We start from the raw sequence: 57,671 nt of genomic DNA, 5'->3' as shown, positions 1-57,671 counted from the left end.
TGATCGACAACCGCATCGTCATCAACAACCACCTGCAGCGCGCCCGCGGTGGCAAGGTCTCCTTCACGCACCTGATCGGTTACGCCCTGGTCCAGGCCATCAAGGCCTCGCCGGGCATGAACCACAGCTACCAGGTGAAGGACGGCAAGTCGTACCTGGTCAAGCCCGAGCACGTGAACCTGGGCCTGGCCATCGACCTGGTGAAGCCGAACGGCGACCGCCAGCTCGTGGTCGCGGCGATCAAGAAGGCCGAGACCCTCGACTTCTTCGGCTTCTGGCAGGCCTACGAGGACATCGTCCGCCGGGCCCGCGCCAACAAGCTGACCATGGACGACTTCACCGGCGTCACGGTCTCGCTGACCAACCCCGGCGGCATCGGCACCGTGCACTCCGTGCCGCGCCTGATGCAGAACCAGGGCACCATCGTCGGCGTCGGCGCCATGGAGTACCCGGCCGAGTTCCAGGGCTCCGCCCCGGAGACGCTGTCCCGGCTGGGCGTCTCCAAGATCATGACGCTGACCTCGACCTACGACCACCGCGTCATCCAGGGCGCGGCGTCCGGCGAGTTCCTGCGCGAGATCCACCGGCTGCTGCTGGGCGAGAACGGCTTCTACGACGAGATCTTCGAGTCGCTGCGGATCCCGTACGAGCCGGTCCGCTGGGCCACCGACGTGGCCACCACGCACGACGACGAGGTCAACAAGACCGCCCGCGTCATCGAGCTGATCCACTCCTACCGGGTCCGCGGCCACCTCATGGCCGACACCGACCCGCTGGAGTACAAGCAGCGCAAGCACCCCGACCTGGACGTCACCACGCACGGCCTCACCCTGTGGGACCTGGAGCGCGAGTTCGCGGTCGGCGGCTTCGGCGGCCAGCGGATGATGAAGCTGCGCGACATCCTCGGCCTGCTGCGCAACACGTACTGCCGCACGGTCGGCATCGAGTACATGCACATCCAGGACCCGACGCAGCGCAAGTGGCTGCAGGAGCGCCTGGAGAAGCCGTACACCAAGCCGGAGCGCGAGGAGCAGCTGCGCATCCTGCGCCGGCTGAACTCGGCCGAGGCCTTCGAGACCTTCCTGCAGACCAAGTACGTCGGGCAGAAGCGCTTCTCGCTGGAGGGCGGCGAGTCGCTCATCCCGCTGCTGGACGCGACCATCGACTCGGCGGCCGAGCACCGCCTGGACGAGGCCGTCATCGGCATGGCCCACCGCGGCCGCCTCAACGTGCTGGCCAACATCGTCGGCAAGCCGTACGGCAAGATCTTCGGCGAGTTCGAGGGCAACCTCGACCCGAAGTCGATGCACGGCTCCGGCGACGTGAAGTACCACCTCGGCTCCGAGGGCACCTTCACCGGCCTGGACGGCGAGACCATCAAGGTCTCGCTCGCCGCGAACCCCTCCCACCTGGAGGCCGTGGACCCGGTCGTCGAGGGCATCGCCCGCGCCAAGCAGGACATCCTGGACCAGGGCGGCACCACCTTCCCGGTGCTGCCGATCCAGATCCACGGCGACGCGGCCTTCGCCGGCCAGGGCGTCGTCGCGGAGACCCTGAACATGTCGCAGCTGCGCGGCTACCGCACCGGCGGCACCGTGCACGTCGTGGTCAACAACCAGGTCGGCTTCACCGCCGCGCCCGCGAGCAGCCGCTCGTCGATGTACTGCACCGACGTGGCCCGCATGATCGAGGCGCCGATCTTCCACGTGAACGGCGACGACCCGGAGGCCGTGGTCCGCGTCGCGCGGCTCGCCTTCGAGTTCCGTCAGGCGTTCCACAAGGACGTCGTGATCGACCTCATCTGCTACCGCCGCCGCGGTCACAACGAGGCCGACAACCCGTCGTTCACCCAGCCGCTGATGTACGACCTGATCGACAAGAAGCGCTCGGTGCGCAAGCTGTACACCGAGGGCCTGATCGGTCGCGGCGACATCACCATGGAAGAGGCGGAGCAGGCGCTCCAGGACTTCCAGGGTCAGCTGGAGAAGGTCTTCGCCGAGGTCCGCGACGCCGCCCAGACGCCGGCCCCGGCCTCCAACGGCAAGCCGCAGGCGGACTTCCCGGTCAACATCCAGACCGGCATCTCCCAGGAGATGGTGAAGCGGATCGCCGCCTCGCAGGTCAACCTGCCGGACTGGCTGACCGTCCACCCGCGCCTGCTGCCGCAGCTGCAGCGCCGGGCCGCCTCGGTCGAGGACAACACCATCGACTGGGCGATGGGCGAGACCCTCGCCATCGGCTCGCTGCTGATGGAGGGCCACCCCGTCCGCCTCGCCGGCCAGGACAGCCGCCGCGGCACCTTCGGCCAGCGCCACGCGGTGCTCATCGACCGGGTCTCCGGCGAGGACTACACCCCGCTGCTGTACCTGACCGAGGACCAGGCCCGCTACACCGTGTACGACAGCCTGCTGTCCGAGTACGCGGCGATGGGCTTCGAGTACGGCTACTCGCTGACGCGGCCGAACTCGCTGGTCATGTGGGAGGCGCAGTTCGGCGACTTCGTCAACGGCGCGCAGACCGTGGTGGACGAGTACATCGCCTCCGCCGAGCAGAAGTGGGGCCAGCACTCCGGCGTCACCCTGCTGCTGCCGCACGGCTACGAGGGCCAGGGCCCGGACCACTCGTCCGCCCGCCCGGAGCGCTTCCTGCAGCTGTGCGCGCAGAACAACATGACGGTCGCCATGCCGACCCTGCCGTCGAACTACTTCCACCTGCTGCGCTGGCAGGCGCACAACCCGCACCACAAGCCGCTGGTCGTCTTCACCCCGAAGTCGATGCTGCGTCTGAAGGCCGCGGCGAGTGCCACCGAGGAGTTCCTGTCCGGCTCGTTCCGCCCGGTCATCGGTGACACCACCGTCGACCCGGCGAACGTCCGCAAGGTCGTCATCACGGCGGGCAAGTTCTACTACGACGTCGAGGCGGCCCGTACCGAGCGCGGGGTCACCGACACCGCGATCGTCCGGGTCGAGCGGCTCTACCCGCTGCCGGTGGCCGAGCTGCAGGAGGAGCTGGCCCGCTACGGCGACGACGTCCAGTTCGTCTGGGCGCAGGAGGAGCCGGCCAACCAGGGTGCCTGGCCGTTCATCGCGATGAACCTGGTCGACCACCTGCAGGTCGTCATCGGCCGCAGTGCCAACGGTTCGCCGCGGCTGCGCCGCGTCGCCCGCACGGCCTCCTCGGCCCCCGCGGTCGGCTCGGCCAAGCGTCACGCCGCCGAGCAGCAGGCGCTGCTGGAGGAGATCTTCACCATCTGAGCCCGCCCCGGCTCCGGTCGGGCTCGAACGGCTCCGGCCCCCGCGCACACCGCGCGGGGGCCGGAGCCGTTCCGGTGTCCCGCGGCCCGTGTGACGGCGCCGTGCCAAGGTTCCAGCTCTGCAACCAAACGGCCACCGACCTGCGAGCACAGCTGACGGGTCGGTAGGTTATGCCTCGCCGGACCGATGCCCGGGCGCCCTCACCGCGCCCGTGACCGACCGGATGACCTCACCGCTCTCCCAGGGGGATCACCACATGACCGCCGACACACCACGGGACGCCACGGCCTCGCCGCTCCCGCCGGTCTTCCAGCCGCTGCACCCGGACGACCCGCGCGAGGTCGGCGGCTACCGGCTCTTCGCCCGCCTCGGCGCCGGCGGCATGGGCCGGGTCTATCTGTCGTACACCCCGGGCGGCCGTCCGGTGGCGCTCAAGGTGGTCCGCCCGGAGTTCGCCGAGGACGGCGAGTTCCGCCGCCGCTTCGCGCAGGAGGTCAGCAACGCCCAGCGGATCCACGGCCTCTACACGGCCCAGGTGATCGACTCCGGCGGCCTGGACTCGGACGCCCCCTGGCTGGTCACCGCGTACGTGCCGGGCCCGTCGCTGCAGCAGGTGGTCCGCGAGAACGGCGCCCTGCCGGTGCGCACCGTGCTGCTGCTGATGGGCGGCATCGCCGAGGCGCTGCAGGCCATCCACAGCGTCGAGGTGGTGCACCGCGACCTCAAGCCGGCCAACGTGCTGGTGGCCGGCGACGGGCCGCGCGTGATCGACTTCGGTATCGCCCGGGCCGCCGACGCCACCGCGCTGACCGGCACCGGCTACCGGATCGGTTCGCCCGCCTTCATGTCGCCGGAGCAGGCCCAGGGCCGCCCGGTCACCCCGGCCACCGACGTCTTCGCGCTCGGCGCGCTGGCCGCGTACGTGGCCGGCGGCACCGCGCCGTTCGGCGACGGCCCGGACACCGCCGTGCTCTACCGGGTGGTGCACGAGCAGGCCGACCTGGAGGCCGTGCCGGCCGACCTGCGCGAGCTGATCATGCGCTGCCTGGCGAAGTCCCCCGAGGACCGCCCGAAGCCCGCCGAGATCATCGAGATCGCCCGCAACCACCCGTCGGTCGGCGGGCAGCTGCGGTTCGCCGACGACTGGCTGCCCCGACAGGTCAACACCGAGATCACCCGCCGCTCGGACCTGCCGAAGACCCCGCCGACCCCGCTGCCGGCCGCGCCCACCGCGCCTCCGAGCGGCCCGCCGACCACCCCGCCGCAGCCCTTCGCGCCGCCGACCCACCCGGCCACCGCGGCCTCCTTCGGCGTGCCGGACTTCGGCACCCCCCGGCCGCAGCCGGTCACCCCGCCGCCGGGCTTCACCCCGCCGCCACTCGGCGCGTACGGCCCTCCGCAGCCCGGCTACGAGGCCCCCACCGCGCCGGTGCTGCCCTCGCCGCCGACCGTTCAGCTGCGCCAGGAGCCGCCGTCCTACGACACCCCGCCGCCCGGCCCGGTGGTGACGGACACCCCGGCGCCCGAGCCCCGGCGCAAGGGCGTCTCCTGGAAGGTCCTGCTGGTGGTCGCCCTGGTGATGGCCCTCGGCGGCACCGCGGGCGGCGTGGTGCTGGTGAAGAAGCTCGGCGACGACGACAAGAAGAACGACAGCGCGAGCACCGCCCAGCAGAGCCCCGGCAACCAGCCCCAGCCGCTGCCGTCGCAGACCGCGGACGCCGGGGCGGCCGGCTCGCACAGCCCCTCGCCGACCCCGTCGTCCGCCGGGAAGGTGACGGCCGCGCCGTCGGCCACGACCAGCAACGGCGTGACCGCGCCCGCCCGGCCGGTCGGCTACACGCCGCTGCTCGACAAGAAGCCGCTGGCCATCCCCGGCACCGAGGCGTACTACGACTCCTACCGGATCGACCTGGACGGCGGGACGGTCGTGCCGCGCGGCAACGACCTCAAGTGGGGCCTGGGGCTGAACGCCACCGGCAGCAGCAGCAAGGCCAACTCCTTCACCACGGCGGGGGACGACAAGTCCGACTTCGCGGTGATCACCGAGGCCAGCGTGACCCCGGAGCAGTGCGCGATCGCGATCGACTCGCGGCCCGACACCGACCTGTCCTTCAACCGGGTCTCGCCCGGACGCCTGCTCTGCGTCCGCGACCGGCTCACCCGCAACATCGCCATCGCGGTGGTCGAGATCGCCGACGGCACCACCGGCGCCGTCAAGCTCACCGTGAGCACCTGGCGGGCCAGCTGACCGGGCGCCCGCCCGGACTATCCTGACCAGGTCGAATCCCCATCGGACCGGAGCGAACCCGTGTACTTCACCGACCGCGGCATCGAGGAGCTGCAGAACCGGCGCGGCGACGAGGAGGTCACCTTCGAGTGGCTGGCCGAGCGCCTGCGCGAGTTCGTCGACCTCAACCCGGACTTCGAGATCCCGGTCGAGCGGCTGGCCACCTGGCTGGCCCGGCTCGACGACGAGGACGACGAGTGACGCGGTAGACCGTGACCGAAGGGCCCGGGAGGCACCCGCCTCCCGGGCCCTTCGCGTGCCGCGCCCCGTAGGGGGCGTCTCGGGGTTCGTTCCGGGTCGCTCTCCGGGGCGCCCTCGGGGCCGGATCCCTTGACTTCGCCGTCACGCGATATATCGTCTTTGGAAGAGGACGCGATACATCGCGAGTCGTAACGGGAGGCGGCAGACATGAGCCAGTGGACGGTCGAGGGCCCCGACAGGATCACCATCGACGGGGAGGTCGACGCCCTCCACGTACGGATCGTCGGAGGCGCCGTGAACGTGGTGGCCACCGAGGGCCCGGCCCGGCTGGAGGTCACCGAGCTGGAGGGCGAGCCCCTTCAGGTCACCCTCGCCGAGGGGGTGCTGACGGTCACCTACAAGGACCTCAGCTGGAGCGAGTTCGGCGAGTCGGTCAAGTCGGTGCAGTCCATCAAGTCGTTCTTCGGCGGGCTGCGGCGCACCCGCCGGGCCGTGGTCTCGCTGGCCGTACCGGCCGGCGCCAAGGTCAAGGCCGGCACCGTCTCGGCCGGCGCCACCGTCTCCGGCATCACCGCGCCGGTCTCGGTGCACAGCGCCAGCGGCGACGCCACCCTGGTCGGCCTGACCGGCCGGACGGAGGCCCACACCGTCTCCGGGGACGTCGACGCCCAGTCGCTCTCCGGCGACCTCAAGGTCAACACCGCCTCCGGGCAGGTCACCCTGGTCGCCGGCACCTCGGACAACGTGCAGGTCCACTCGGTCAACGGGGACGTCACCCTCGACCTCGACGTGGCCACCCCGTCGGAGATCCGGGTCACCACGGTGAGCGGCTCGGTCGGCGTCCGGCTGCCCTCGCTGGTCGACACCAAGGTCGAGGCGGGTACCAACAGCGGGGACGTCACCAGCACCTTCGAGCAGCTCAAGGTCGGCGGCTCCTGGGGCGCCAAGCGGCTCTCCGGCAAGCTCGGCGACGGCCGGGGCAACCTGGTGGTGACCACCGTCTCCGGCGCCGTCACCGTGCTCCGCCGGCCGGAGGCCGAGGACGACGGCCCCGTGATCGTCAAGGAACTCCCGGCCGGCCCCGACCTCGGCACCGGCCCCGACCTCACCAAGGAGGTCTGAGATGACCCCCGTCTTCGGCCACGGCCGCCTTCGCCTCTACCTGCTGAAGCTGCTCGACGAGGCACCGCGGCACGGCTACGAGGTCATCCGCCTCCTGGAGGAGCGCTTCCAGGGCCTGTACGCGCCCTCGGCCGGCACCGTCTACCCCCGGCTCGCCAAGCTGGAGCAGGAGGGCCTGGTGACGCAGAGCACCGAGGGCGGCCGCAAGGTCTACCGGCTCACCGAGGCCGGCCGGAGCGAGCTGGCGGCCCGCCAGGGCGAGCTGGACGAGCTGGAGCTGGAGATCCGCGACTCGGTGGCCCAGCTCGCCGGGGCGATCCGCGAGGACGTCCGGGACGGCGCCCGGAGCCTGCGTGAGGAGCTGTGGGGGGCGGCGAAGCAGGCACCCCGCCCGGAGGGCGCCGAGAGCGGGGACCCGTGGGCCGGCCCCTGGGGGGACAAGGACGCCTGGCAGCGCGCCAAGGACGAGTTCGCCCAGTTCAAAAAGCAGGCCAAGGAGCAGGCCAAGCGCGCCAAGGAGCAGGAGAAGGCGGCCAAGGCCAAGGCGAAGGCCGCCGAGGAGGAGGCCCGCAGGCTCCGCGAGCAGTCCCGGGCGGCGCGGACGGCCGCCCAGCAGGAGGCGCTGCGGATCAAGCGCCGGGTCGAGCAGCAGGTCCGCGACCACGCGGCCCGCGGCGACTGGCCGACCGGACTGGCCGAGGGGCTCTCCGAACTCACCAAGGGTCTGGCCGGGCTGGCCGACGCCGCCCGCTGGGGCCACCCGGCGCAGGACGCCGAGGCACCCACCGAGAAGGTCAGGGTCACCCGGATCGACCTCGACAAGGACGAGCCGGCCGGCACCGCCCCGGCCGACCTTCCGGCCTGGACCGCGACCGACCCGGCCGGTGACCCGGCCCGCGAGCTGGAGCGGCTGCTCGACCGCTTCCGGGACCAGGTCCGCGACGCGGCCCGGGACGGCGGGGTGACGCCCGAGCGGCTGGCCGAGGCCCGCTCGGTGCTGGGCACGGCCGGCGAGCGGCTGCGCCGCCTGCTGGGCTGACCGGGCCGACGGGTCCGTGCGGGCCGGCGCTCCCCCGGGAGCGCCGGCCCGCCGGCGTTCAGGGGGTGAGCACGATCTTCCCGAAGACGTCGCCCCCGGCGAGCCGGGCGAAGCCCTCCCGGGCCTCGGCGAGCGGCAGCACCGAGTCGATCTGCGGCCGGACGCCGGTGGTGGCGCAGAGCGAGAGCAGCCCGGCCAGCTCCTCCTTGGTGCCCATGGTCGAGCCGACCACCCTGAGCTCCAGGAAGAAGATCCGGTTCAGCTCGGCGGTCTTCGGGTTGGGGCCGGAGGTGGCCCCGGAGATGACCACGGTGCCGCCCGGGCGCAGCGACTTCACCGAGTGCGCCCAGGTCGCGGCGCCGACCGTCTCCATCACCGCGTCCACCCGCTCGGGCAGCCGGGCGCCGCTCTCGAAGGCGGCGTCGGCGCCGAGCTCCACGGCCCGGGCCCGCTTGGCCTCGTCCCGGCCGGTGACCCAGACCCGCAGTCCGGCGGCCTTGCCGAGGACGATCAGGGCGGTCGCCACACCGCCGCCGGCGCCCTGCACCAGCACGGTGTCGCCGGGCTTCACCCCGGCGTTGGTGAACAGCATCCGGTAGGCCGTCAGCCAGGCGGTGGGCAGGCAGGCGGCCTGCTCGAAGCTGAGCCCGGCCGGCTTGGGCAGCAGGTTCCAGGTCGGCACCGCCACCCGCTGGGCGAAGGTGCCCTGGTAGTGCTCGGTGAGGATGGAGCGCCGCTCGTCCGGGCCCACGCCGTGGCCGCTCTGGCCGATCACCGAGTGGACGACCACTTCGTTGCCGTGCTCGTCGACACCGGCGGCGTCGCAGCCGAGGATCATCGGCAGCTTCCCGGCGGGCAGGCCGACCCCGCGCAGCGACCAGAGGTCGTGGTGGTTGAGGCTGGCGGCTCTGACCGTGACCACGCTCCACCCGGGACGCGCCTGCGGTTCGGGGAGTTCGCCCAGCTCCAGCCCGCTCAGCGGGTCGTCGGCGTCGATTCGTGCGGCATAGGCAGCAAACATGGTCCGGACGATAGCGGCGTCGGCCGGGGCCCGGAACAGGCTGTGGCTGTGACGCGCGTCCCGGGTTCGGCCGGGAGCGCGGAGCCGGCCGGGAGCGCCCCCGCCGCAGGGGGCGCTCCCGGCCCGGGCGTCAGCGCCGGGCGACGCCCTCGGCCCGGGCGGCCTCGGCGACGGCCTTGGTGACGGCCGGGGCGACCCGCTCGTCGAACGGCGAGGGGATCACCTTCTGCGGCGTCAGCTCGTCGGCGACCACACCGGCCAGCGCCTTGGCGGCGGCCAGCTTCATGCCCTCGGTGATCCGGGTCGCCCGGACCTGGAGGGCGCCGGCGAAGATGCCGGGGAAGGCCAGCACGTTGTTGATCTGGTTCGGGAAGTCGCTGCGACCGGTGGCGACGACCGCCGCGTACTTGTGCGCGACCTCCGGGTGGATCTCCGGGTTCGGGTTGGCCATCGCGAAGATGAAGGCGCCCTCGGCCATGGTGGCCACGACCTCCTCCGGCACGGTCCCGCCGGAGACGCCGATGAAGACGTCGGCGCCGGCCAGCGCGTCGGCCAGCGAGCCCTTGACGCCGGTCCGGTTGGTCTGCGCGGCGATCTCGGCCTTGACGTCGGTCAGGTCGCCGCGGCCCTCGTACACGACGCCCCGGCGGTCGCAGACCGCCACGTCGCCGATGCCGGCGGCGACCAGCATCTTGGCGATCGCGATCCCGGCCGCGCCGGCGCCGGAGATGACGGCCCGCAGGGTGCCGATCTCCCGGCCGGTCACCCGGGCCGCGTTCCAGAGCGCCGCGGTGGTGACGATCGCGGTGCCGTGCTGGTCGTCGTGGAAGATCGGGATGTCCAGCGCCTCCTGGAGGCGGCGCTCGATCTCGAAGCAACGGGGCGCGGAGATGTCCTCCAGGTTGACGCCGCCGAAGGAGGGCGCCAGCCGGACGACGGTCTCGACGATCTCGTCCACCCCGGTGCAGGCGAGCGCGATCGGCACCGCGTCCACACCGCCGAACTGCTTGAACAGGATGGCCTTGCCCTCCATGACGGGCAGCGAGGCCTCCGGGCCGATGTCGCCGAGGCCCAGCACCGCGGTGCCGTCGGTGACGACGGCGACCGTGTTGGCCTTCCAGGTGTAGTCGTTCACCAGCTCCGGCTGCTCGGCGATGGCCGTGCAGACCCGTGCGACACCGGGGGTGTAGGCGAGGGACAGGTCGTCCGCGTCGCGCACCGGAACGGTCGCCCGGACCTCCATCTTGCCGCCGCGGTGGAGCGCGAAAACGGCATCGACCGGATCGACGGTGTCCTGGGTGCTGCTGTGGATGATCTCCGCTGCCACGATGACCTCTTCGTCATTGATCAGCGAGGACGCGTGGCCGACGGGCGGACGACCCGGCCGGAAACTTGAAACCGGGTACGCCGAGGCGGACCCGGGGAGGGCTGGATCGGGGCGCCGCCGTCGGGGCCGCGCCCTCGGAATGAGGGTTGTGTAACTGTTGAGCCTGCGCTGTGCTGCTGCTTCTTCTTCCCGGGCCGAGCGTAGGTCGGACGACGGCATCGCACCTATGCCTTTTCGTCCTCGTCGCGCGTGCTTCCTCCGCATCGCGGCCAAAAGACGGGGTGCCTGGTGTCTGGAACACCGGGCACCGGTGGCGGCAACAGCGGACGAGCACGCGCACTCGCAGGAGTGAACCAGGACACGACGGGGAGGCGGTGCCTCGGATACGGAGTCGGCGTCGTCGTGGACTTCCGTTCCTGCGCACCCCGAGCCTGTCGCGACTCGGTGGTCCGGTTCGAGCATCGGGGGTCACCCGGTACTGGATTCTGACACACCCGCCGCCGGGACCGGCAGGTCGGGATGGGAGGATCCCTTCTTCCGCCGTCTCGCGTACATCTCCGCGACGGCGTGGCGACACCACCTCCCTCCCACAGGAGCACCCTCATGCACCACCGCGCCCACCCCCGCCGACCGGCCGCCGCGGCCCTCTGCCTGGCCACCGCCGGCGCCCTGCTGCTGACCGGTTGCGGCGGCGACGAGCAGGCCGCCGCGAAGGACCCGGTCCAGGAGCTCCGGGGCCGCATCCCCCAGGCGCAGCGCACCGCGGGCGTGCTCCGGATCGCCTCGGACCTCAACTACGCGCCGGTGGACTTCCGGGGTGCGGACGGCAAGCCGGACGGCATCGACCCCGACATCGCCAACGCCGTCGGCAAGATCCTCGGCCTGCGGATCGAGGTCGTCGACACCCCGTTCGAGAAGCTGATACCGAACCTGCACGCCAAGCAGGTCGACGTGGCGATGTCCGGTCTGAGCGACATCCGCCAGCGCCGTGACGGCGTCGACGAGGCGGGCAAGCAGGTCGACCCGGGCGTGGACTTCGTGGACTACTTCATCGCCGGTACCTCGATCATCGTCCAGAAGGGCAACCCCAAGGGCGTCCGCACCCTGGACGACCTGTGCGGCCGGGTCGTCGCGGTGCAGCAGAACACCACCCAGGACGAGATCGTCGCCCGCCAGGTGCTGGCCTGCGGCCGGAGCGGCAAGCCGCTGACCGTCCACAAGTTCGACAGCGACGCCAAGGCGCTGGCCGAGGTCGCCGCGGGCACGGCGGCCGCCGGCCTGGACGACTTCCCGGTGGCCGCGTACGCGGCGAAGACCACCGACGGCGGCAACCGCTTCGAGGTGACCGGCGCGCAGTCCCGGTCGAACCCGTACGGGATCGCGGTGCGCAAGGGGGACACCGACCTGCGCGACGTGCTGACCAAGGCGGTGGACCAGCTGATCCGCAGCGGCGAGTACGACAAGATCCTCGCCAAGTGGAACGTCGCCGCGGGGGCGGCCCAGAACGCGGTGGTCAACGGCGGCATCTGAGCGGCCGCGCGGGGGCAGGCACCGGGCGCCGTCTCGGGCGCCGTCACCGGGCGTCATCACCGGGCGTGGCGGCCGGGGGACCCGTCCGGCGGGCACACGGGCGGGCCTCCGGGCAGAGCGCGGGGAGATCTGCATACTTATACGCAGGGTGACAGGGACACGGTATTGGTCCGAATAGCGGACAGTGTGACCCCCCGTTATCCGATTTTGATCTGAATGAGGGCCATCCGACCGTCATCAGATGGCAGGATTCCCCCCATCTCCGATCGAGCCGGCCACTGGTCGAGGCGGTTCGATCAACGTCCACCTCGGCGGAGGGTGGCGGAAGCAGTACCACGCACCACCCTGCGCGAAGCCTGCTCAGGCCCAGCACGACCGGCTCTGCCCGTTCGACGACGTACAGCGACATACACCCCGTACAGCGCCGTACGGCCTGCTGCCCCGGTGTGCCGCTCCCCGCGGCGCGCTCCGCCCGACCTCTCCCTCAGGAGGAGATCCCCCATGACCGCCCGTACCCCGCGCACCCGTCTCCTCGCCGCCGGCGCGGTACTCGCGTCCGTCTCCCTGGCCCTCACCGCCTGTAGCAGCAGCAAGGACGAGAGCACCGGCGCCCCCAACGCCGGCGCGACCGTCAACGAGGTGAAGGCCGACGACAAGCTGGTCGCCCTCGTCCCCGCCGACATCAAGTCCGCCGGGAAGCTCACGGTCGGCTCGGACGCCTCGTACGCGCCCAACGAGTTCAAGGCCGACAACGGCAAGATCGAGGGCATGGACGTCGACCTGATCACCGCGGTCGCCGCCAGGCTCGGTCTCAAGGTCGACGTCCAGGACTCCGGTTTCACCGCGATCATCCCCGGTATCCAGTCGAACAAGTTCCAGATCGGCATGTCGTCCCTGACGGACAACAAGGAGCGCGAGCAGACCGTCGACATGGTCACCTACTTCAACGCGGGCAGCGCCGTCGCGGTGAAGAAGGGCAACCCGGACAAGATCGACCCCGCCGACCTGTGCGGCAAGAAGGTCGCCGTCCAGACCGGCACCACGCAGGCGCAGGAGATCACCGACACCCGCAACCCCGCCTGCGCCCAGGCCGGCAAGCCGGGCATCGTCAACGACGGTGACAAGTTCGACCTCCAGACCGACGTCACCAACGCCGTGGTCTCCGGCCGCGACCAGCTCATGATGGCCGACTCCCCGGTCGTCGACTACGCGGTCAAGCAGTCCGGCGGGCAGCTGGAGAAGGTCGGCGCCACCTACGACGCCGCCCCCTACGGCATCGCGCTGGCCAAGGGCTCGGCCCTCACCCCCGCCGTCCAGAGCGCCGTGCAGTCGCTGATCGACGACGGCACCTACAAGCAGATCCTCTCCAAGTGGGGCGTCGAGGCCGGTGCGATCGACAAGTCGACCGTCAACGGCGCCGTCAGCTGACCCTCCGCCTGACTCTCTCTCCCCCGAGGCCACACCGTGAACTCTCTGGACAAGGGGAAGGCGACGAAGGGACGGCCTGAGACCATCAAGGCCGTCCCCGTGCGCCACCCCGGACGCTGGGCGGGCGCCGTCGTCATCGCCCTGCTCGCGGCGATGCTGCTGAGCGCCCTCTTCACCAATCCCGCCTTCAAGTGGGACATCGTCGGGAAGTACCTCTTCCACGACAGCATCGTGCACGGCATGCTCGTCACGCTGGAGCTGACCGCGCTCGCCATGATCATGGGTGTGGTCGGCGGCATCATCCTCGCGGTGATGCGGCTCTCCCCCAACCCGCTGCTCTCCGGCACCGCGTGGATGTACATCTGGATCTTCCGCGGCACGCCCGTCCTGGTGCAGCTGGTCTTCTGGAACTTCCTCGGCCTGATCTGGGCCAAGCTCTCGATCGGCGTACCGTGGGGACCGGAGTTCTGGTCCGAGTCCACCAACGTGCTGATCCCGACCTTCGTCGCCGCCCTGCTGGGCCTGGGCCTCAACGAGGCCGCCTACATGGCGGAGATCGTCCGCGGCGGCATCCAGTCGGTCGACGAGGGCCAGAGCGAGGCCTCGCACGCGCTCGGCATGAGCCGCTTCCAGACCATGCGGCGGATCGTGCTCCCGCAGGCCATGCGGGTGATCATCCCGCCCACCGGCAACGAGACCATCTCGATGCTGAAGACCACCTCGCTGGTCAGCGTGATCTCCCTGGAGGAGATCTTCCGGGCCGGCCAGGTGATCTACTCGCGCAACTACCAGAACATCCCGCTGCTGATCGTGGTCAGCCTCTGGTACCTGTTCTTCACGTCGCTGCTGACCATCGGCCAGTACTACATCGAGCGGCACTACGCCCGCGGCTCCAACCGGACGCTCCCGCCCACGCCGATCCAGCGGCTGCGGAGGCTGTTCGCCGGGAAGCCCACCCCGAAGACCACCGCCGACGTGGTCCCGGGGCTTGAGGGAGGTGGTCACGTATGACCGATCTGACCAAGACCCCCGCCGACGCCGGCAACGGCGGCCCGATGGTCCGCGCCGAGGACGTCCACAAGTCCTACGGCACGGTCCAGGTGCTCAAGGGCATCGACCTGGAGGTCAAGCAGGGTGAGGTGTTCTGCCTGATCGGCCCCTCCGGCTCCGGCAAGTCGACCTTCCTGCGGTGCATCAACCACCTGGAGAAGATCAACGCCGGCCGGCTCTGGGTCGACGGCGAGCTGGTCGGCTACCGGCAGAAGGGCGACCGGCTCTACGAGCTCCGGGAGAACGAGGTCGCGCTCAAGCGGCGCGACATCGGCATGGTGTTCCAGCGCTTCAACCTGTTCCCGCACATGACCGCCCTGGAGAACGTCATCGAGGCGCCGGTGCAGGTCAAGGGCGAGTCCAAGGCGGACGCCCGGACCCGCGGGATGGCCCTGCTGGAGCGGGTCGGCCTGGCCGACAAGGCGAAGAACTACCCCTCGCAGCTCTCCGGCGGCCAGCAGCAGCGGGTCGCGATCGCCCGGGCGCTGGCCATGAAGCCCAAGCTGATGCTCTTCGACGAGCCCACCTCGGCGCTCGACCCGGAGCTGGTCGGCGACGTCCTGGACGTCATGCGCGGCCTCGCCGAGGAGGGCATGACCATGGTCGTGGTGACCCACGAGATGGGCTTCGCCCGCGAGGTCGGCGACGCCCTGGTCTTCATGGACGGCGGGGTGGTGGTGGAGTCCGGCAACCCCCGCGACGTCCTCACCGACCCCCAGCACGAGCGCACCCGCGCGTTCCTCTCCAAGGTGCTCTGAGCGCACCGGCACGGCGCCCGGCAGGCCGGTCCTGCCGGGCGCCGACGTTTTCCCCGCCCGGGTAATAGGCTGGAGCTAGTCAGCCCGTTACCGACTCTGGAAGGACCACCGTGGAGCTCGCCTCGTACGCCGAACGGGCCGTTCGGCTGGTGAACACCGAGGAGCCCGAGCGCGGCACCGACACCCTGACCTCCGTGGACGCCGTGCGGTCGCTGTTCTCCGAATCCTCCCGGGCCGCCGCGCTCGCCGACGAGTCGGACCTGCCGCGGCTGCGCGCCGTCCGGACCAGGCTGCGCGGAGTGTTCGAGGCCGCCGCCGAGGGGGACGAGATCCGCGGCGTCGACCTGCTGAACAGCCTGCTGATGGAGTACCCCGTCAGCCCGCTGGTCTCCGGGCACGACTACCTGGACGACGCCGGGCGGCCGCGCTGGCACCTGCACCTCGCCGACAACTCGCCCACCGCCACCGCGCACTTCAGCGCCGTCGCCTGCATGGGACTGGCCGTCCACCTGACCGAGCTGGGCGCCGACCGGCTCGGCATCTGCCAGGCCTCGCCCTGCCGCAACGCCTACCTGGACACCTCCACCAACCGCTCCCGGCGGTACTGCTCCGACCGGTGCGCCACCCGCGCCAACGTCGCCGCGTACCGGGCCCGCAAGCGGCAGGAGGCCCAGGACGCCTCGGCCCTGGCCGGGGGCTGACCGGTACCCCGGCTACCAGGCGCCGGGTTCGACCCAGACGCCCAGCCGGCGGGCGAGGCCCGGGATCCGGGCCGGCGGGCCGGCCAGCAGCAGCCGCTCCAGCCGGTGCCCCGGGGCCAGCCAGGCCGGGCGCGGGCGCAGCCGCAGCAGCACCCGACCGAGCACCAGCTCGTCCGGGACGGCGCCGTAACTGCGGCTGTCACTGTCGACCGGCCGGTTGTCGGAGAGCAGCCACCAGCCCTTGGCCCGCCGCTCGACGGCCCGCTTCACCACCAGCAGGTCCTGCTGGAAGGGGTGACGGAACACCACCACCGCCCCCGGTCTGATCCGCGCGCCGTACCTGACCAGGAGCCGGTCGCCCTCGCGCAGGGTCGGCACCATCGAGGGCCCCGCCACGTCGATCAGCCCGAACGGCGCGCCACCCCCCGGGGTGCCGCCCTCCGGTTCCGTCATCCGCGCCACGCCTGCTCCTCCCGGCTCGCCGCGTCCAGTCTGCCGTACGGGCCGTCCGCGGCCGATGCCCGAATTGGCCCGGTTCCGGCTCCGCCTTTTGCCCTAGGCCCGCCGCCCGGCCGCGAAACCCGGTGCCCGGAAGGGTAATCTCGCTCGCGGGAAGACGATCTAAGGAAGGACTCCCATGTTCTCTCGTCTGTTTGCACCGCGCGCCACCGCCCACGCCCACTGCGACCTCCCCTGCGGCGTGTACGACCCCGCGCAGGCCCGGATCGAGGCCGAGTCGGTCAAGGGCACCCAGGAGAAGTACCAGGCCAACGAGGACCCGGCGTTCCGCACCCGCGCCCTGATCATCAAGGAGCAGCGCGCCGAGGCCGTCAAGCACCACATCTCGGTGCTGTGGAGCGACTACTTCAAGGCCCCGCACTTCGAGAAGTACCCGCAGCTGCACCAGCTGATCAACGACACCCTGAAGGCCGCCTCGGCCGCCAAGGCGTCGACGGACCCGGCCACCGGCCAGGCCCTGCTCGACCTGATCGCCGAGGTCGACAAGATCTTCTGGGAGACCAAGCAGGCCTGATCACCGATCAGGCACCGCCGACCGCCCCCGTCCGCAGCGCCGGACGGGGGCGGTCGCGCGTTTTCGCGCGCGCGAACCCGGTAAGGGTCGCTCTGGCCCGGCGCTTGTTATGCTGCCAGGGCGTCCGAGGGAGAAGTCCGGTGTGAATCCGGCGCTGACCCGCAACGGTGGGCGGAGCCCTGTGCCCGCGAGCCCGATCGCCCTGGGACGCCGATCTCCCGACAACTCGCCGTGGACTGCGAGGGGATGGCGCCCCGGCAGCTCCGTGCCCGGGCGCGCCGCCTCGCTGCCGTCCGCGGCCCGAGGCGAAGGCGCGCCGCCCGTGAGCACCGCAGTGACCGCACCGGCCCCCGTACCGGCGGCCCGTCGAATACCCGTCGCGGCGCTCGCCGCCGGCCTGCTCGCGGCGCTGCTGCTCTCGCTGGTCTGCGGGGTGGCTCTCGGCGCCTCCGGACTCGGCTGGGCCCGCGTCCTGCGGCTGCTGGGCGCCGGACTGACGGGCGGTCGGCTCGACGCCGGGGAGGCCGCCGCGTACGCGATCGTCTGGGAGATCCGGCTGCCGCGCACGGTGCTGGCCGCCGTGGTCGGCGCCGGGCTCGCGGCCACCGGGGTCGCGGTGCAGGCGATGGTCCGCAACGCGCTGGCCGACCCGTTCGTGCTGGGCATCTCCTCCGGCGCCTCGGTCGGCGCCAACGCCGTGCTGCTGCTGGGCGCGTTCGCCTCGCTCGGGGTCTGGGCGATCTCGGTCTCCGCGTTCGCCGCCGCCCTGCTGGCGATGGTCCTGGTGTACGCCGCCGCCCGGACGGCGTACGGACTCACCCCGCTGCGGCTGGTGCTGACCGGTACCGCGATGTCCTACGGGTTCTCGGCGGTGACGGCGCTGATGGTGTTCGGCGCCGCGCGCGGTGAGGCCGCCCGCAGCGCCATGATGTGGCTGCTCGGCAGCCTCGGCGGGGCGACCTGGGGGTCCGTCCCGATCGCCGCCGCCACCGTGCTGGCCGGTCTCGCCTACCTGGCCGGCGCGGCCGGGCGGCTGGACGCCCTCGCCATGGGCGACGAGACGGCGGCCTCGCTCGGGGTGGACGGCGACCGGCTGCGCCGCGAGCTGTTCGTGGTGACGGCCGCCGTCACCGGCACCGTGGTCGCGGTCAGCGGCGCGATCGGCTTCGTCGGCCTGATGGTGCCGCACCTGACCCGGATGCTGGTCGGCGCCGGGCACCGCCGGGTGCTGCTGGTCGCGCCGCTCGCCGGGGCGCTGCTGCTGGTCTGGGTGGACATCGTCTCGCGCACCCTGCTGGCGCCGGCCGAACTGCCGGTCGGGGTGGTCACCGCCGTCCTCGGGGTGCCCTGCTTCCTGCTGCTGATGCGCCGTCGCGGCTACACCTTCGGAGGCCGCTGATGGATCTCGCCCTCGACGGCGTCTCGGTGGACCTGGCCGGCACCCGGCTGGTCCACGACGTCACCCTCGGCGCCGCCGCCGGGCAGGTGGTCGGCCTGGTCGGGCCCAACGGCAGCGGCAAGTCGACCCTGCTGCGCTGCGTCTACCGGGCGCTGCGCCCGGCTGCCGGCGCCGTCCGGCTGGACGGCGAGGACCTGCACGCGCTCGCCGCCCGCGAGGCCGCCCGGCGGGTGGCCGCGCTGCCGCAGGAGCACTCCGCCGAGTTCGACTTCACGGTGGCCGAGGTGGTCGGCATGGGCCGGCTGCCGCACCGCGGCGGCTTCGCCCGGCCGACCGCCGAGGACACCGGGCGGTGCGCCCGCGCCCTGCGGCGGGTGGGCGCGGACCACCTGGCCGGGCGCGGCTTCCTGAGCCTGTCCGGGGGCGAGAAGCAGCGGGTGCTGATCGCCCGCGCGCTGGTCCAGGAGCCCCGGGTGCTGGTGCTCGACGAGCCCACCAACCACCTGGACATCGCCCACCAGTTGGAGGTGCTGGCGCTGGTCCGGGAGGCCGGTACGACCGTGCTCACGGCCCTGCACGACCTCAATCTGGCGGCCGGCCACTGCGACCTGCTGTACGTCATCGCGGCCGGCCGGATCGTCGCCTCCGGACCGCCGGCCGAGGTCCTGGAGCCGGCCCTGCTGGCCGAGGTGTTCGGCGTCCGCGCGACGCCCGTGAAGCACCCGGGGACCGGCGCCGTCCAGTTGCTCTTCGACCGGCTCGGCCGGACCTCCCCCGGCCCCGCCGACTCCGCCGACCCCCCCTGCTGAGGAAACCCCATGCGTATTAAGGCCGTTGCCACCGCCGCCCTGCTCACCCTCGCGCTGACCGCCTGCGGCGCCGAGATCGCCCCCGCCGGGGACGCCGCCGCCGGCTCCGCCCACTACCCGGTGACCGTCGACAACTGCGGTACGAAGGTCACCTTCGAGCGGAAGCCGGCCCGGACGGTGACCAACGACGTGGGCATCACCGAGCTGATGTTCGCGCTCGGCCTGGCCGACCGGATGGCCGGCTACGTGATGCCCGACGACAAGGGCCAGGTCGACAAGGTGGCCTGGAAGGACGGCTACCAGCAGGCCAGGTGGCTCTCCAAGCAGCAGATCACCAAGGAGATCGCGCTGGAGGCGAAGGCCGACCTGGTCTTCGCCGGGTGGCACTACGGCTTCGACGAGGCCGGCGGCTTCACCCCGCAGGCGCTGGCCGGTCTCGGCATCGGCTCGTACGTGCTCAGCGAGTCCTGCCGCAGCGGCAAGGGCCCCGAGCGCGGGGTGATGTCCCCGCTGGACGCGCTCTACACCGACCTGGCCAACCTGGGCGAGATCTTCGACGTCCGGGACCGGGCCGACGCGCTGATCGCCGACTTCCGGGCGCAGGTCGCCGCCGTCCCGCAGCCCGAGCGCCGGCCGCGCGTCTTCCTGTACGACAGCGGCGAGGACAAGCCGTACACCTCGGGGAAGTTCGCCGCGCCCCAGGAGATCATCGCCAGGGCCGGCGGGGAGAACGTGATGGGCGACCTCGCCGACTCCTGGACCACCGTGGGCTGGGAGAGCGTGGTCCAGCGCGACCCCGAGGTGATCGTGATCAACAACTACGGCTCCCCGGACGCCGAGGCCAAGCGGAAGTTCCTCACGTCCTTCCCGCCGCTGGCCGGCGTCTCCGCCGTCCGCAACGGGCGGATCTTCGTCCTGGACTACGTCGACCTGGTGGAGAGCCCGCGCAACCCGGCCGCGATCACCGCGCTCGCGGCCCACCTGCGCGGTGTGACGGCCGGCTGAGCCGCGGCGGGGCGGGCGTACGCTCGGAGGTACGAGCCGACGGAACCGACCGGAGGAGCGAGAACATGAGCACCATGGCCGCGCCGTCCGCCTTCGACACCGGCGTGCTGCGCGAGGGCATCGAGCGCGGCGACGCCGACGCGCTGCTGGCGCTGTACGCGGACGACGCCGAACTGCGCGTGGTCGACCGCGAGACCCAGCCCAGCCACCCGCTGGTGGTGCACGGCCGGGACGAGATCGGCGCCCTGCTGAACGACGTCTACGGCCGGGAGACGCGCCACACGCTGGAGCGGGTGGTCCTGGACGGCGACCGCCTCGCCTTCATGGAGTCCTGCCGCTATCCCGACGGGGTCCGGGTGCTGGTCACCTCGGTCGCCGACCTGCGGGAGGGCCGGATCGTCGACCAGACCTCGATCCAGGCCTGGGACGAGGACGGGCGGGCCAAGTAGGCTCGTGGCATGATCCGCACCGCCGTAGTCACCGATGTCCCGGTCATTCACGCCATGATCCGCGAACTCGCGGAGTACGAGAAGGCACCGCACGAGGCGGTCGCCACCGAGGAACAGCTGCGCGAGGCGCTGTTCGGCGCCGCCCCGGCGGTGTTCGGGCTGGTCGCCGAGGACGACACCACCGGCGAGCCGGTCGGGTTCGCGGTCTGGTTCCTCAACTTCTCGACCTGGCGCGGGACGCACGGGATCTACCTGGAGGACCTCTACGTCCGCCCGCAGGCCCGCGGCGGCGGCCACGGCAAGGCGCTGCTGCTGGAGCTGGCCCGGATCGCCGTCGAGCGCGGCTACTCGCGGGTGGAGTGGTCGGTGCTGGACTGGAACGAGCCCTCGATCAACTTCTACAAGTCGCTGGGCGCGGTGCAGATGGACGAGTGGACCGTGCACCGGCTCACCGGCCCGGCGCTCACCGCGGCCGGCACCCGCTGACCGACCGGGTGCCACGAGTCCCTCCCGGGGGCTGCCACCCTGCGTCGCGAGGGCCTACCATGAGTGACCCTCGCACCCGGTGTCGCTCGTTCCCGTGAAGGCGGGACCGGATCGCGACATCCGCCCACCGATAGCGGTAACGTCTCGGGCGGATGCGCGGCGTCCGACCACCCCTCCCGGGGTATGACCGGTACGTACCGCACCACCCCTCTGGACAGTTGGGGCGAAGCAGTTGAGCCAAGCAACAGACAGTGCCGCGGCCACCGGCCCGGAAGCACAGCGCGTCACCCAGGAGGTGAGGGTGTCCCAGATCGACGGCGAGCCCGGAGTACAGGACTTCGTGGAGGTCCGGCTGCCCGCGGCGGGGGCCTACCTCTCGGTGCTGCGAACAGCGACGGCGGGGCTGGCGGCCCGGCTGGACTTCACGCTGGACGAGATCGAGGACCTCCGGATCGCGGTGGACGAGGCCTGCGCCATCCTGCTCCAGCAGGCGGTGCCCGGCTCCGTCCTCTCCTGCGAGTTCCGGCTGGTGGGCGACTCGCTGAAGGTCATCGTCTCCGCCCCGACCACGGACGGCCGTGCCCCGGAACGGGACACCTTCGCCTGGACGGTGCTCTCCGCGCTGGCCGGCGAGGTGTTGTCCTCGGTCGCCGAGGACAACACCGTCTCGATCAGCCTGCACAAGAAGCGCGGCGGGTCCGCCGCCCATTAGGGCCGCCACAGCAGCACCGAACAAGAGCCGTCCGTCCGGCGCCACCCGGGCCGGCGGACGGCTCCCGGTACCGCCCACCACGCGGTACGACCAACGAGACGAATCCGGGACCGCCCCAGGTCCCGGTGCTCCCGGAACGGAACGGGGGAATGGCCGTGAGTGATCTGGACCGTACCGGCCTCGCGACGGCGGGCCCTGCCGTACCGACCCAGGCGAGCGTTCCCGGCCTCGCCGCCAACGACGAAGCGCACCCGAAGGACGCCCACCGGATGAGCCAGCCGACCGAGCCGACGTCTGATCCGTCGCCCACGCCCTCGCCGCCGTCCGCGGCCCCGGAGTCCCCGGTGCCCGACGCGGCCGAGGCGCTGCGCGGTGCGGTGCCCTCGCAGGCGCCGCACCGTTCGGGGGCGCCGGACCGGGAGGCGGCCCGGGCCCTGTTCGTCCGGCTGTCCGCGCTGCCCGAGGGCTCCGCGGAGCGCGTCGAGCTGCGCAACCAGCTGGTGCGGATGCACATCCCCCTGGTGGAGCACCTGGCCCGGCGGTTCCGCAACCGGGGCGAGCCGCTGGACGACCTCACCCAGGTCGCCACCATCGGACTGATCAAGTCGGTGGACCGCTTCGACCACGAACGCGGGGTCGAGTTCTCCACCTACGCGACGCCGACCATCGTCGGCGAGATCAAGCGCCACTTCCGGGACAAGGGCTGGGCGGTCCGGGTACCGCGCCGGCTCCAGGAGCTGCGGCTGTCGCTGACCACGGCGACCAGTGAGCTCTCCCAGCGGCACGGCCGCTCCCCCACCGTGCACGAGCTGGCCGAGCACCTGGGGATCTCCGAGGAGGACGTGCTGGAGGGCCTGGAGTCCGCCAACGCGTACTCCACGCTGTCGCTGGACGTCCCCGACAGCGACGACGAGTCGCCGGCCGTGGCGGACACCCTGGGCGCCACCGACGAGGCACTGGAGGGCGTCGAGTACCGCGAGTCCCTCAAGCCGCTGCTGGCCCAACTGCCGCCCCGGGAGCAGAAGATCCTGGTGCTGCGGTTCTTCCGCAACATGACCCAGTCGCAGATCGCCGCCGAGGTGGGCATCTCGCAGATGCACGTCTCCCGGCTGCTGGCCCGTACCCTGGCCCAGCTCCGGGAGAAGCTCCTGGTGGAGGAGTAGGACTGACGGCCGCTCAGCGGCCGCCGTCGCCGGCCCTCCGCGCTCAGCCCTCGTGCGGAGCGTAGAGGGCCGTCGTCGCCTTCGGGCTGAGCAGGGCGCCGATGCCGGCCAGCCCGAGCAGGCCGATCGCCGCCCCGACGGCCACCATGGCGCCGCCGGTCTGCCACATGTAGTAGGCCACCGGCAGGCAGATCGAGTTGGTCAGCACCGCCGGGCTGCGGCCCCAGCGGCGGCCCTTGAGCAGCGCCCGGGCGGCCAGCAGCGGCAGCACGCCGAGCAGGACGATCACGAGGCCGCCGAACTCGTTCAGCGCGAACTGCCTGGAGTCGCCGGACACGGCGGACACCATGTCCCAGACGCCGACGACGGCGAGTGCGGCGCCCTCCAGGGCGGTGATGGCGGCGCCCGCGGTCAGGGCCGCCGGCCGGTCGGCGCCGGGCGCGGGTACGGGTGCGGAGGATTCTGCGGTCACTCCAGCAGGGTAGCCGCCGGTTGGTCCGTACCGCCCCGTAGGCTGAGCACATGCGCGCTCTCCTGGTCGTCAACCCGAAAGCGACCACCACCAGTGGCCGCACCAGGGATGTCCTGATCCATGCCCTGCGCAGCGACCTCAAGCTGGAAGTGGCCCAGACGGAGTACCGCGGCCACGCGCGCGACCTGGCCCGCGAGGCGGTCGAGGACGGCGCCGTCGACCTGGTGGTGGCCCTGGGCGGCGACGGCACGGTCAACGAGGTGGTCAACGGACTGCTGACGCACGGCCCGGGCGAGAAGGTCCCCCGGCTGGCCGTGGTGCCCGGCGGGTCGACCAATGTGTTCGCCCGCGCGCTGGGTCTGCCCAACGACCCCGTGGAGGCCACCGGGGCCCTGCTGAACGCCCTGGACCAGCGCCGGGAGCGGCCGATCGGCCTGGGCAAGGCGATGACGGAGGGGCTGCCGGACCGCTGGTTCACCTTCACCGCCGGCCTCGGCTTCGACGCGGGCGTGGTGGGCCGGGTGGAGGAGCAGCGCCGAGCGGGGCGCAGGTCGACCCACGCGCTCTACGTGGGGCAGGCGCTCCGGCACTACGTCACCCAGCGTGAGCAGCGCCGATCGGGCCCCGTCACCCTGCAACTGCCGGGCCGGGCGCCGGTGCCGGGCCTGGTGCTGGCCATAGTCAGCAACACCTCGCCGTGGACGTTCCTGGGCAACCGCCCGGTCTATCCCTCCCCGCTCGCCTCCTTCGACACGGACCTCGATGTCTTCGGCATCACCCGGATGACCGCGTTCGGCACCGCTCGAACGGTCCGTCAGATCCTGCGGTCGCACACGCCTTCGGCCGATGGCGCCGCCCCTGTCGGCCCGTCCGGAAAGCACGTCGTCTCCTACCACGACGCTCGGCACTTCACCTTGGTTTCGCAGGAACCGGCCCCATTCCAGGTGGACGGGGACCACCTTGGAGACAGGAGTCGCGTCAGTTTCACAGGCGTACGGCGGGCACTGCGTGTGATTGTGTGACTGGAAGGAGGGTTCTCCCTTCTTCTCGAACGCACAAGCCCCCTTCACTCCATAGAAGTACTGGCTGTGAGCTAGGCGACACCGAAGAATCAAAAATTCCTCCCTGAAGGGGGTTGTATCCGGGCCCGAGGTTTGCGAACCTCTACATGGCGATCGGGACACATCGCAGCGACGGCAACCACAGACCCTGGCGGGTGCCGACCGCGGAGTGTCCCTCGAATCGCCGAATCCCTCCCCAGCACAGACCACCCGGGCCCGATGGGCCTTTGGTCTCTTTTGCTGTTGCGGGATTCGTGAAAGCGTTCACATTCACAAGCCATCGATTATGCCGATCGGGTCACCCCCGCCGGCAGGAGGAGTTGGACGACCATGGACTGGCGCCACCGCGCTGTCTGCCGCGAAGAGGACCCGGAGCTTTTCTTCCCGATCGGGAACACCGGTCCTGCTCTGCTGCAGATCGAGGAAGCCAAGGCCGTGTGCCGCCGCTGTCCGGTCATGGAGCAGTGCCTGCAGTGGGCGCTCGAGACCGGCCAGGATGCCGGCGTCTGGGGCGGTATGAGCGAGGACGAGCGTCGCGCGATGAAGCGCCGCGCTGCCCGCAACCGCGCCCGCACCGCCTGATCACACGCCGTAACACCAGCAGTGACCGCAGTGCCGATCAACACATGATCAAGGGCTTCCCTGCACTTCCTGGCGAAGCCTTCCGTACAAAGGGCCTTGCTCGACACGGTCCGACGACACCGGGCCGCCCAGGCACTTGATACTGTTCACTTAGAGCAATATTGTGGAGCTGAGGCGCTCACCGTGTGCAACGCACCGGTGAGGTGTCGTATCACCCAGAGCCCCCGTTCCGGCCGACTCCCCCCGACGGCCGGAACGGGTTGAGAGGCCCTGTCGACCCACCCCCCCCCCGGTCGACAGGGCCTCGTTTCTGTTTCCGCGTCCGGTCACGCGCGGCGGCCACCCGCCGTTCGGGGCGCTTCCCGATGGCCACCTGCGGTGGTGCGGAGGTGCGCACCCGGCGCCCGTTGCGGGTACACGCCCCCGACGCACTCCACTGCGCCTCGGGTGCCGCGCCGTGTCCGTCGAGCCGGGACGGCTCAGGGCACCGGGATCTCCAGGATCACCTTGGTGCCGCCGTTCGGTCCCGCCACCATGTCGAAGGTGCCGCCCAGCTCCCCGGTGGCCAGGGTCCGGACGATCTGCAGCCCGAGGTTGCCCGCCTGCTGCGGGTCGAAGCCCTCCGGCATGCCCCGGCCGTCGTCCTGCACGGTGATCAGCAGGTACTCCTCCGGCCGGGCGCCGCCGTTCCAGCTGTCCGACCAGCCCATGCCGGTGGCCGGAGCCCGCCCGCGCAACGCGCTGACCTCCAGGTTCCCGGAGGCGGACGGTCCGAAGGCGTGCTCCAGCGCGTTCTGCAGCAGCTCGGTGAGCACCATCGCCAGCGGGGTGGCCACCTCGGCGGAGAGGATGCCGAAGCTGCCGCTGCGCCGGGTCGCCACCCGGCCGTCCTGGGACAGCTCCATCACCATGGCCAGCACCCGGTCGGCGATCTCGTCGAAGGCGACCTGCTCGTCCAGCGCCTGGGAGAGCGTCTCGTGCACGATCGCGATCGACCCGACCCGGCGGACCGCCTCGTCCAGCGCGGCCCGGCCCGCGTCCGAGTCCATCCGGCGGGACTGCAGCCGCAGCAGGGCCGCCACCGTCTGCAGGTTGTTCTTCACCCGGTGGTGGATCTCCCGGATGGTGGCGTCCTTGGTCATCAGCTCGCGGTCGCGCCGCCGCAGCTCGGTGACGTCGCGGCAGAGCACCAGGGAGCCGGTCAGGGTGCCCTTGGGCTTCAGCGGGATCGCCCGCAGGGTCACCACCCCGCCCTGCACCTCGACCTCGGTCTGGCGCGGCGCCCAGCCGCTCGCCAGCTTCACCAGTGCCTCGTGCACCGCCGACCGCGAGGGCGGGACCAGCTCGGCGGTGGCCCGGCCGAGGTGGCTGCCGACCAGGTCGGTGGTGAGCCCGAGGCGGTGGTAGGCGGAGAGCGCGTTGGGGCTGGCATAGGTGACGATGCCGTCGGCGTCGAGCCGGATCAGGCCGTCGCCGACCCGGGGGGCGGCGTCCATGTCGGTCTGCTCGACACCGTGGTACGGGAACGTCCCGGCGGCGATCATCTGGGCCAGGTCGGAGGCGCTCTGCAGGTACGTGAGTTCGAGCCGGCTGGGGGTGCGGACGGTCAGCAGGTTGGTGTTGCGGGCGATCACGCCGAGCACCTTGCCCTCGCGCCGCACCGGGATCGACTCGACCCGGACGGGCACCTCCTCGCGCCACTCCGGGTCGCCCTCGCGCACGATCCGCCCCTCGTCGAAGGCGGCGTCGAGCAGGGGCCGGCGGCCGCGTGGGACGAGGTGGCCGACCATGTCGTCCTGGTAGGAGGTGGGCCCGGTGTTGGGCCGCATCTGGGCCACCGAGACGTACCGGATGCCGTCCCAGGTGGGGATCCACAGGACCAGGTCGGCGAAGGAGAGGTCGGAGAGCAGCTGCCACTCCGAGACCAGCATGTGGAGCCAGTCCACGTCGGCACCGGTCAGGGTGGTGTGGCGGCGGACGAGTTCGTTCAGCGAGGGCACATGGCGAGCGTAGCTCCAGGTCCCGGGCGCGGACGTGGCGCACCCGCCCGCGCGCGGGTCGCCGCAGGTTGTCCAGACCAATTTTCGGGGTCCCCTGGACAACCCAGATTGGTCTAGTCCACAATGAAAGAGCACCAAGGAGAGGCCGCCGCGCAACTGCCCTGACCGCGCGACGCCGCTCCTCGGTCGGATACCGCCGAGCGAGGACCCCGCACAGTTCTCGGTCGTCCCGGTACCCGACGACAGCTCCGGGCTGCGGTGCCGCATGGGTTGAGGGTCCCGTGTCGGCGCCGTGGCCCGTAGTGCTTCCCGCCCCCGGCCGGGGGCGCTCCCCGCCCCGGCGGGACACCCGCGGACCGCTCCGGCCGCTCAAACGCCGCACCCCCGTCCACGGCCCGTGGACGGGGGTGCGGCGTTCGTGGCGCCCGCGCTCAGTGCGTCTCGGTGACCTTGGCCAGGGCGCGCGGGGCGTCCGGGTCCTGGCCGCGGGCGATGGTGACCTCGTAGGCCAGCAGCTGCAGCGGCAGGATCTCCAGGATCGTCTGGACCTCCTCGGGTACGCCGGCCGGCAGCACGAAGCCCGCCGAGGCGGCGTCCACCTGCTGCCGCTGGCCGATGACCACCAGGTCCGCGCCGCGGCCGCGCAGGCGGTCCAGGACCGGCTGCAGGGCCTCCCCGCCCTTGCCCTCCGGGACGATCGCGATGACCGGGGAGACGTTGTCGACCATGGCCAGCGGGCCGTGCAGCAGATCGGCGCCGGAGAACGGGGAGGCCGGGATGTAGGTGGTCTCCATGAGCTTCAGCGCCGCCTCGCGGGCGGTCGGGTAGCCGTAGCCGCGCGAGGTGATGACCAGGCGCTGGGCGAAGCGGTAGCGCTCGGCCAGGGCCTTCACCTCGGGCTGCCGGGCCAGGATGCCGGCGGCCAGCTCCGGCAGCTCGCGGGCGGCCGTGCCGTCGCCGCCGCGCAGGCCCTCGACCAGCAGGTAGAGCGAGAGCAGCTCGGCGGTGTAGGTCTTGGTGGCGGGCAGCGCCTTCTCCGGGCCGGCCAGCACGTCGATGTGGAACTCGGAGACCTCGGCGAGCGGCGAGGAGGCGTTGTTGGTGACCGCCAGCGTGATCGCACCGGCCTCGCGGGCCGCCTTGGTGGAGGCGACGAGGTCCGGCGAGCCGCCGGACTGGCTGACGGTGACGACCAGCACGTCCGTGAGGTCCGGTTTGGCGCCGTACGCGGTGGTGGTGGACATCGAGGTCAGACCGGCCGGCTTGCCGAGCAGGATCTCGACCAGGTACTTGGCGTAGAGCGCCGCGTTGTCGGACGTGCCGCGCGCGGTGAGCAGGACGAAGCGAGGGTTGCGGGCGGCGATCCGGGCCGCGATGTCGAAGATCTTCGGGGCGCCCTCGTCGAGGATGCGCCGCAGGACGGCCGGCTGCTCGGCCATCTCCGCCGCCATGATCCGGCCGGGGACGGGAGCAGTCTGCGGGTCGGACATCAGGATGTGCCTCCGATGAGATGGTTCGACCCCGCCCGGACGGGGATGCCCGGCGAGGACCTCTACGGCGGCGAGTCCGCACACTCGCTGCGGTGGTTCCGTGATTCCTGCGGCAATCGTACGGGGAGTCCCCCGCGCGGCACATCCGAGAGCCCCTCCCGGTGGTCCGGAAGGGGCTCTCCCCGGGGCGCCGGCCCCGCCGGCGCGGCTCAGCCCTGCTTGTTGATCAGCTGGTCGATCGCGGCGTCCGCCTCCTTGGCGGCCTGGTCCACCGGCTTGTTGCCCTTGAGGATCGCGGTGAGCATGTCGGGCAGGATCTTCTGCTTCTCGATCGCGCCCCAGCCCGGCGCCAGCGGGGTGAACCAGGCGTCCGGCACCGCGTTGGCCGCGGCGGCGGTCGCCGGCTTGCTCTTCAGCGGGTTCAGCTGGGTGAGGTTGTTCGGCAGGATGTCCTTGTCCGCCAGCGCCTGCTGGGACTTGGTGCTGGTGAACATCCGGACCCAGTCGGTGGCCAGCGCGGCCGACGGCGACTTGGCGGTGACGGCGAGGTCCGAGCCGCCGATGAAGGTCGGCAGCGGCTTGCCGCCCGGGCCGGGCATGGTGGCCAGCTTGACGGCGTCCTTGAGGGTCGGGTCGCCGGTGACCGGCGCGGTCACGCTGGAGGCCTCGTAGCCGTTGCCGTAGAAGGCCCCGGCGTGGCCGCGGGCCATCGCCTCGAACTGGTTCTGCTCGTTGACCGCCAGGTCGCCCTTGTTGTACTTGCGCACTAGGTCGACGAAGTGGTTCAGCCCCTGCTGGGACTTCGGGTCGCTGAGCGTGCCGTGCCAGTTCCCGGCGCTGTCGAAGCGGGCGATGGCGCCGCCGTACGCGGAGACGTAGCTCATCGCGGCGTACCAGTACGGGCCGGGCAGGTAGAGCGCGGAGTAGCCCTTGTCGGCCTTGTTCTTGTCCGCGACCTTGTCCAGGGCCGCCTTGAGGTCGTCCTCGGTCTTCGGGAACTCCGCGCTGCCGGTGGCCGTCTGGAAGGCCGTCGCGTTGTAGATGGCGACCCGGGCACCCGCGTAGTACGGCACGCACCAGAGCTTGTCCTGGTAGGTGCAGGTGTTGGCGAGCGCCTTGATCCAGGCGTCCGAGTTGTCGAAGCTGGAGCGCTCCACCGGGGCCAGCGCGCCGGCGAGCACGTACTTCATGGTCTCGGTGTTGCCGAGCTCCACCACGTCGGGGGCGTTGCCCTCGGCGAGCGCCTTGTCCAGCTTGCCGACCTTGTCGGCCCACCCCTGGTAGGCGAGCCGCAGGGTGACGTTGGGGTACTTCGCCGCGAACTCGTCGTTCACCCGCTGCACGAGGTCCGGCCAGTTCTTCTGGGCGTCGTCCATCAGCCAGACGGTGACCGTGCCGGTGGCGGACTTCGGGTCCGCCGTGGCGGCCTTGCCGTCCCCCGAGGGCGAGCCGCCCGAGGAACAGGCCGTCAATCCGGCGGCGAGCGCCAGGATCCCGAACGTCGCCATGAGCTGACGCTTCTTCACGCCATCCTCCGAGGGTGCTAGAGCCTGTGCCCGCCGGCAGCGTGATGGCGCGTCCGCCGGGAGGGATCCGGGCGGGGACGGCGAAGTGCTTCAGGAAGGGCCTATACCACATCCGGTGAGGTTGAAGTTCGAACCGGATGGACTGGAGCCTGGCCTAGACCACTGGCGGTGTCAACGCCAAATGGCCTGGCCGACAAGGACGTTGCAGACCTGTTGTAGCCCGTGGCGATCAGTTGCGACGTCATCACCCTAAGTAGAACTTAAGGCTGTCTTAAGGCTGATTTGAGGGAACACCGTCATCTGGGAACGCCGCAGGGCCAACGGCGTGAAAACGGAACGGGCCCGTCATGCGCCATGCGCATGACGGGCCCGCTCGCGGAGGCCTTCCCGGCCCCCGGGGTCACGGTCCGATGGGACCTCAGCCGATCGCTCCCGACTGGCCGGTGAGCACCTCGACGGCCGCCAGCCCGCAGACCCGGGCGGCGCCGTGGGTGGCGATGTGGAGCGCGCCGACCGGCTCGGACTGCGGCAGGCCCATCTCGACCACCGCGGCGTCCGGGCGGGCCGCCACCAGCCGGGACAGCGCGGCGGACATCCAGGCGTAGCGGTGCGCGTCGCGGACCACCAGCACCAGGCGGCGGCCCTCGGCGCCGGCCACCACCTCGGCGACCAGCGCGTCCAGCTGCTCCGGGGCGGCGTCCTTCGGACCGACCTCCCGGGTGCGGGTGCCGGGGAAGCGGTCGGACAGCATGTCGGCCACGCCCCACGGGGTCACCGCGCCGACGGCGATGTTGGGCTCGTCGGAGAACGAGGCCACGTACGGGCGCTCGGTCACCGGCAGGGCCTCCCGGCCCGGTGCCCGGACCACCCGCAGCGCGCGGCGGGCGGCCCGCAGGCCGACCGCCAGATCGGGCTCCAGCCGCTCACCCTGGGCCGCGATCCGGCCCCAGCTGCCGAGCGCGCGCACCCGGTCGGCGGCTTCGGCCAGCCGCTCCTCCGGGAGCTTGCCGGCCCGCACGCCCGCCACGATGGCGTCGCGCAGCAGCAGCACGGTGTCCTCGTCGGCCAGCCCGCCGCCGACGCAGATCGCGTCCGCACCGGCCGCCAGGGCCAGGACGGTGCCCTCGCCCATGCCGAAGGTGTCGGCGATGGCGCCCATCTCGATCGCGTCGCTGACGATCAGGCCCTGGTAGCCGAGGCCGCCGTCGGCCGGGGCCGCGCGCAGCAGGTCGCGCAGCACGCGGGGGCTGAGCGTGGCCGGCAGCTTCGGGTCGAGCGCCGGGATCATGATGTGGGCCGTCATCACGGCCTTGGTCCCGGCCGCGATGGCGGCCTGGAACGGGATCAGGTCGCGGGCGCGCAGGGTCGCCAGGTCGACGTCGATCACCGGCAGGCCGTGGTGCGAGTCGACCGCGGTGTCGCCGTGCCCGGGGAAGTGCTTCGAGCAGGCGGCCACGCCGGCCGACTGCAGGCCCTCGACCCAGGCCGCGGTGTGCCGGGCGCACAGCTCCGGGTCGGCACCGAAGGAGCGGACGCCGATCACCGGGTTGCGCGGGTTGGAGTTGACGTCCGCGGTGGGCGCCCAGTTGTAGTTGACGCCGGCGGCCGCCAGCGCGCGGCCCAGCTCGCGGGCGACGTCGCGGGTCAGCGCCGGGTCGTCGATCGCGCCGAGGGCGAAGTTGCCCGGCCAGGAGGAGCCGGAGCCGGCCTCCAGGCGGGTGACGTCGCCGCTCTCCTCGTCGATCGCGATCAGGAGGTCGGGGTTCTCCTCGCGCAGCGCCCTGGTGAGCGCCGACAGCTGGTCGAGACCGGTGACGTTGCGGTCGAAGAGCGCGACCGAACCGAGGCCGGCCGCGAGGTGGCGGCGGACCCACTCCGGGGGCTCGGTGCCGACGAAGCCGGGCTGCAGGACGGTCAGCGCGTCACGGTGCAGCTGGTCGCTGGCCGGGAGGGTGGGGACAAGGATGCTCACGTCGCGTCAGCCCTTCACTGCACCGTCGGTCAAGCCACCGACGGCCTTGCGCTGGAGGAATACGAAGAGGATCAGCACCGGGAGGGCGAACAGCGTCGAGGCGGCCATGGTGGCACCCCAGTCGGTGCCGAAGTTGGTCTGGAACGAGGACAGCCAGAGCGGCAGGGTCTGCCCCTCGGTCTTGTTCAGGATCAGGACCAGGGGGAACTCGTTCCACGCGGTGATGAAGCCGAACAGCGAGGTCGACATCAGGCCCGGGGCGAGCAGCGGGAAGATCACCTTCACGAAGGCCTGGGTGCGGGTGCAGCCGTCCACCATCGCCGACTCCTCCAGCTCCTTCGGGACGGCGGCGATGAAGCTGCGCAGCGTCCAGATGGTGAAGGGCAGGACCATCATCATGTAGAAGGCGGTCAGCGGGACCAGGCTGTTCAGCATCTCGCTGTCGCGGGCGATCAGGTAGACCGCGATGGTCATGACCTCCCAGGGCGCCATCTGCGCCGCCATCACGACCAGGACGAAGGCCTTGCGGCCGCGGAACCGCATCCGGGCGATGGCGAAGGACGCCAGGGTCGCGATCACCAGCGAGATCAGCACCGCGACGACCGTCACCGTGAAGCTGTTGGTGACGTACGTCCAGAACTTGGGCGCGTTGACCGCCGTGGTGAAGTGGTCGAACGTCGCGTGGATCGGCAGGAAGACCGGCGTCCGGCTGACGATGTCCTTGTCGTCCTTGAAGGCCGTGATGACCATCCAGTAGACCGGGAAGATGAAGAAGACGAAGAGGACGAGCGCGATCACGTTCGGCCAGGTACGTCCGATGAGCGAGCGCCTCACAGCTCGTCCTCCTGCTTCAGAATGATCCGGAAGTAGTACGCCATCAGCACGCCGAGCATCAGGATGGTGAGCACCGCGATCGCGGCGCCGGTCCCGTAGTGCTGGGCGCCGGAACCCTCCAGGAAGGCGTGGACGGGCAGCGTCCGGGTGAGCGAGTCGGGACCGCCCGCCTTGATCGCGTAGACCTGGGTGAAGGCCTTGAAGACCCAGATGACCTCAAGGAAGGTCGTGGCCAGGAAGAACGGCCGCAGGCTGGGGAAGATCACCGAGGTGAAGATCTTGGCGGGGCCGGCGCCGTCCATCCGGGCCGCCTCGTAGAGCTCCTTCGGGATGGTCGTCAGACCGGCGTACATGTTGAACGCCACGAAGGGGATCGAGCCCCAGACGATCAGCAGGATGATCACGAAGAAGGTGGAGTACTGGCTGCCGGTCCAGTTGTAGGCGGCCATCGAGTGCCAGCCCAGCTGGTCCAGGAACCAGTTCACGACACCGAAGCGGGTGTCGAACAGCCAGGTGTAGACGGTGGTCGCGGCGACCACCGGCATGGCCCAGGCGAGGAGCAGGCCGACCGAGAGCACCAGCCGCATCTTCTTGCCGAGCCGGTTGAGCAGCAGGCCGACCAGCGAACCGCCGACCATGATCAGGACCACGTTGACCAGGGTGAACGCCACCGTCCGGCCGGTGACCGCCCAGAAGTCGGCGTTGGTCAGCTGCTCGGTGTAGTTCTCGAAGCCGTTCCACTCGGTCAGGTGCTGGACGAGCTGGCGCGCGTTCAGGTTCTGGAACGAGACCAGCACGGTCTTCAGCAGGGGCCAGCCCAGCAGGCCCAGGGTCACCACGGTGGCCGGCAGCAGCAGCAGGTACGGGGCGAACCGCGTGCCGAAGCCCGGTCCGCCCGCTGTTCTGGTGCTCTTCTTCGGAGTGCCCTCGGCGCCGCCGGCGACGCTCGTCTCAATAGTGGCCACAGCAGCCTTCCCTGTGTCCGGGGACTGTGTCTGCACCCGCTCCGAATGCACAGCCATCGTTCTCTCTTCCTGGAACCTGACCACGACGGACAGGCGTCGCCCACCGGCCCCCCGCCGGGGGCCGGTGAGCGACGCCGCTCGACTACTACTGCTTGGCGTTCAGACGCTTGGCGATCTCGTCGTCGGCCTTCTTGGCGGCGGCGGCGTAGTCACCGGTCAGGGCGCCGGTCAGGAACTCCTTGATGGGGTTCGGGTTGTTCTCGACGCTCGCCCAGTTCGGCGTGGTCGGGGTGATCCCGCCGGAGGAGGCGGCGACCTTGGCGGCGGCGGCGAAGTCGCCGACCACCTTGTCGTCCAGCGACTTCTTGTTCGGGATGCTGCCGGCACCCGCGACGAGACCCTCGTTCTTGTCGTTGAGGGCGATCTTCAGGAAGTCCTTGGCCATGTCGGTGTTCTTGCTCGCCTGGGCGATGGCGAGGTTCGAGCCGCCGAGGAACACGCCGGAGGCCTTGTCGGCGGTCTTGCCCGGGAGCGGGAAGTAGCCGATCTTCTCCTTCGGCATCTCCTTCTCGGTCGGGATCTCCCAGCCGAGGCCGATGATCGAGCCGATGTCGCCCTTGGCGAAGACGTCCTTCTGCTGCGGCTTGGCCTCGTCACCGTCCTTGGCGGCGGTGGCCGAGTAGCTCTGCAGCTTCTTGTAGGTGTCGAAGGCCTTCTGCGCCTCGGGGGTCGACAGACCGCCGGCCCACTTGTCGCCGTCCTTCTTCGCCAGCTTGCCGCCCTCGCTGGTGAGCAGACCGAAGTAGGTGTACCACTCCTGGCCCGGCATGTAGATCGGGTCGGTGACGCCGGGGACGGCCTTGACCTTCTCCAGGTCGGCGTAGAACTCGTCCAGGGTCTTCGGCGGCGTGGTGATGTTCGCCTTGCCCCAGATCTCCTTGTTGTAGGCGACCACGCGGTTGGTCACGAACCACGGGGCGGCGTACTGCTTGCCGTCCAGGATCGCGGACTCGCTCTGGTTGTCGTTCCAGTCGGCACCGCCCAGGGCGGCCTTGTCCTTGGTGATGTCGAGGAGACCACCGGTGGCCGCGTAGCCCGCGGTCTGGGTGTTGCCGACCTCGAGGACGTCGACCGAGCCCTCGGACAGCGCGGCGGTGACCTTGGGGCCGATGCCGGTCCACTCCTGGATCTGGTACTCGACCTTGGAGCCCGGGTAGGTGGACTCGAACTCGGTCTTGACCGCGTCGTCCCAGCCCTTGGGGGCCGAGCCGGACATCAGCCACACCTTGAGCGTCTTGCCGCTGTAGTTCTTGGCGGCGGACGAGGACGAGCCGGCCTTGTCGCCGTCGCTCTTGGCGTCCGAACCACAAGCCGCCAGGCCGACGACCATTGCTGCGACGCCGACCGCCGCGATGAGCTGACGCTTCACGCCATCCTCCTGAGGGATGCCTGAGTGACCCCCGTCGGGTGGCAGCGGCAGACCCACATAAAGCGGGAGGAAAGGTGCCGCGGACCCCATCGAACGGGTGGGGGGATTCATAGTTACCGATCTAGTGGTGTAGACCAGATGCCTGGAGCTTGGCCTAGACCAATGGGCCTGTCAACGGCTCTTAGACCGATCCGGACCACCCGTTATCAAGCCGACACCGCACATCGTTCATCGCGTGATGAGGTATTCGTTCCGTAGCCATACATGCAACGATGTGAGTTGTTAACGATGCGGCGGGGCGCCCAAAGACCCCGCGAGAAGCGGGAGACAGGTCCGATGAGCAGCGACGGGGGCAGCACGGCCCAGGTCAACGACCCCCAGGTGAAGAACCTCCCCGCGCAGACCGGCGCGGACGCCACCGCGCGGGTGCCCAAGTACTACGGCCTCAAGCGGCATCTGCTGCAGCTCACCGAGACCCAGCCGGCCGGTACCCCGGTACCGCCCGAACGGGCACTCGCCGCCCAGTTCGACACCTCGCGCACCACCGTCCGCCAGGCCCTCCAGGAGCTGGTGGTCGAGGGGCGGCTGGAGCGCATCCAGGGCAAGGGCACCTTCGTCGCCAAGCCCAAGGTCGCCCAGGCGCTCCAGCTCACCTCCTACACCGAGGACATGCGCGCCCAGGGCCTGGAGCCCACCTCCCGGCTGATCGAGATCGGCTACATCACCGCCGACGACCGGCTGGCCCCGCTGCTGGACATCAAGCCCGGCGGGCGGGTGCTGCGGATCGAGCGCCTGCGGCTGGCCAACGGCGACCCGATGGCCATCGAGGTCGCCCACCTCTCCGCGAAGCGCTTCCCGGCCCTGCGCCGCAACCTGGCCAAGCACAACTCGCTGTACACCGCCCTGCGCGAGGTGTACGGCGTCACGGTGGCCGAGGCCGAGGAGACCATCGAGACCACCCTGGCCACCCCGCGCGAGGCCGGGCTGCTCGGCTCCGACCTCGGGCTGCCGATGCTCCAGCTCGCCCGGCACTCCTTCGACGCGGACGGCGCCCCGGTCGAGTGGGTGCGGTCCATCTACCGCGGCGACCGGTACAAGTTCATCACCCGGCTCAAGCGCCCCGAGTAGGCTTCCGGCCGCTCCCCCACCGCTCTCCCGGCACCGGCGTACGCACGGCGTACGCCGGTGCCTTCGTGTGCGGGCCCGGCGCGCGGCGGCCCGCCCCGGCGCGCGGAGCGTCCGGAATGCGGGAAGTTCTGTCGTTCCCGGTGACACAGATCACGCCATGCTCTAGATTTCGCAGCCGTATTGACTGTCGATCACCAGTGGTGCTGCTCGGCGGGTTCCGGGGGGCTGTGCGGTGCTCCGGGGCTGCGGCGCCGTCGGGGTGAGCCCTCTGGAGCGGAGCCGAACCATGTCGTCAGATCCTGCTGCCACCGAACCTGTCATGCCCGAGCCACCGGGGCCGGCGGCCGTGCCGGCGGTGACCCCGGAACGGGTCCTGGCCGGGCTCGCCCTGCTCGTGCCGATCGTCGCGATGCTCTGGGTGTCCTCGTACGACAAGACCGACCCCGAGGCGGGCGGGGTGCCCTTCTTCTACTGGTACCAACTGCTCTGGGTGCCGGTCTCGGCCGTCTTCACGGTGGCCGCGTACCTGCTGATCAACCGGGACGAGAAGGCCCGCAAGGCGGGTGGCGCGCGATGACCGGCGTCAACGTACCGGCCCTGACCGTCTTCGTCCTCTTCTTCGTGCTGGTCACCGTGATGGGCTTCATGGCCTCGCGCTGGCGCCGGGCCGACGACGCCCTGCACCTGGACGAGTGGGGCCTGGGCGGCCGCAGCTTCGGGACCTGGGTGACGTGGTTCCTGCTCGGCGGCGACCTCTACACCGCCTACACCTTCGTCGCCGTCCCGGCGGCGGTCTACGCGACCGGCGCGGCCGGCTTCTTCGCGGTGCCGTACACGATCATCGCGTACCCGCTGGTCTTCCTCTTCCTGCCCCGGCTCTGGTCGGTCTCCCGGGTGCACGGCTACGTCACCCCGGCCGACTTCGTGCGCGGGCGGTACGGGTCCAAGCCGCTCGCCCTGGTCGTGGCGCTGACCGGCATCCTGGCCACGATGCCCTACATCGCGCTCCAGCTGGTCGGCATCCAGGCGGTGCTGGACGTGCTGGGCGTCGGCGGCGGGGAGAACGCCAACTGGTTCGTCAAGGACCTGCCGCTCTTCATCGCCTTCGGCGTGCTGGCCGCCTACACCTACTCCTCCGGGCTGCGGGCGCCGGCGCTGATCGCCTTCGTCAAGGACGCCCTGATCTACATCGTGATCATCGTCGCGGTGATCTACATCCCGCTGCGGCTCGGCGGCTACGGGCACATCTTCGACGCCGTCGGCGAGAAGTTCAGCGCTCCCAAGTCGGCCGGCTCGCTCACCGTGCCCGAGAACAAGCAGTGGACGTACGCCACGCTGGCGATCGGCTCCGCGATGGCGCTCTTCATGTACCCGCACTCGGTGACCGGCGTGCTGGCCTCGAAGTCCCGCAACACCGTCCGCCGCAACATGGCGATCATGCCCGCCTACTCGCTGATGCTGGGCCTGCTGGCGCTGCTCGGCTTCATGGCGATCGCGGCCGGCATCGGCAAGGGCGACAAGAAGTTCAACGCCCAGCTCTCGGTGCCGCAGCTGTTCGAGAACATGTTCCCGGACTGGTTCACCGGCGTGGCCTTCGCGGCGATCGGGATCGGCGCGCTGGTGCCGGCCGCCATCATGTCGATCGCGGCGGCCAACCTCTTCACCCGCAACGTCTACAAGGAGTTCCTGAAGCCGGCCGCCACCCCCGCCGACGAGACCAGGGTCGCCAAGCTGGCCTCGCTGCTGGTCAAGGTCGGCGCGCTGGTCTTCGTGCTCAGCATGGACAAGCAGGCGGCGATCAACCTGCAGCTGCTCGGCGGGCTGTGGATCCTGCAGACCTTCGTCTCGATCGTCGGCGGCCTGTTCACCCGGTGGTTCCACCACTGGGCGCTGTTCGCCGGCTGGGCGGTCGGCATGATCTACGGCACCTGGGAGGCGTACGACATCGCCAGCCCCGCCACCAAGCACTTCGGCGGGAACGCCGCCGAGATCCCCGGCATCGGCGAGCTCGGCTACATCGGCCTCACCGCCTTCGTGCTCAACCTGGTCGTCTCGGTGGTGCTCACCCTGGTGCTCCGGGCGGTCAAGGCGCCGGACGGGCCGGACGAGACCCGGCCGGGCGACTACAGCGCCGAATCCGGCGACGAAGAGCTGAAGAACGCGCCGGAGCCCGTGGCGGCGCACTGATTCGCTCCGCGCGCGCCCTGTGACCGCGCCGCCTCCTCCGTGAACACTGGAGGAGGCGGCGCGATCATATGTATGAACGGCCGCACATGCAGGGCACCACCAGACCGGACCGGCATCCGGCCGGCACCCGATCGACCCACGGGGAGCAGCGGCGATGGCAGAGCTCGGCACCACACTCAACGGTCAGCACCAGTCCACCCACCGGCCCGGCCCGCAGGTCACCGCGGCGCCCTACCCGGCGGCGCCCGCCCCGCACACCGCGCCGGTGACGGCCCCCGGCCCGCTGCCGTCCGTGCTGATCGCCACCCGGCACGGCGAGTCCACCGCCAACGTCGAGTTCCAGCTCGCCGAGGCGGCCGGCGCGCTGAGCGTGCCGATCAGCTGCCGCGACGCGGACATCCCGCTCTCGCTCCAGGGCCGGCAGCAGGCCCAGGCGCTCGGCCGCTGGTGGGCCGGCCTGCCCAGCGCCGACCGCCCGCGCAGCGTCTGGTGCTCCCCCTACGAGCGCACCACCGAGACCGCCCGGATCGCGCTGGCCCAGGCCGCCGGGCTGGGCGCGGTACCGGTCTCGCTCGCCGTCCGCTACGACGAGCGGCTGCGCGACCGGGAGCTGGGCATCCTGGAGATGCTGCCCAAGGCCGCGATCGAGGCCAGGCACCCGGACGAGGCCGCGAGACGCCGCAAGATGGGCGAGCTCTACTACCGCCCGCCCGGCGGGGAGTCCTGGGCGGACGTGGCCCTGCGGGTGCGCAGCGTGCTGCGTGACATCTGCGCGGAGGAGGCCGGGCGACCGGTCCTGCTGGTCGCGCACGACTGTACGGTGCTGATGCTCCGCTACGCGCTGGACCGGCTCACCGAGGCGCAGTTGACGGCCCTCGACACGGTCCGCAACTGCTCCACCAGCCTGTGGCGGGCCGAGGCCGGGCGGCTGCGCCCGGCGCACTGGAACGACACCGGGCACCTGACGCTCGGCTGAGGCCGCGGGCCGCCGGCCGACGGCGGCAGGCCCGGGCGGGCCGCCGTCAGCCGGCCGCCGGTTCGGCGAAGCAGCGGCGGTACGCCAGCGGAGTCGTGCCGAGCCGGCGGCCGAAGTGGTGCCGCAGGGTGGCGGCGTTGCCGAAGCCGCAGCGCGCGGCGATCGCGTCGACCGGCTCGGCGGTGCTCTCCAGCAGCCGCTGGGCGAGCAGCAGCCGCTGCCCGGTGAGCCAGCGGTGCGGGGTGGTGCCGGTCTCCTGCTGGAAGCGGCGGGCGAAGGTGCGCGGCGACAGGTGCACCCGGGCCGCCAACTGCTCGACGGTGGACTCCTCGTCCAGGTGGTGGCGCATCCAGTCGAGCAGCGGCGCGAGGGACTCGCCGTCCCCCTCGGGCAGCGGCCGGGCGACGAACTGGGCCTGGCCGCCCTCCCGGTGCGGGGCCACCACCATCCGGCGGGCGATCCCCCGGGCCACCTCGGCGCCCTGGAACCGGCGGACCAGGTGCAGGCAGGCGTCGATGCCCGCCGCCGTGCCGGCCGAGGTGATCACCGGGTCGTCGTCCACGTAGAGCACGTCCGGCTCGACGGTGGTCCGCGGGAACCGGGCGGCCAGCTCCGCGGTGTGCCGCCAGTGCGTGGTCGAGCGGCGGCCGTCCAGCAGCCCCGCGGCGCCGAGCACGAAGGCGCCGCTGCAGATCGAGAGCACCCTGGCACCGCCCTCCACCGCCGCGCGCACGGCGTCCACCAGCGGCTCCGGGTAGTGCGGGCGCACCCCGGTGGCGGTCACCACGACGAGGTCGGCCCCGGCGAGCCGCTCCGGGCCGTACGGGACGTCCACCGAGAAGCCGGCGTGGGTGCGGTGCGGCCCGGGGCGGGCACCGGCGACGGCGAAGTCGTACCGGGGCAGGCCGTCCGCGCTGCGGTCCAGGCCGAAGACCTCGCAGGCCACCCCGAGTTCGAAGGGGTGGAGCTCCTCCAGCACCACCGCGACCACGTTCTTCAGCATGCCGCCCAGGATGCCTCCCCGAGGAGCCCGCGGGGAAGGGCCCGGTGGCAGGATTTCGATGGGATCGGGCATTCCTGCCACTCGTGGCCGGCCTGCCGCGCCGCGAGAGTGGAGCCATGGACTCCGACACGCTCGCAAGCGCACTCGCCCTGGTCGGGACCGTCGGCGGTTTCGGACTGCTCGGCACCCTGATCGGGCGCGACGTGGCCCGCGGCGCCGCCACCGGCCGCGACAACTGGCACCGGCCCGGCGGGTACCCCGTCGACCCGGCGCTGCCCGACCGGCTCTACGGCACCATGCCGGCCGCCTCGTTGCGCCCCGACGCCGACCCGGCCGCCACCACCACCCCCGCCGTCGCCGGCCCCGCGGCGGCCGCTGCCACCGGTCCGCGGGCGGCCGCCCCGGCGCCCGCCGCCGGCCGCGGCTCCGGCACACTGACCGGATGGACATCGTCATCCGCCCGGCCCGCGAAGCGGACCTCGAAGCAGCCGGCCACGTCACCGTCGAGGCCTTCGTCGGCGACGGTTACACCTCGCCCGAGAGCCAGTACGTCGACCTCCTGCGCGACACCGCCCGCCGGTCCCGGGAGGCCGAGCTCCTCGTCGCGGTCGACGCGGCCGAAGGACGGGTGCTCGGCTGCGTGACCTTCGCCGTGGGCGGCACCGAGTGGGCCGACATCGCCACCCCGGACGAGGGCGAGATCCGGATGCTCGCCACCGCGTCGGCCGCCCGCGGCCGGGGCGTCGGCGAGAGCCTGGTGCGGGCCGCCCTGACCCGCAGCCGCGAACTCGGCCTGGCCGGGATGGCCTTCTCCACCCGCCCCGACATGACGGCCGCCCACCGCATCTACGAGCGGATCGGCTTCCGCCGGACCCCGGAACGCGACTGGGCGCCGTACCCGGGGATGGACCTGATGGTCTACAGCATGGCCTTCTGACGGCCCACCGGGGGCGGTCCGGCCGCGGGCCGGCCCGCCGGTCAGGGGGCGGCGGAGCGGCGGGCCGGGGACCGGATCGGCCGGCTGCCCCGGCGGCCGACGAACGATCAGGCCGCTCTTTTGATATAAACCTCTGATCGAGACACGTCGTGGTAGCCCATCGATCAGAGGAGCAGCACCTCATGTACGACGGGCCCGGCATCGGCGCGCCCTCCGCGGCGAGCGGACCCACCCTGCAGGACATGCGCGAGGCACGCGGGATCCCCGCGCCGCGCGGCAGCCGGTACGCGATCCCCGCGGAGCCGCCCGCCCCCCGGCGGCCGGTGCCGCCGTCGGTGCGCTTCAAGGCGGTGGACGGCCTGCGCGGCCTCGCCATCGCCTCCGTGCTGCTGTACCACACCAACTGGTTCCAGAACGGCCTGTTCGGTGTGGACGCCTTCTTCGTCCTCTCCGGCTTCCTGGTCACCCTGGTCCTGATCCGGGAGCTGGACCGCACCGACGGCATCGCCCTCGGCGTCTTCTACCGCCGCCGGGCCAAGCGGCTGCTGCCCGGCCTGCTGGTCACCGTGCTCCTGGTGGTCCTCCTCTCGGCCCTGCTCAGCCCGCTCAAGGACGTGAAGGAGCTGCGCCCGCAGGCGCTGGCCGCGCTGGCCCAGGTCGCCAACTGGGCGCAGTTGGAGCGCGGTGACGCCTACTGGCAGCACTTCGCCGGCATCGACCCGCTGGCCGCGATGTGGTCGCTCAGCATCACCGAGCAGTTCTACGTGGTCTGGCCGCTGCTGCTGCTGCTGATCTACGCCGTCTGCCGCCGCTCGCTCAAGGCCGCGGGCATCGTGACCGGTGTGCTGTTCGCCGGCGCCGCCGCCGTCGCCCCGCTGATGTGGAACGGCTCCAACAGCGACCGGCTCTACCTGGGCACCGAGTCCCGCGCGGTCGGTTTCGCGGCCGGCGCCGCCGCCGCCTTCGTGGTCTACCTGCGGCTGCGCCGCACGGTCCAGGAGGGTCCGGAGACGGGCTCGCGGGCCCAGCGGCGTTCGCCCGGCCGTCCGGGGGCCGGGAGCACGGTGCTGCCCACCGTGGTCGGCACCCTCGCGCTGGGCGGCCTGGTCTGGGCCAGCCTCAGCGTGGACAACTACCACGAGCCCTGGCTGTACCGGGGCGGGCTGGCCGGCGTCGCGGTGCTCTCGGCCGTCCTCGCCGCCTCGCTCTGCCACGACCGCGGTCCGCTGGTCCGGCTCCTCGCACTGCCCCCGCTGCGGCTCACCGGCACCATCTCCTACAGCCTCTACCTGCTGCACCTGCCGGTCTACTGGCTGCTCCAGCGGTTCGTCGACGACATCTCGCCGGCGCTGCTGCTGGCCATCGGCGCGCCCGTCTCCTGGGTGCTGGCCTGGCTGCTGCACACCGGCACCGAGCGGCTGCGGGTGCTGCGCTGGCGGCCGCTGCCGACCATCCCGCTGCTGGCCGCCGCCGCGCTGACGGCCACCGCCGGCGCCTGGTACCTGCCCGCCTGGGTCGAGCACGACATGCGCGGCGGCCCCGCCGACAAGCCGCTGGTACTCGCCCTCGGCGACTCCTTCTCCGAGGACCTGGCCACCGGCCTGTACCGGCACGGCGACCGCTTCCGGGTGGTCGACGGCGGCATCAGCGGCTGCGGCGTGTTCGGCTCCGAGAAGGTCCGCGGCACCTCCCGGGTGGAGTTCGACACCACGGACGACTGCCGCGACCGCACCGCGCTCTGGGCGAAGAGCCTGGACGGCGTCCAGGCGCAGGCGGTCGTCCTGCACCTCGGCTGGGACGCCGCCGAGCAGTACCTGGACGGCAGCTGGCTCAACCCCTGCGACGAGGACTACCGCACCCGGTACACCGCCCAGCTCACCCAGGCGACGGACCTGGTCCGCGAGCGCGCGCACGGCGCCCGGGTGCTGCTGATGAACGAGCGGGTGCAGAACGGCGCGATCAGCAAGGCCTGGGGCACCTGCTACAACCAGCAGGTCGGCGACTTCGTGAAGGCCTCCGGCGGCGCCGTCCAGCTGCTCGACCTGAACGCCTTCTACTGCCCCGGCGGCAACTGCCTCTGGAAGGACCGGGACGGCCACCTGGTCTCCCCCGCCACCGACGGCGTGCACCTCACGCCGGCCGGCATGCGGCTGGTGACGCCGTGGCTGGAGCAGCAGATCGCGGACGCGCTGGCCGGGGTCCGGCCGCCGGACGCGCCGGCTCCCCAGCCGACGCCGACCGCCCCGGCGACGCCGACCGCCCCGCCGGCCACCGAACAGGCCACCCCGACCGAGCAGCCGTCCCCGAGCCACTCGACGACCCCGTCCCGCAAGCCCACCACCACGCCGTCCCGCAAGCCCACCACCGGCCCGAGCCGGGCGGCGACCCCGCCGGCCGGTCAGCCGGCCGCGCCCTCCGGGACGGCGTAGGTCTGCGCGAAGCAGTCGCGGATCGCCTGCTCGGAGGCGGGGCGCCCGGCGAAGTCCATCCGCGGGGTGTCCTGGTTGGTGGGCAGGGTCGGGTCGATGCCGAAGTAGAGCGACCAGAAGTACAGTCCGGCCAGCTTCCGCTCCTGCGCCACCTGGCAGACCGCGGTGAACCAGGTGGCCTGCACGGGCTCGTTGAGCTCGCGCTTGGTGTAGAAGTCACCGGGCGTCTTGTAGGCGCCCTTCTGGGCCGGGATCCCCACCTCGGTCAGCTTGGTGGTCGGCTGCGGGCCCTTGCCTCGCTTGTCCAGCCAGCTGTTCCAGCTGGCCGCCAGGTCGGCCGGGGTGGCGTCGTCCCCGGCCGACTTGGCCGGGAAGTAGGCGTCGACGCCGGTGCGCCCGGTCGGCACCGCGACGGCGCCCTTGGACCAGTTGTCCCAGTTGGCGTCGTAGGCCACCTCGCCGTGGAAGGTCTTCCCGGCCTGCTCGACCAGCGGGGCCCAGTGCGGGTCGGCCTCCAGCGAGTTGAACTCGGTACCGATGGTGAACTCGGTCGCGTCGTGCTCCTCGGCCGCCTTCAGGTAGGGCGCCAGGAAGGCCGAGTAGCTGGCGAACCAGGCGTCCCGGTCGGTGGGGGCGATGTTGCCGCGCCAGCCGTTGTTGGCCGGCTTCAGCGACTCCTCGTCCAGGATCGGCCGGACGGTGGTGCGTAGGCCCGCCCGGTGCGCGGTGTCCAGCAGGATCGCAAGCCGGTCCGGGCTCGGGGTGGTCGGCCGGGCGGCGACCGCGTTGGACTTGCTGCCCACCGTGTAGAACGGGAAGGACACCGAGAGCGCGTTGGCGTTCAGGCCGACCACGTACTTGACGATGCGGTCCGCCTTGCCCTGGACGAAGCTCTCCGGGTCGGCCGGGTCGTCCAGCCAGTACACCTGGACGCCCCACTCCGGGCTGCCCTTCGCCCACGGCCGGGCCACCTTGGGCCCGGTGTCCTCCGGCGGCGCGTCCTTGCCGAAGCCCCAGACCCGGCCCTGCTCGGCCGGCGCACCGGCCCAGTGCACCTCGGTCGGGCGCTTGTGGTCGAACTTGATCGGGTGGTCGCCCCAGACGATCGGCACGCCCACGGTGAGGCCGAGCACGACGGTCGGCAGGATGAAGATGACGAAGCGTTTCATATCTGGCAGCAGCCCCTGGTCGCCGGTCAGGCCGGCTTGGCGATGACGACGAACTTGTTCTCCTCGCGGCGCAGGAACTTGATCAGTCCCCGCATCCCGCCCCAGCCCTCCAGCAGGGAGAACAGCGGGATGGCCGCCACCACCGCCATCGGCTCCCACCACTTGCGCCGGTGGTCGGCCGAGCCCACCACGTTCAGGCGCAGGCCCTCCCAGTACGTCCAGATCACGTAGGCGAAGTTGATCGACCAGATCAGCACCACCGACTGGGTCACCGGCGAGGTGTTCATCGTCCCGGTGAACCAGGCGATCAGCAGCACCAGGCCGACGTGCTGGAGCGGTCCGAGCACCCAGCTGACCATGCCCATCCCGATGAACAGCCGGAACCGCAGCGGGATGCTCTTGTTGAAGCAGAGCGCCACCAGGCCCCAGGCCCAGCGCTCGCGCTGCTTGAGGAAGTCCTTGAGGCCGGCCGGCGAGGCGCCGTAGCAGCGGCCGTTGAACCAGTCGCTGCGGCCGGGGTAGCGCACGCAGAAGTTGAGCGCCATCTGGGCGTCCTCGACGATGGTGTCGGGGCCGAAGTCCCAGCCGATGGTGGCCTCCACCGAGGAGCGCACCAGCAGCAGTTCGCCGTGCACGCCGGCGATCGGCGTCCCGGTCCCGGTCATGGCGCGGAAGCGGGCGATGTCGTCGGCCGGGCGGATCGCGTCGGCGAGCCAGGTGAAGGTGGAGACGGCGTTCTCCCGGGGGTACGTCAGGATCCCCTGGGCCATGTGCTTGGCGTCGTCCCCGGCCCGGCGCTGCCGGTTGATGAACTGGGCCACCGCGGCGGCGGTGTCCGGCCCGACCCCGGTGTCGTCGTCCATGTGCAGCACCCAGACGTCGTCCTCGGCCTCGCCCTCCTCGATCCGCAGCTCGTGCGAGTAGTGGTTGGCGCGGGCCTTGAACTTGGTTCCGTTGGGCGTCTGGTAGGCCTTCGGGACGGTCACCACCCGGATCAGCGGGTTGCGGGCGGCCAGCTCGTCGATCTTCTCGCCGGCCGCGCAGCCCTCCTCGGTGAGGATGTCCACCCGCATCCACGGGAAGTAGGCGGGCAGGTGGTCGACGTACGACAGCACCGAGCGCTCCAGCGCCGGGTAGGTGTCGTGCCGGCCGATGGTCGGCACCAGGACGATCAGGTAGTCGTCGTCGACCGGCACCGCCGGGGTCATCCGGTTCGCCTTGCGCAGCCGGCGGCGGACCATCAGCACACCCTGGAAGCCGATCAGCACGCCGAAGACCGGCATGCCCCAGAGGATCGTGATCGCCCAGCCGAGCGGGGTCGGGTTGGGCACGTACGCCCAGAGCGAGAAGCCGAAGATGATCACGAACGAGAGGTAGAACGGGACGATGCGCGGCTTCCACGACATCTGCCGGTCGGCGAGCCGAGCGGCCTCGCGGGACGTGGTGAGTACCGTCCGCGCGGGTGCTGGTGCTGTCATGGCGAAAGTCGTTCCTCGTCTGTTGCGTCTGTCCGTTCACCCCGCCGGTCCGGGCCGGCGGGTCCTGCTCGCTACCCCGGGTAGGGCGGCGTCCCCGGGGCCGGCGGAACCGGCCCGGGCGTCACCGGCGGGGCCGGCCACGAGTGCTGGGGCTGCGGGGGCTGCGGCGGGACGGCGGCCGGCGGCGGGGTCCAGCCGGGCTGCGTCCGGTCGTGCGGGGGGTGCGGAGCCTGCTGGGGCTGCGGGGGGTGCGGAGCCTGCTGGGGCTGGGGAGCCTGCTGGGGCTGCGGCCAGGCCTGCGCGGGCTGCTGGGGCTGGGTCGGCGGGTGGCCGGGAGCCTGGTCCTGCGGCAGGGTCTGCAGCAGCGACCAGTGCAGTTGGCCGGGCTGCTGCCCCGACTGCTGGGCGGGCAGCGGCTGGAACGGCGAGGGCTGCCCGGCGGCCGCCCACGGGCCCGGCGCTGGCGCCCAGCGGGATCCGGTCCGGCGCAGCGAGACGACCAGCAGCACCGCCAGCGTCGCGGTGACGGCCACCCCGAGCCCGAAGGTCGCCAGCTTCAGCCAGCCCTCGGTGGTGCCGGTGAACCACCGGCGCTGCGGGGCGTCCAGCAGCGCGCCGGTCAGGCTGCGCACCCGGTTGTAGCCCTCGACCAGCGCCACGCCGACCACCACGCCGCGTGCCCAGTCCCGCCCGCGCAGCAGCAGGATGCCGGAGGTCAGGTACAGCACCGCGAAGTTGAGGCTGCCGGTCTCGGCGCCCACCGAGGAGCCGCCGTAGTAGAAGACGCCCTTGGCGAAGGTGGCGAAGCCGACCTGCCAGAAGCAGTTGTAGACCGCCCAGCCGAGCATCACCGCCCCCCAGGCCACCGCGAGGCCACCGGCCGGACGGTCAGGACGCGCCTGTGTCATCTCCCGTACCCCCGCCCCTGCCGGGCGCACCCGGCTTCAACCCGTTCGATTCCGGGCCACAGGATGCCACACGCGCGAACGGACCAGGAATTCCCCCGGTTCAGGAGGGTGCGGACGTGTTGTCGATCTCACGGACGAGGCCGGCCGGTTCACCGGACGTGCAGACCGCTCCAGTCGACGTCCGCGCCGAACGGGCCGGAGCCGCCGGTGAGCGCCAGGCCATTGCCGTAGGTGGCCTTGACGTCGGCGTTGGAGTTGCGGGGCTGGTCCGGGGTCAGGTTGTCCGCCGTCAGCGACTGCCCCCAGACCGTCCAGATCGTCCACGGGGTCCGCCGCAGGGTGTCCGGCTGGCGGGAGTTGACCGGCGCGGCGAAGGACTCGGCCAGGATCCGCGGCTTGCCGTAGCCGGCCAGGCCGTCGTAGTAGCGCTTGGTCCACACCTCGCCGGTGCCGATCGGGTGCGCCGGGCTGCCGCTGTAGTCGTCCACCCCGACCACGTCGACGTACCGCGCGCCCGGGTAGTAGTCCCACGGATCGACGCCCGGGGCGCCGTCCCAGGAGACCGGCGTCCAGGCGAACAGCAGGTTGTGCAGGCCCCTGGTCTCCACCAGGTAGTGGTAGGTGATCCGCCAGAGCGCCTGGTAGTCGGCGGGTTTGCGGCCCGACCACCAGAAGCCGCGGGCGCAGTCGGCCGCGTTCATCTCGTGGTACGGCCGCAGCAGCACCGGCACGTCGTGGGCCGCCAGGTACTCCAGGTGGTCCGCCAGGAAGGAGAGGTCCGTCAGCAGCGCGCGGTACTCGGGGGTGTCGCCGGCGCTGTCGACGACCCGGCCGAACCAGCCCGGGTCCTTCGCGCCGGGCGAGGCCGAGCAGAGCACCCGGTCGAAGGACTTCACGTCCGAGCCCGGGTACGGCTCGTGGAAGGACATCCCGACCAGTCCGGCCGGGCCGCCGCCGTTGTCGGGCAGCTCGGTGCTGGTGCCGTCGCAGTTCTTCTGGGTGCCCGACGCCCCGTAGGTGCCGTCGTCCGGGCGCGGGTGGCCGGACCAGACGGCGGTCATCAGGTCGACGGCGTCGTCGGTGTACTGCCAGCCGACCGCGCAGGCCGGCCAGCGGCCCGCCGAGTAGGAGCGCGGGTTGCCGACGCCCCAGCCGTTCTGGCCGTAGCCGGGGCCGAGGTCGGTCTCGACGAAGCCGGGCAGCCGGCCGGTGATGTCGGCGGCCTTCTTGTAGTAGTAGCCGACCGGCTTGGTCCCCCGGTAGTCCCCGTACTCGGGGTTGTAGAGCTCGTTGTGCGCCTCGACGTGCTGGCCGATCACCGTCCCGCCGGAGCGGCCGGCGCGGGCCGCGCTCTCCAGGTCGGCGAGGAACTGCTGGACGGCCCGCGCGTTGGGCGAGGCCTGCGGGTCGCGGGCCAGCAGCTCGCGGCCGACCTCCGGCGCCAGAGTGCGCCCGGCGCCGCCCAGGGTGAGCGTGCTGCGGGCGGGCGCGTCCCGGCGGTCGCCGTCGGCCCGGCCGTCCTGGCCGGCCAGCACCACCGCGCCGGCGGCGAGCAGCGCGCCGGCCGCGGCCAGCACGGCCGGTTTGGCACGCAGCGCGCGGGGCAGGGCCACGGACACTCCTCCGGATGCTCACCGGCACCGGCCTGCGCCGTCACAACCGGAACACGTGTACGACTGACAGGCGGTGAGCCTGCCACATCCCCCGGGGCCGGGGCGAGCGGACCCGCCGGGCGCGAACCGGGGCGGGCCCGGCCGGAACCGGGCCGAACCGGGCGGACCGTCAGCCCGCCGGGGTGGCGGCCGGTGCGCCGCCCGCCGCCTTGGTGCGCTGGAGGAGCTGGTTCTTCACGTGCTCGTCGAAGCCCGCGGCGGCCGCGGTCGCGGCGGCGTCCGCGGTGTTGCCGCCCTTGGCGGAGCCCTCGACGGTGAAGAAGCCGTACCGGCCCAGGGTGCCCTTGGTGTTGGTGCACCCGGGGGTGGTGCAGAACGCCGGCGAGCCGGGGGCCGCGGCGCCCTTGAGGTGGCCGACGTAGTTCTTCACCGCGGTCTCGGCCTGCTGCTTGTGGTCGAAGACCGCGACGCCGACCGTCACCGCGCTGTCGCCGGAGACGTAGGTGGCCCGGAGCACCTGGCGGCAGCCCTGGTCACCGAGGACCTTGCCGAGGCCGCCGACCGTGGAGTTGCCGTCCCAGCAGGGCGAGTCGAGCGAAACCACGGTGCGGTTCCAGGTGGCGCCGTTGACCGTCACGGTGAGCGCCGAGAAGAGCGCCGCCGCGTCCTGCGGAGCCGGGTCGGTGGTCGCCTCCCAGAGCGGCTTCGACGGGTCCTCGGGCGTGGCGCTCGGGGTGGCCGTCGGGGACGCCTTGCCGGACGCCGTGGGCGCCGGCGGCTGGGTGGCCGCCGTGGCGGCGCCGGTGGGATCCGCGACCGGCTTCTTGTCGTCGCCCTTGTTCAGGAACAGCAGGCCGCCGGCGACCAGGCCGCCGACCACCAGGAGGGCGACCACGCCGCCGATGATCCGCGTCCGGCCCTTGCGCTTGGCCTCCGCCTCGTTCCGGTCCGCGAGGGCGGCCCAGTCCGGCTCGGCGTGCTGCGGCACGGGCTGGGGGTGCGGGTGCTGGGGCTGCTGGGGCTGCGGCTGCCACTGGTGCTGCTGCGGCTGCGGCTGCGGCTGCGGCTGGACATGCTGCGGCTGCACCGGGGGCTGGGGCTGCGGCTGCACCGGCGCCGGCTGCTGCGGGACCGGCTGCGGCACGGGCGGCTGGACCTGCTGCGGCGGCTGCGGCACGGACGGCACCGGCGGCTGGACCGGCTGCGGCGCGGGCACCGGCGGCCCGTACGAGGCGGGCGGCGGACCGAACCCGCCCGGGGCCGGCGGCACCGGCTGCGGCGCGCCGGGGTACGGCGCGGGCGGCGGGCCCTGCGGCGGCTGTCCGGGCGTGCCCGGCTGCTGGTTCTGCGCGCCACTCGGCCCGGCGGGAGGGGGCGGCTGCTGCCCCGGCGAGCCGGGTCGGCCGCTCCACTCCCCGGGCGTGCCCGTTCCGTCGCTCATGCGCCCCCCTCACTGCCTTCGGCGGCCGCTCCGCGAATCACGTCGGTGTCGACGACTCGCTGGCTCCGCTCCCTCATGAGCCGAGATCGTAGGGCATGCCCCTGACGGCGGGCCTGCCCGGTGGCCGATCCGTTTCCGAATCCGAACACCGGCCGGGCCCCGGGCAGTCCCGGCGACGCCCTGCGCCGCGGTCCGCGAAGGCCCTGGAACGACCCTGCGGCGGCCCCCGGCGCCGGCCCCCGCGGCGGGCGGCCGGGGGCCGGCCGCAGCCCCGGAACGGCCCCGGAACAGCCCGGGAAAGGCCTCTCGCCGGTACCACCTGCGATCACGTCGACACGCGACGCCGCACAACATGTGGGGTCGCATCGAGCGGACACCACTAGATGTATGCTCATCCCTGCTGTCGACGCAGGGGAACCCGGTGCGAGTCCGGGACTGCCCCGCAGCGGTGTGCGGGCGGCTCCGACAGAGCCCGCGAGTCCGAATACCTGCCGACGGCGTGCCGCCTGGCCTCCCCGCAGAGGCCTTTCGCACCAGCACCACTTCCGGGCCTCGCGGGCGGGCCGGGGATGCCACCGTCGCGCGCCGCCTCCGGGCCGGCGCGCCGTGCTCCCCTGCCCCGAACGGTCCGGCCCGAGCCACCGCCGACGCCGATCGCCGCCAGGAGAGAGCGCCTTGACCACCGCTGCCTCAGTCACCCTGCCCGCCCAGGGTTCCAGCTCCGCCCCCGTCGACCCGACGGTGTCCGACCCCGGTGGCGCACTGCTCCGGCTGCTGACCGACCGCAGCGCCGACCTCCCCCAGGTGGACCCCGGCCATGTCGCCGCCGCCGCGCTGCGCGGCCGCCACGCCGGCTCGGACTTCGCCGAGCTGCGCGGGCTGGCCGTGGACGCCGCAGCGTCGATGATCGCCGAGGACCCGCAGTACTCGAAGCTCGCCGCGCGACTGCTCGCGCTGGAGATCGTCGACGAGGCGGTGAGCCAGGGTTCGGTCACCTTCTCGGACTCGATCGCGGTCGGCCACGCCGAGGGCCTGATCGGCGACTCCACCGCCGACTTCGTCGCCAAGCACGCCACCGCCCTGAACGCGCTGATCGACCCCGAGGGCGACGGCCGCTTCGAGTACTTCGGCCTGCGCACCGTGCAGTCCCGGTACCTGCTGCGCCACCCGATCACCCGCAAGGTCGTCGAGACCCCGCAGCAGTTCCTGCTCCGCGTCGCCTGTGGTCTGGCGGTCGGCGACAACGAGCAGTCGGTGCGCGAGGTCTCCGAGCTGTACGGCCTGATGAGCCGGCTGGAGTACCTGACCTCCTCGCCGACGCTCTTCAACTCCGGCACCAAGCACCCGCAGATGTCGAGCTGCTACCTGCTGGACTCGCCGCTGGACAACCTGGACTCGATCTACTCCCGGTACGCCCAGATCGCCCGCCTCTCCAAGCACGCCGGCGGCATCGGCCTGTCCTACTCGCGGATCCGCTCGCGCGGCAGCCTGATCCGGGGCACCAACGGCAAGTCCAACGGCATCGTCCCGTTCCTGCGCACCCTCGACTCCTCGGTCGCCGCGGTCAACCAGGGCGGCCGCCGCAAGGGCGCGGCCTGCGTCTACCTGGAGACCTGGCACGCGGACATCGAGGAGTTCCTGGAGCTGCGCGACAACACCGGTGAGGAGGCGCGCCGCACCCACAACCTCAACCTGGCGCACTGGATCCCGGACGAGTTCATGCGCCGCGTCAACGCGAACGCCGACTGGTCGCTGTTCTCCCCCGCCGACGTGCCCGAGCTGGTCGACCTCTGGGGCGCCGAGTTCGACGAGGCGTACCTGAAGGCCGAGCAGGCCGGCAAGGCCGTCCGCACCATCCCGGCGCAGACCCTCTACTCCCGGATGATGCGCACCCTGGCGCAGACCGGCAACGGCTGGATGACCTTCAAGGACGCCTCCAACCGCGCCGCCAACCAGACCGCGCTGCCCGGCCGCACGGTGCACAGCTCCAACCTCTGCACCGAGATCCTGGAGGTCACGGACGACTCCGAGACCGCCGTCTGCAACCTCGGCTCGGTCAACCTCGGCGCCCACGTCGCCCCCGGCGCCACCGCCGCCGACCTGCTGAACGCGATGGACTGGGACCGCCTGGACGCCACCGTCCGCACCGCCGTCACCTTCCTCGACCGCGTGGTGGACATCAACTTCTACCCGACCCCCGAGGCCGGCGCGTCCAACTCGCGCTGGCGCCCGGTCGGCCTCGGCGTGATGGGCCTCCAGGACGTCTTCTTCCAGCTCCGCCTGGACTTCGACTCCGCCGAGGCGAAGGCCCTCTCCACCCTCATCGCCGAGCGCATCATGCTCACCGCGTACGAGCGTTCCGCCGATCTGGCCGAGCAGCTGGGCCGCCACGAGGCCTACGGCGAGACCCGCGCCGCCCGCGGCGAGCTGCACATCGACCACTTCGGTTCGGCCGCGCCGCACTGGGCCGGCCGCTGGGAGGCGCTGCGCGCCCGGATCGCCGAGACCGGTCTGCGCAACTCGCTGCTGCTCGCCATCGCCCCCACCGCCACGATCGCCTCGATCGCCGGTGTGTACGAGTGCATCGAGCCGCAGGTCTCCAACCTGTTCAAGCGCGAGACCCTCTCCGGCGAGTTCCTCCAGGTCAACCCGTACCTGGTGCGCGAGCTGAAGGAGCTCGGCGTCTGGGACCAGCAGACCCGGGACGCGCTGCGCGACGCCAACGGCTCCGTCCAGGACCTCAACTGGCTGCCCGCCGAGGTCCGTTCGCTGTACCGCACGGCCTGGGAGCTGCCCCAGCGCGCGCTGATCGACCTGGCCGCCGCCCGGATGCCGTACATCGACCAGAGCCAGTCGCTGAACCTCTTCATGGCGGCGCCCACCATCGGCAAGCTGAGCTCGATGTACGCGTACGCGTGGAAGGTCGGTCTGAAGACCACCTACTACCTGCGGTCGCGGCCCGCCACCCGGATCGCCCAGGCCGCCTCGGGCACCGCCCGCGCCGCCGCGCCGGTGCCGGTGGCGTCCCCGACCCTCAGCCCGGAGGAGGAGGCCGCGCTGGCCTGCTCCCTGGAGAACCCCGAGTCCTGCGAGGCCTGCCAGTGAGCACCACCCCCGAAGCCCGTCCCGACCGCGAGAAGATGCTGCTCGACCCCGGCTTCGAGCTGACCCTGCGGCCGATGCGGTACCCGTCGTTCTACGACCGCTACCGGGACGCGATCAAGAACACCTGGACCGTCGAGGAGGTGGACCTGCACTCCGACGTCGCCGACCTCGCCAAGCTGAGCGACGGCGAGCGGCACATGATCGGCCGGCTGGTCGCCTTCTTCGCCACCGGTGACTCGATCGTCTCCAACAACGTGGTGCTGAGCCTCTACAAGCACATCAACTCCCCCGAGGCCCGGCTCTACCTGTCCCGGCAGCTGTTCGAGGAGGCCGTGCACGTCCAGTTCTACCTGACGCTGCTCGACACCTACCTGCCCGATCCCGAGGACCGCAACGCGGCCTTCGCCGCGGTGGAGAACATCCCCTCCATCCACCAGAAGGCCCAGTTCTGCTTCAAGTACATGAACGCGGTCGACCACATCGACTCGTTGCGGAGCAAGGACGACCGCCGCGCGTTCCTCCTCAACCTGATCTGCTTCGCGGCCTGCGTCGAGGGCCTGTTCTTCTACGGCGCCTTCGCGTACGTGTACTGGTTCCGCAGCCGCGGCCTGCTGCACGGCCTCGCCACCGGCACCAACTGGGTGTTCCGGGACGAGTCCATGCACATGGACTTCGCGATGTCGGTGGTGGACACCGTCCGCGAGGAGGAGCCCGACCTCTTCGACGAGAAGATGGCCCAGCAGGTCACCGAGATGCTGGAGGAGGCCGTAGAGGCCGAGCTCCAGTTCGCCCGTGACCTCTGCGGCGAGGGCCTGCCGGGCATGAACACCGAGTCCATGCGCGAGTACCTGCAGGCGGTGGCCGACCAGCGGCTCGCCCGCCTCGGCCTGCCGATCCGCTACGGCTCCACCAACCCCTTCGGGTTCATGGAGCTGCAGAACGTCCAGGAGCTGACCAACTTCTTCGAGCGCCGGGTCTCCGCGTACCAGGTCGCCGTCGAGGGCTCGGTCTCCTTCGACGACGACTTCTAGGCCCGCCCGGCCCCGCTCCGCCGGGGCCCGGCCAACAGCCGCCGCCCCGCCCGGTGTTCGCACCGGGCGGGGCGGCGTCGTTCGCTCGTCCGAATGAAACCGCCGGGCCCCACCGGAACGGCACGCATACGGACGGTGCCGTCCCCCGCTACGGTCCGGCCACAGCCGAACGAAAGGGGCCCACCGTGCCGACCGGAATCCTCGACTACCGGAGCGACGCCATCGTCCAGCTCATGAGCATGGCGGAGGAGGACTGGACGGAGCAGGAACTCAAGGACGCGCTCCAGCGGGCGATCATGCTGGAGCTGTCCACGATCCCGCCCTACGCCACCGCGCTCTGGTCGATCACCGACCCCGACAACTCCAAGCCGGTGCGCCACACCATCCGCGAGATCGTCTTCGACGAGATGTCGCACTTCGGCCTGGTCTGCAACATGCTCACCAGCATCGGCGGCACGGTCGTCCTCACCGACCCGCTCACCGTCCCGAAGTACCCGGGTGAGCTCCCCGGCGGCGTCAACCCCGGCCTGGAGGTCTACCTGAGCGGGCTGACCCGCGAGTCGGCGGGCCTGTTCGCCGACATCGAGAAGCCCGAGCACCCGCTCGCCTTCGCCGCCGACGGCAACACCATCGGCGCCTTCTACCAGCGGATCGCGAACGTCTTCCCCACCTTCGCCCACCTGCTCACCGGGCAGCGGCAGGTGAGCTTCCCGCTCGGGTCGAGCCACGGCGCCGGCAACGACATCGTCCCGATGAACACCATCGACGACGTGCTGGCCGCCATCCACGTCATCCAGTCGCAGGGCGAGGGCACGGACGCCTCGCCGGAGAACCCCTTCCCCGGTGCCCCGGGCGAACTCGCCCACTACTACGCCTTCAAGGAGATCGCCGAAGGCCGCGAGCTCGTCCTCGACGAGGGGACGAAGAAGTACGGGTTCACCGGCCCGGAGGTCCCGCTGCCGGACACCTCCCCGGTCGCCCGGGTCCCCCTGGGCGGCTGGGCCAACAGCCCCGGCAACGAGCCCGACCAGCCCACCGCCACCCTCCTGGCGACCTTCAACCAGCACTACAGCGACATGCTGTACGCCCTCGAAGGCGCCTGGGGCGACGCCGGCCCCGACTCGATCGGCCCGGCGATCGGGCAGATGGGCCAGATGCGCCGGACCGCCCAGCAGATCAACGGCGTCAAGCTGCCCGCCGCCCCCCGCTTCACCTACGGCCCGGAGTGGCTGTTCGTGCCGCGGTAGGCACCCGTGCGGAAGGGCCGGTGCGCGTGCACCGGCCCTTCCGTGACACGTCAGCCGTTCGACACCGTCGCGTACCGCGGCGTGCCCTCGGCCATCTGCCGCAGCGCGTCCTTGCGGTCCCGCTTCGACAGCTTGTCGATGTAGAGGAACCCGTACAGGTGGTCGGTCTCGTGCTGCAGGCAGCGGGCGAAGAAGCCGGTGCCCTCGACCCGGATCGGGTTGCCGTCCTTGTCCTGGCCGGTCACCGCGGCGTAGTCCGGCCGGGGCAGCTCGGCGTACGCGGTCGGCACCGACAGGCAGCCCTCGTTGCCGTCGTCCAGCACCCGCTTGCTGCCGGCCGGCAGCTCCTCCAGGACGGGGTTGATGACGTGGCCGATGTGGCGCACCCCCTCGTCGTCCGGGCAGTCGTAGACGAACACCTTGAGGTCCACGCCGATCTGGTTGGCCGCCAGGCCCACGCCCTCGGCCGCGTACATCGACTGGAACATGTCGTCGATCAGCCCCGACAGCTCGCCGTCGAAGGCCGTGACGGTCTTGACCTCCCGGTGCAGCACCGGGTTGCCGTAGACGGTGATCGGACGCGCGGTGCCCTTCGAGAGGTCCGGCTCCTCGCCGACCACCTTCACCGGCTGGGCCTCACCCTGCGCGGGCTCGTGGTCGTGGTCGTGCTGGTGGTCGTGCTGCTCCGCCATCGCTGTGTGTCTTCCGCTTCCCTGGATCGTCTGGCCGTACCGACCAAGGGTAAGCGGACCGCTCAGCAGACCTCTTCGAGATCCCGGTACGCGCGGGTACCGGGGGCCGCCGCCACCCAGCGGTCCAGCAGCGTACGCACCAGCGGCGCCGGAGCCGCGATCCCGCACTCCCGCTCCACCAGCCAGGACATCCCGCCGGCGCCCTGGCTCAGATGGCTCAGGTGCCCCGGGTGGGCCGCGTCCCCGTCGTCGTGCGGGTCGTGGTGCGCGGTGTGCCCGTCGTCGGAGGCCATCCGGCTCTCCGAACACGCCCGGCAGAGCAGCCGCACCGACGACGTCCAGTCCTCCGCCGCGTACCCCGCGTCCGCGACCAGCCGCTCCAGGGCGTCCCGGTCCGCCGCGGTGGCGGCCTGCAGCAGCACCACGTAGGTCGGCACCGGGGAGGGCGCCCACAGCTCGATCTCGTCGAACACCGGGTACGCCACCCCGTCGGTCACCCGTTCGCCGTGCGGGGCGCCGTCGTGCAGCACCACCTCGCCCCAGCGGCGGCCCGACGAGGGCAGCGGGATGGACAGCACCTCGATGCGCGCCGGGTCCAGCCGGCGCCCCCAGACCACCTCGGACTCGCCGTCCGGCGACAGCCGCACCGGCGTCGTCCCCAGGTCCAGGCTGACCGGGCCGTCCGGGTGGGCCCCGGCCCCGCCCGGCAGCCGCAGCCCGTACGCCTGCCAGGCCCGCCGCGCCAGCGGCCAGTCCTGCAGCGCCGTCGCCGTGATCCCCAGGTTCCACCAGTCGGGGGCGCCCTGCTCGCGGTCCAGCAGTGCCACCGCCCGCAGCCCGGCCGCCCGCGCCTGCTCCCAGTCCCGCCGGAACTTGTGCAGCAGCGCGAGGTTGAACCAGGAGTCCGACAGCCACGGCTCCAGATCGGCCGCCATCACCAGCAGGGCGCCCGCGTCCTCGTAGCGGCCGTCGCCGATCAGCGTGAAAGCCCGATCGGTCGTCTGCCGCCAGGTGGCGGACGGCCGGTGCCGTGCCCGGTGGAAGATCCTCACGTTCGTCCCTGCCGTCGTCGTCCGCTCAAGTCCCGTGTCCGCTCCCGCTGCCACGGGCCCGGTGCCCCGGGTCGGTGTTCCACGCTACGACCGCATCCAACCACGCCCGCCGTCGCCCGCGCTCCCCGCAGCCGGGGTTCCGGCCGCTCCCGGCCCCACCCCTACCCAGC

Annotated in this window: 48 protein-coding genes and 2 riboswitches (1 of these 50 running past the window's edge); of the genes, 29 read left to right on the top strand and 19 right to left on the bottom strand. The window is 71.9% G+C overall.

Annotation, left to right across the window (positions count from 1 at the left end):
• From ABZ495_RS08625 to ABZ495_RS08605, 5 genes are all read left to right on the top strand, one after another.
• Positions 1 to 3,254, top strand: partial view of a multifunctional oxoglutarate decarboxylase/oxoglutarate dehydrogenase thiamine pyrophosphate-binding subunit/dihydrolipoyllysine-residue succinyltransferase subunit gene (locus ABZ495_RS08625; RefSeq protein WP_329489572.1) — the 3' portion only. Its footprint begins 499 nt before the window's first position; only the last 3,254 of its 3,753 coding nucleotides appear in the window; its start codon lies beyond the left edge, outside the window; the stop codon is at positions 3,252 to 3,254.
• Between the two features lie 256 nt (positions 3,255 to 3,510).
• Positions 3,511 to 5,502 carry a protein kinase gene (locus ABZ495_RS08620; protein ID WP_359835007.1) on the top strand — a complete coding sequence of 664 codons (1,992 nt, stop codon included), beginning with the start codon at positions 3,511 to 3,513 and terminating at the stop codon, positions 5,500 to 5,502.
• A 60-nt stretch (positions 5,503 to 5,562) separates the two neighbouring features.
• Positions 5,563 to 5,742 carry a DUF6104 family protein gene (locus ABZ495_RS08615; RefSeq protein ID WP_063347844.1) on the top strand — a complete coding sequence of 60 codons (180 nt, stop codon included), beginning with the start codon at positions 5,563 to 5,565 and terminating at the stop codon, positions 5,740 to 5,742.
• 207 nt (positions 5,743 to 5,949) lie between these two features.
• Complete coding sequence (locus tag ABZ495_RS08610; protein WP_329489570.1) at positions 5,950 to 6,864, top strand: DUF4097 family beta strand repeat-containing protein; 915 nt, start codon at positions 5,950 to 5,952, stop codon at positions 6,862 to 6,864.
• Between the two features lies 1 nt (position 6,865).
• Positions 6,866 to 7,903, top strand: a complete 1,038-nt coding sequence (locus ABZ495_RS08605; protein WP_359835005.1) for a PadR family transcriptional regulator — start codon at positions 6,866 to 6,868, stop codon at positions 7,901 to 7,903.
• A gap of 58 nt (positions 7,904 to 7,961) precedes the next feature.
• On the opposite strand, the gene ABZ495_RS08600 is transcribed toward ABZ495_RS08605, so the two are convergent.
• Complete coding sequence (locus ABZ495_RS08600; protein WP_352293130.1) at positions 7,962 to 8,924, bottom strand: zinc-binding dehydrogenase; 963 nt, start codon at positions 8,922 to 8,924, stop codon at positions 7,962 to 7,964.
• 130 nt (positions 8,925 to 9,054) lie between these two features.
• Positions 9,055 to 10,251 carry an NADP-dependent malic enzyme gene (locus tag ABZ495_RS08595; RefSeq protein WP_329489567.1) on the bottom strand — a complete coding sequence of 399 codons (1,197 nt, stop codon included), beginning with the start codon at positions 10,249 to 10,251 and terminating at the stop codon, positions 9,055 to 9,057.
• Between the two features lie 603 nt (positions 10,252 to 10,854).
• On the opposite strand from ABZ495_RS08595, the gene ABZ495_RS08590 reads away from it, so the two are divergent.
• The 5 genes from ABZ495_RS08590 (at position 10,855) to ABZ495_RS08570 (ending at position 15,718) form a co-directional block, all read left to right on the top strand.
• A complete protein-coding gene (locus tag ABZ495_RS08590; protein ID WP_359803198.1) occupies positions 10,855 to 11,781 on the top strand; it encodes an ABC transporter substrate-binding protein in 927 nt (308 codons plus the stop codon).
• Positions 11,782 to 12,282: 501 nt separating this feature from the next.
• Positions 12,283 to 13,209, top strand: a complete 927-nt coding sequence (locus ABZ495_RS08585; protein WP_359803199.1) for an ABC transporter substrate-binding protein — start codon at positions 12,283 to 12,285, stop codon at positions 13,207 to 13,209.
• A gap of 36 nt (positions 13,210 to 13,245) precedes the next feature.
• On the top strand, positions 13,246 to 14,220 hold the full coding sequence (locus ABZ495_RS08580; protein WP_329489564.1) for an amino acid ABC transporter permease: 975 nt from the start codon (positions 13,246 to 13,248) through the stop codon (positions 14,218 to 14,220).
• Positions 14,217 to 15,017, top strand: coding sequence for an amino acid ABC transporter ATP-binding protein (locus tag ABZ495_RS08575; RefSeq protein ID WP_329489563.1), 801 nt, complete (start codon positions 14,217 to 14,219; stop codon positions 15,015 to 15,017). The genes ABZ495_RS08580 and ABZ495_RS08575 overlap by 4 nt, the downstream gene beginning before the upstream one ends.
• Before the next feature lie 110 nt (positions 15,018 to 15,127).
• On the top strand, positions 15,128 to 15,718 hold the full coding sequence (locus tag ABZ495_RS08570) for a CGNR zinc finger domain-containing protein (RefSeq protein ID WP_329489562.1): 591 nt from the start codon (positions 15,128 to 15,130) through the stop codon (positions 15,716 to 15,718).
• 12 nt (positions 15,719 to 15,730) lie between these two features.
• Here the strand turns inward: ABZ495_RS08570 and sodX are convergent, their stop codons facing one another.
• The gene (gene sodX / locus ABZ495_RS08565) at positions 15,731 to 16,171 is read right to left on the bottom strand and encodes a nickel-type superoxide dismutase maturation protease (protein ID WP_359835040.1); all 441 of its coding nucleotides are present in this window, start codon (positions 16,169 to 16,171) and stop codon (positions 15,731 to 15,733) included.
• A gap of 184 nt (positions 16,172 to 16,355) precedes the next feature.
• Here sodX and sodN point away from each other — a divergent pair, with 184 nt between their 5' ends.
• The 8 genes from sodN to ABZ495_RS08525 all read left to right on the top strand — a co-directional run bounded on the left by sodN (position 16,356) and on the right by ABZ495_RS08525 (position 22,774).
• On the top strand, positions 16,356 to 16,751 hold the full coding sequence (sodN, locus tag ABZ495_RS08560; RefSeq protein WP_063347853.1) for a superoxide dismutase, Ni: 396 nt from the start codon (positions 16,356 to 16,358) through the stop codon (positions 16,749 to 16,751).
• A gap of 101 nt (positions 16,752 to 16,852) precedes the next feature.
• Positions 16,853 to 16,971, top strand: a riboswitch (cobalamin riboswitch).
• 102 nt (positions 16,972 to 17,073) lie between these two features.
• Complete coding sequence (locus tag ABZ495_RS08555) at positions 17,074 to 18,150, top strand: iron ABC transporter permease (RefSeq protein WP_359803200.1); 1,077 nt, start codon at positions 17,074 to 17,076, stop codon at positions 18,148 to 18,150.
• Entirely contained in the window at positions 18,150 to 18,959 is an 810-nt protein-coding gene (locus tag ABZ495_RS08550; RefSeq protein WP_359803202.1) for an ABC transporter ATP-binding protein, read from the top strand. The genes ABZ495_RS08555 and ABZ495_RS08550 overlap by 1 nt, the downstream gene beginning before the upstream one ends.
• Before the next feature lie 9 nt (positions 18,960 to 18,968).
• The gene (locus ABZ495_RS08545) at positions 18,969 to 19,964 is read left to right on the top strand and encodes an ABC transporter substrate-binding protein (protein WP_359803204.1); all 996 of its coding nucleotides are present in this window, start codon (positions 18,969 to 18,971) and stop codon (positions 19,962 to 19,964) included.
• A 65-nt stretch (positions 19,965 to 20,029) separates the two neighbouring features.
• Positions 20,030 to 20,413 carry a nuclear transport factor 2 family protein gene (locus ABZ495_RS08540; RefSeq protein WP_329489558.1) on the top strand — a complete coding sequence of 128 codons (384 nt, stop codon included), beginning with the start codon at positions 20,030 to 20,032 and terminating at the stop codon, positions 20,411 to 20,413.
• A gap of 9 nt (positions 20,414 to 20,422) precedes the next feature.
• Complete coding sequence (locus ABZ495_RS08535) at positions 20,423 to 20,899, top strand: GNAT family N-acetyltransferase (protein WP_359835004.1); 477 nt, start codon at positions 20,423 to 20,425, stop codon at positions 20,897 to 20,899.
• A 301-nt stretch (positions 20,900 to 21,200) separates the two neighbouring features.
• Positions 21,201 to 21,611, top strand: a complete 411-nt coding sequence (locus tag ABZ495_RS08530) for an anti-sigma regulatory factor (RefSeq protein WP_359835002.1) — start codon at positions 21,201 to 21,203, stop codon at positions 21,609 to 21,611.
• Between the two features lie 155 nt (positions 21,612 to 21,766).
• Positions 21,767 to 22,774: an RNA polymerase sigma factor SigF gene (locus ABZ495_RS08525; protein ID WP_329489556.1), complete on the top strand. Its 1,008-nt coding sequence runs from the start codon at positions 21,767 to 21,769 to the stop codon at positions 22,772 to 22,774.
• A gap of 43 nt (positions 22,775 to 22,817) precedes the next feature.
• Here the strand turns inward: ABZ495_RS08525 and ABZ495_RS08520 are convergent, their stop codons facing one another.
• Entirely contained in the window at positions 22,818 to 23,246 is a 429-nt protein-coding gene (locus tag ABZ495_RS08520; RefSeq protein ID WP_359803210.1) for a hypothetical protein, read from the bottom strand.
• Positions 23,247 to 23,296: 50 nt separating this feature from the next.
• On the opposite strand from ABZ495_RS08520, the gene ABZ495_RS08515 reads away from it, so the two are divergent.
• The gene (locus tag ABZ495_RS08515) at positions 23,297 to 24,268 is read left to right on the top strand and encodes a diacylglycerol kinase family protein (RefSeq protein WP_359803212.1); all 972 of its coding nucleotides are present in this window, start codon (positions 23,297 to 23,299) and stop codon (positions 24,266 to 24,268) included.
• A gap of 369 nt (positions 24,269 to 24,637) precedes the next feature.
• The gene (locus ABZ495_RS08510) at positions 24,638 to 24,889 is read left to right on the top strand and encodes a WhiB family transcriptional regulator (RefSeq protein WP_014138019.1); all 252 of its coding nucleotides are present in this window, start codon (positions 24,638 to 24,640) and stop codon (positions 24,887 to 24,889) included.
• A 479-nt stretch (positions 24,890 to 25,368) separates the two neighbouring features.
• Here the strand turns inward: ABZ495_RS08510 and ABZ495_RS08505 are convergent, their stop codons facing one another.
• The 7 genes from ABZ495_RS08505 to ABZ495_RS08475 all read right to left on the bottom strand — a co-directional run bounded on the left by ABZ495_RS08505 (position 25,369) and on the right by ABZ495_RS08475 (position 35,105).
• On the bottom strand, positions 25,369 to 26,889 hold the full coding sequence (locus tag ABZ495_RS08505) for a PAS domain-containing sensor histidine kinase (RefSeq protein WP_329489553.1): 1,521 nt from the start codon (positions 26,887 to 26,889) through the stop codon (positions 25,369 to 25,371).
• A gap of 431 nt (positions 26,890 to 27,320) precedes the next feature.
• Positions 27,321 to 28,379, bottom strand: a complete 1,059-nt coding sequence (locus ABZ495_RS08500; RefSeq protein WP_359803214.1) for an SIS domain-containing protein — start codon at positions 28,377 to 28,379, stop codon at positions 27,321 to 27,323.
• Between the two features lie 209 nt (positions 28,380 to 28,588).
• On the bottom strand, positions 28,589 to 29,905 hold the full coding sequence (locus tag ABZ495_RS08495; RefSeq protein ID WP_359835001.1) for an extracellular solute-binding protein: 1,317 nt from the start codon (positions 29,903 to 29,905) through the stop codon (positions 28,589 to 28,591).
• 418 nt (positions 29,906 to 30,323) lie between these two features.
• Positions 30,324 to 31,877: a glycoside hydrolase family 3 protein gene (locus tag ABZ495_RS08490; protein WP_359834999.1), complete on the bottom strand. Its 1,554-nt coding sequence runs from the start codon at positions 31,875 to 31,877 to the stop codon at positions 30,324 to 30,326.
• 6 nt (positions 31,878 to 31,883) lie between these two features.
• Positions 31,884 to 32,711, bottom strand: coding sequence for a carbohydrate ABC transporter permease (locus tag ABZ495_RS08485; protein ID WP_329489549.1), 828 nt, complete (start codon positions 32,709 to 32,711; stop codon positions 31,884 to 31,886).
• Positions 32,708 to 33,733: a sugar ABC transporter permease gene (locus ABZ495_RS08480; RefSeq protein ID WP_329489548.1), complete on the bottom strand. Its 1,026-nt coding sequence runs from the start codon at positions 33,731 to 33,733 to the stop codon at positions 32,708 to 32,710. The genes ABZ495_RS08485 and ABZ495_RS08480 overlap by 4 nt, the downstream gene beginning before the upstream one ends.
• Positions 33,734 to 33,821: 88 nt before the next feature.
• Complete coding sequence (locus ABZ495_RS08475) at positions 33,822 to 35,105, bottom strand: extracellular solute-binding protein (RefSeq protein WP_329489547.1); 1,284 nt, start codon at positions 35,103 to 35,105, stop codon at positions 33,822 to 33,824.
• Between the two features lie 336 nt (positions 35,106 to 35,441).
• Here ABZ495_RS08475 and ABZ495_RS08470 point away from each other — a divergent pair, with 336 nt between their 5' ends.
• The 4 genes from ABZ495_RS08470 to ABZ495_RS08455 all read left to right on the top strand — a co-directional run bounded on the left by ABZ495_RS08470 (position 35,442) and on the right by ABZ495_RS08455 (position 39,396).
• Positions 35,442 to 36,233 (top strand): GntR family transcriptional regulator, encoded by a 792-nt coding sequence (locus tag ABZ495_RS08470; protein ID WP_359803217.1) that lies wholly within the window; start codon positions 35,442 to 35,444, stop codon positions 36,231 to 36,233.
• Between the two features lie 319 nt (positions 36,234 to 36,552).
• The gene (locus ABZ495_RS08465; protein WP_329489545.1) at positions 36,553 to 36,810 is read left to right on the top strand and encodes a DUF3311 domain-containing protein; all 258 of its coding nucleotides are present in this window, start codon (positions 36,553 to 36,555) and stop codon (positions 36,808 to 36,810) included.
• Entirely contained in the window at positions 36,807 to 38,420 is a 1,614-nt protein-coding gene (mctP, locus tag ABZ495_RS08460; protein WP_352293106.1) for a monocarboxylate uptake permease MctP, read from the top strand. Before ABZ495_RS08465 ends, mctP begins: the two co-directional genes overlap by 4 nt.
• A gap of 154 nt (positions 38,421 to 38,574) precedes the next feature.
• Complete coding sequence (locus tag ABZ495_RS08455) at positions 38,575 to 39,396, top strand: histidine phosphatase family protein (protein WP_329489543.1); 822 nt, start codon at positions 38,575 to 38,577, stop codon at positions 39,394 to 39,396.
• 46 nt (positions 39,397 to 39,442) lie between these two features.
• Here the strand turns inward: ABZ495_RS08455 and ABZ495_RS08450 are convergent, their stop codons facing one another.
• Complete coding sequence (locus ABZ495_RS08450) at positions 39,443 to 40,399, bottom strand: helix-turn-helix domain-containing protein (protein ID WP_329489542.1); 957 nt, start codon at positions 40,397 to 40,399, stop codon at positions 39,443 to 39,445.
• A gap of 442 nt (positions 40,400 to 40,841) precedes the next feature.
• On the opposite strand from ABZ495_RS08450, the gene ABZ495_RS08445 reads away from it, so the two are divergent.
• Together ABZ495_RS08445 and ABZ495_RS08440 are read left to right on the top strand one after the other, a co-directional pair.
• A complete protein-coding gene (locus ABZ495_RS08445; protein WP_359803220.1) occupies positions 40,842 to 41,336 on the top strand; it encodes an N-acetyltransferase in 495 nt (164 codons plus the stop codon).
• A gap of 182 nt (positions 41,337 to 41,518) precedes the next feature.
• Entirely contained in the window at positions 41,519 to 43,765 is a 2,247-nt protein-coding gene (locus ABZ495_RS08440) for an acyltransferase family protein (RefSeq protein ID WP_359803222.1), read from the top strand.
• Here the strand turns inward: ABZ495_RS08440 and ABZ495_RS08435 are convergent.
• The 5 genes from ABZ495_RS08435 to ABZ495_RS08415 form a co-directional block, all read right to left on the bottom strand.
• Complete coding sequence (locus tag ABZ495_RS08435) at positions 43,735 to 44,934, bottom strand: hypothetical protein (RefSeq protein ID WP_359834997.1); 1,200 nt, start codon at positions 44,932 to 44,934, stop codon at positions 43,735 to 43,737. The genes ABZ495_RS08440 and ABZ495_RS08435 overlap by 31 nt on opposite strands.
• Positions 44,935 to 44,960: 26 nt before the next feature.
• Complete coding sequence (locus tag ABZ495_RS08430; RefSeq protein WP_329489538.1) at positions 44,961 to 46,412, bottom strand: glycosyltransferase family 2 protein; 1,452 nt, start codon at positions 46,410 to 46,412, stop codon at positions 44,961 to 44,963.
• 71 nt (positions 46,413 to 46,483) lie between these two features.
• Positions 46,484 to 47,320, bottom strand: coding sequence for a hypothetical protein (locus tag ABZ495_RS08425; RefSeq protein ID WP_359834995.1), 837 nt, complete (start codon positions 47,318 to 47,320; stop codon positions 46,484 to 46,486).
• Between the two features lie 149 nt (positions 47,321 to 47,469).
• Positions 47,470 to 48,933 carry a glycosyl hydrolase gene (locus tag ABZ495_RS08420; RefSeq protein ID WP_359834993.1) on the bottom strand — a complete coding sequence of 488 codons (1,464 nt, stop codon included), beginning with the start codon at positions 48,931 to 48,933 and terminating at the stop codon, positions 47,470 to 47,472.
• Between the two features lie 169 nt (positions 48,934 to 49,102).
• On the bottom strand, positions 49,103 to 50,374 hold the full coding sequence (locus ABZ495_RS08415) for a hypothetical protein (RefSeq protein ID WP_359834991.1): 1,272 nt from the start codon (positions 50,372 to 50,374) through the stop codon (positions 49,103 to 49,105).
• 370 nt (positions 50,375 to 50,744) lie between these two features.
• Positions 50,745 to 50,885: riboswitch (cobalamin riboswitch) on the top strand.
• Positions 50,886 to 51,073: 188 nt separating this feature from the next.
• Here ABZ495_RS08415 and ABZ495_RS08410 point away from each other — a divergent pair.
• The 3 genes from ABZ495_RS08410 (at position 51,074) to ABZ495_RS08400 (ending at position 55,757) form a co-directional block, all read left to right on the top strand.
• On the top strand, positions 51,074 to 53,479 hold the full coding sequence (locus tag ABZ495_RS08410) for a ribonucleoside-diphosphate reductase subunit alpha (RefSeq protein WP_352293134.1): 2,406 nt from the start codon (positions 51,074 to 51,076) through the stop codon (positions 53,477 to 53,479).
• A gap of 35 nt (positions 53,480 to 53,514) precedes the next feature.
• Positions 53,515 to 54,510: a ribonucleotide-diphosphate reductase subunit beta gene (locus ABZ495_RS08405; protein ID WP_329492241.1), complete on the top strand. Its 996-nt coding sequence runs from the start codon at positions 53,515 to 53,517 to the stop codon at positions 54,508 to 54,510.
• A 185-nt stretch (positions 54,511 to 54,695) separates the two neighbouring features.
• Positions 54,696 to 55,757: a ferritin-like protein gene (locus ABZ495_RS08400; protein ID WP_359834989.1), complete on the top strand. Its 1,062-nt coding sequence runs from the start codon at positions 54,696 to 54,698 to the stop codon at positions 55,755 to 55,757.
• Between the two features lie 50 nt (positions 55,758 to 55,807).
• Here the strand turns inward: ABZ495_RS08400 and def are convergent, their stop codons facing one another.
• Both def and ABZ495_RS08390 read right to left on the bottom strand, forming a co-directional pair.
• The gene (gene def, locus ABZ495_RS08395; protein ID WP_352293088.1) at positions 55,808 to 56,449 is read right to left on the bottom strand and encodes a peptide deformylase; all 642 of its coding nucleotides are present in this window, start codon (positions 56,447 to 56,449) and stop codon (positions 55,808 to 55,810) included.
• 62 nt (positions 56,450 to 56,511) lie between these two features.
• Complete coding sequence (locus ABZ495_RS08390) at positions 56,512 to 57,501, bottom strand: hypothetical protein (RefSeq protein ID WP_359834987.1); 990 nt, start codon at positions 57,499 to 57,501, stop codon at positions 56,512 to 56,514.
• Between the last annotated feature and the right edge of the window lie 170 nt (positions 57,502 to 57,671).

The sequence above is a fragment of the Kitasatospora sp. NPDC005748 genome, from assembly GCF_040630735.1.
In the GTDB taxonomy this organism is placed as follows: domain Bacteria; phylum Actinomycetota; class Actinomycetes; order Streptomycetales; family Streptomycetaceae; genus Kitasatospora.
The sequence above is the reverse complement of the archived record's forward strand: the minus strand, read 5'-3'. Positions and strand labels throughout refer to the sequence as shown.

Coding starts and splice junctions, on each gene's coding strand:
- ABZ495_RS08600 (WP_352293130.1), bottom strand. CDS start 8,924: ATGTTTGCTGCCTATGCCGCACGAATCGACGCCGACGACCCGCTGAGC.
- ABZ495_RS08575 (WP_329489563.1), top strand. CDS start 14,217: ATGACCGATCTGACCAAGACCCCCGCCGACGCCGGCAACGGCGGCCCG.
- ABZ495_RS08480 (WP_329489548.1), bottom strand. CDS start 33,733: ATGGCTGTGCATTCGGAGCGGGTGCAGACACAGTCCCCGGACACAGGG.
- ABZ495_RS08590 (WP_359803198.1), top strand. CDS start 10,855: ATGCACCACCGCGCCCACCCCCGCCGACCGGCCGCCGCGGCCCTCTGC.
- ABZ495_RS08550 (WP_359803202.1), top strand. CDS start 18,150: ATGGATCTCGCCCTCGACGGCGTCTCGGTGGACCTGGCCGGCACCCGG.
- ABZ495_RS08450 (WP_329489542.1), bottom strand. CDS start 40,399: ATGCTGAAGAACGTGGTCGCGGTGGTGCTGGAGGAGCTCCACCCCTTC.
- ABZ495_RS08540 (WP_329489558.1), top strand. CDS start 20,030: ATGAGCACCATGGCCGCGCCGTCCGCCTTCGACACCGGCGTGCTGCGC.
- mctP (WP_352293106.1), top strand. CDS start 36,807: ATGACCGGCGTCAACGTACCGGCCCTGACCGTCTTCGTCCTCTTCTTC.
- def (WP_352293088.1), bottom strand. CDS start 56,449: ATGGCGGAGCAGCACGACCACCAGCACGACCACGACCACGAGCCCGCG.
- ABZ495_RS08545 (WP_359803204.1), top strand. CDS start 18,969: ATGCGTATTAAGGCCGTTGCCACCGCCGCCCTGCTCACCCTCGCGCTG.
- ABZ495_RS08500 (WP_359803214.1), bottom strand. CDS start 28,379: ATGTCCGACCCGCAGACTGCTCCCGTCCCCGGCCGGATCATGGCGGCG.
- ABZ495_RS08465 (WP_329489545.1), top strand. CDS start 36,553: ATGCCCGAGCCACCGGGGCCGGCGGCCGTGCCGGCGGTGACCCCGGAA.
- ABZ495_RS08405 (WP_329492241.1), top strand. CDS start 53,515: ATGCTGCTCGACCCCGGCTTCGAGCTGACCCTGCGGCCGATGCGGTAC.
- ABZ495_RS08610 (WP_329489570.1), top strand. CDS start 5,950: ATGAGCCAGTGGACGGTCGAGGGCCCCGACAGGATCACCATCGACGGG.
- ABZ495_RS08415 (WP_359834991.1), bottom strand. CDS start 50,374: ATGAGCGACGGAACGGGCACGCCCGGGGAGTGGAGCGGCCGACCCGGC.
- ABZ495_RS08435 (WP_359834997.1), bottom strand. CDS start 44,934: ATGAAACGCTTCGTCATCTTCATCCTGCCGACCGTCGTGCTCGGCCTC.
- ABZ495_RS08455 (WP_329489543.1), top strand. CDS start 38,575: ATGGCAGAGCTCGGCACCACACTCAACGGTCAGCACCAGTCCACCCAC.
- ABZ495_RS08445 (WP_359803220.1), top strand. CDS start 40,842: ATGGACATCGTCATCCGCCCGGCCCGCGAAGCGGACCTCGAAGCAGCC.
- ABZ495_RS08585 (WP_359803199.1), top strand. CDS start 12,283: ATGACCGCCCGTACCCCGCGCACCCGTCTCCTCGCCGCCGGCGCGGTA.
- ABZ495_RS08425 (WP_359834995.1), bottom strand. CDS start 47,320: ATGACACAGGCGCGTCCTGACCGTCCGGCCGGTGGCCTCGCGGTGGCC.
- ABZ495_RS08470 (WP_359803217.1), top strand. CDS start 35,442: ATGAGCAGCGACGGGGGCAGCACGGCCCAGGTCAACGACCCCCAGGTG.
- ABZ495_RS08430 (WP_329489538.1), bottom strand. CDS start 46,412: ATGACAGCACCAGCACCCGCGCGGACGGTACTCACCACGTCCCGCGAG.
- ABZ495_RS08515 (WP_359803212.1), top strand. CDS start 23,297: ATGCGCGCTCTCCTGGTCGTCAACCCGAAAGCGACCACCACCAGTGGC.
- ABZ495_RS08535 (WP_359835004.1), top strand. CDS start 20,423: ATGATCCGCACCGCCGTAGTCACCGATGTCCCGGTCATTCACGCCATG.
- ABZ495_RS08510 (WP_014138019.1), top strand. CDS start 24,638: ATGGACTGGCGCCACCGCGCTGTCTGCCGCGAAGAGGACCCGGAGCTT.
- ABZ495_RS08605 (WP_359835005.1), top strand. CDS start 6,866: ATGACCCCCGTCTTCGGCCACGGCCGCCTTCGCCTCTACCTGCTGAAG.
- sodX (WP_359835040.1), bottom strand. CDS start 16,171: ATGACGGAACCGGAGGGCGGCACCCCGGGGGGTGGCGCGCCGTTCGGG.
- sodN (WP_063347853.1), top strand. CDS start 16,356: ATGTTCTCTCGTCTGTTTGCACCGCGCGCCACCGCCCACGCCCACTGC.
- ABZ495_RS08620 (WP_359835007.1), top strand. CDS start 3,511: ATGACCGCCGACACACCACGGGACGCCACGGCCTCGCCGCTCCCGCCG.
- ABZ495_RS08440 (WP_359803222.1), top strand. CDS start 41,519: ATGTACGACGGGCCCGGCATCGGCGCGCCCTCCGCGGCGAGCGGACCC.